Here is a 56,567-nt window from a genome sequence, read left to right on the forward strand (position 1 = left end):
GCCGCCACCCATTCGAGAAGTTCATGCATCAGTTCAGTCCAATGACGTATCTGCTCATATGCATAAATCTGATTGTTTTCCTTTTCAATCTCTCGGCAATCCATTTTACAGATTCATACAGATTTACACAGATGCTGGCACTGAACCACTATAATGTCATCGAAGGAAATCTCTATCGTCTATTGAGCAGCAGCTTCCTGCATTCTACTGTCGACCATTTTCTGTTCAATATATTTGCCTTGTACATTCTCGGTAAATTTACGGAAAGCATTTTTGGAAGCTGGCGGCTTCTTATTGCATATATTGCGACCGGCATCACTTCCAGCCTGTTTTCCATCATGTTCATCACTGAAGGAATATCGCTGGGTGCCAGCGGAGCCATCTACGGACTGCTGGCGATATTGATCGTCCATCTGCTCATCCATGGGCGTATCAGTGCCAAACTGCTCTTCCAGATTGCAGTCGTCTTCATCGTGGTCTCCGTGTTCACCCAGTTCATATCCAATGTAAACCACTATGCACATATCGGCGGACTGGTTTTTGGTGCGCTGCTCGGCGTGCTGTACCATCCTGGGAAGCTCAAGCTCAGATGGCTTGCGGCTGCGCTTGTGTCCTTTATTCTGCTCATCATTCTTTCCTGGTTCATGGCGTATCAGCATCATTCATCACAGCCTCTCGATACCTTGGCCATGGAACACATCGAGGCAGGAGAGTATGAAGAAGCGCTTGGAGTACTCAACGAATCGATACGCACGAATAGTGAAACTGCCAAGACCTATCATGCACTTGGTCTTATCGCGGAGTATGCAGGGGATATGGATCAGGCCCGGCAGTTTCATGAACAGAGCTATGCGATGAACCCGAATGATGAATGGGCAATGCGTCACAGGTTGCTGCAGCTGAGAAAAGAAAGAAGATATGATGAAATGGATCAGATTCTTTCCGGAGTCAATATTGAAAAGATAGAAGATCCGCAATTGAAAGCGATGGCCGAGGCGTACGATGCAGATGAATAGAGATCTGACCTATATCAACAGGCTGCTGCTGCGATATGGCATATACGTGTATGATAGGGATAGACAGAACATGCTTAAGCTCATGGAAATGGAAATCAAGGAACTGTATCAGTATGGACTCATTACAAGCGAAGAATACAAAACATCCATTCTGATTTTGAGACAGAGGAGAGAGGAATAGTTATGAAAAGAATTCTTGCAGCAGACATTGGCGGTACCACTTGCAAACTGGGTGTATTCACACCGGAACTTGAACTATTGGACAAATGGGAGATTCCTACAGATATTACCGATGAGGGCAGCCGCATACTGGAAGATATTCACCTGTCGTTCGAGTCGAAAGCAGGTAGTCATGAATACAGCACTGAAGGCATCATCGGGATCGGCATTGGGGTGCCGGGACCTGTAGATTTCAATAATGGCATACTGAACGGAGCAATCAACCTGAATTGGACAGAGCAGATGGCGATCGCTGCTCAATTCGAATCGATCAGTGGCATCCCCGCCATTGTTGATAATGACGCGAACGTGGCGGCGCTTGGCGAGCAGTTCAAAGGCGCAGGCAGTGGTCACAAGGACGTCGTCATGGTGACACTCGGTACAGGCGTTGGTGGCGGTGTTGTCTCCAATGGCATGCTCATTCATGGACATGGAGGCGCTGCTGGTGAAATCGGGCATATCTACGTGGATTACAATCGTCGATTCCAGTGCAATTGCGGCAAAAAGGGATGTCTTGAAACTGTAGCTTCTGCAACAGGCATGAAGAATCTTGCTTTGAACTATTATGAGAATGGCGTGACGGAAACACTGCTGGCGCAGCAGATAGAAACGGACAGCCTCTCGGCCAAATCGATTGTGGAAGCCGGGGAGAAGGGCGACGAGCTGGCACTCAAAGTCATCGATGAAGTCGCCCATTATATTGCAGTGGCGCTCAGCAGCCTTTCAGCAGTGACCAATCCAAAGTACTTTATTCTTGGCGGTGGCGTCAGCAGGGCAGGCAGGATGCTGATAGACAGAATAGAGGCATACTACCGTCCGATTACATTTCCACCTGCTTATGAAAATACTGAAATTATCATGGCTGAACTTGGGAACGATGCAGGCATCTACGGTGCTGCACGCCTAGTCAAACAATTTTTAGCATAAGAAACGGCGTACCTCAAATGAAGGTACGCCGTTCTTCTATAGAAAATCGCTGACGCTATAGCTTTCGGAAAAACCGAAGTTGTCGGAAGTAAGAACCCTTTTGGCGACGTAGGCAACAGTTTCAGCCGGGTAGAGCCGATTTGATGACTTGTAGTCTTTGAACTTGCTGATATCAGGAAAATCTTCCGGATCTGCCGAACGTATTTCTCCCTGCATATCAGTATCGATGACACCGGGACGATAGGTTGCAGAAAGTATGGGATAATCCAGACGATCCATCTCCAGGCGCAGTACGTCACTTACCATGTTGACAGCGGCCTTCGAACTGCAGTATGCAGCCCATCCTTCCATCGGATTGAGTGCCGCGCCGCTGGAGACCGTCAGAATACGTTTCGTAGCCTGCAGTTCACCAAATGCATCTACAAAGCCTTTCATCAGGAGGGCAGGAGCAAGTACGTTGATCTTATAGTTGTCCAGAAAGCCTTTTGCATCAATATTGGCAATAGACTTGACCGGATTGACAGCCCCGGCGTTATTGATCAGGAAGATTTCATCTCCTTTTTCCGGCTGTATGCAACTGAATATTTCAGGTACAGCCTCTTCCAGAGCCTGCTCATCCAGGAAATCCACATGGAATGTTTTGAACAGCTCTACATCCGTTTCAACTTCGGATCTCGAAATACTGATGATGCGATCTTCCTTGAAAATATCAAGCAGGGCATGGCCGAGCCCCCGGCTTGTGCCTGTAATGAATACATATCTCATGTTCATCTCTCCTCACATTTAATCCATATACAAGTATAATTAAGCATTAAAATTTTGTAAAATAAAAAAACATGCATAAAAATGAATAAATATACTTGAAATGGGATGTTTATAGTGCTATCATTCTAATCATTATAATTATAACATTACAGAGGTGAATGGAATGGAAAAGAAAGAAAAAGTGGTACTCGCCTATTCAGGTGGTCTCGATACAAGTGTAACGATTCAATGGTTTATAGATAAAGGGTATGACGTCGTTGCGGTCTGCCTTGATGTTGGTGAAGGCAAAGATCTGGATATCGTCTATCAGAAGGCGCTCGATATGGGTGCAATCGAATCCCATGTCATCGACACGACTAAAGAATTTGCAGATGAATTCGTTGCCTACGCGATCTACGGCAACTCCATGTATGAAGGAAAGTATCCGCTCGTATCCGCGCTCAGCCGTCCGCTCATTTCAAAAAAACTTGTTGAAATTGCGCAGCATTCCAATGCCGACTATGTCGCCCATGGCTGCACCGGAAAAGGAAATGATCAGGTGCGTTTTGAAGTCGCAATACAGGGGCTCGATCCAAGCCTGAAAGTCCTCGCGCCAGTGCGAGAGTGGACATGGAGCAGGGAAGAGGAGATCGACTACGCAAAAGAGAAGAATATTCCAATTCCGGTCAATCTGGATTCCCCGTATTCAATCGACCAGAATCTCTGGGGCAGAAGCAATGAATGTGGTGTGCTGGAAGACCCGTGGAATACACCGCCCGAAGGCGCATATGATCTGACAGCCAACATTGTCGATGCACCGGATGAGCCGGAAGAGCTTGTTCTCTCATTCAATGCTGGACTGCCCACCGCAATCAATGGCGTCTCCTACGATCTTGATGATCTGATCATCAAACTGAATGATATTGCAGGTGCGCATGGCATCGGCAGAATCGATCATGTGGAAAATAGGCTCGTCGGCATCAAATCACGTGAAGTATATGAAACGCCGGGGGCGAAAGTCATCCTGACAGCCAAGCATGATCTTGAAACCATCACGCTGACAAAGGATATTGCCCATTTCAAACCATTCATCGAACAGCAGTTCACGGAACAGGTCTACAACGGCCTGTGGTTCTCACCTCTATCCGATTCCTTGAGAAAGATGCTTAAGGATATGCAGCAGCCGGTAAATGGAGAAGTCCGCCTGCAGCTGTACAAAGGCAATGTCACTGTTACGGGCAGACGTTCGGACAACAGTCTTTATGATGAAAAACTTGCGACGTATACGAGTGAGGATGCTTTCAATCAGGACGCTTCCGTCGGATTCATCGAGATCTTCGGCCTGCCGACCAAAGTCAAATCCATGCTTGAAAGCGGCGTGAAACTCTATGACTAGAAAAGCATGGGGTGGAAGATTCCAGGGAGAAGCAATAGAATGGGTGGATGCGTTCAACGCATCCATCCATTTTGACCAGGTACTGATTGAAAAGGATATCGCCGGCAGCATCGCCCACGCAACAATGCTGGCGGCAAAAGAAATCATCACAGACGATGAAAAGCAGCAGATCATAGATGGTCTGAGTGCAATTCTTGACGACTACGATGAAGGGCGACTTGAATTTTCAGTGCAGCATGAGGATATCCATATGAACGTCGAGCATGCACTCATTGAAAAAATTGGAGATGTCGGCGGCAAGCTGCATACCGCTCGTAGCAGAAATGATCAGATTGCGACCGACATGCATCTGTATGTTAAAGAAAAAGCTTATGAAATCATCGAAAGCATCGAAACGCTGCAGGAGACCATCCTTGAACTTGCCGAAGACAACATCCATTGCATCATGCCTGGGTATACACACCTGCAGCGTGCACAGCCTGTTCTGTTCTCACACCATATCATGGCGTACTTCTGGATGCTGAAAAGAGACAAGGACCGTTTCAATGATGCACTGTCACGCATCGACATGTCACCGCTTGGGGCAGGTGCCATCAGCGGTACAACGTTCGATATCGACCGGGAACACACACAGGAACTGCTCGGCTTTTCAGACATCTATCAGAACAGCATGGATGCCGTGAGTGATCGTGACTACATCATTGAGACACTAGCGAACATCAGTCTCGTAATGGTCCATCTCTCCAGGCTTTCTGAAGAGATCATCTTCTGGATGAGTGAGGAAGCGAATTTCGTCCAGCTTTCCGACCAGTTCACAACAGGCAGCTCAATGATGCCACAGAAGAAGAACCCGGATATGGCGGAACTGATCCGTGGCAAGAGCGCCCGTACGACAGGTGCCCTGACAAGCATGCTGATGCTGGTCAAAGGGCTGCCGCTCACGTACAACAAGGATCTTCAGGAAGACAAGGAAGGTGTATTTGACGCGGTTACCACAGTCAAAGGCTCTCTCAGAATCATGACAGGCATGCTCGATACAATGACAATCAACGAAGATGTTCTTGAAAAGACAGTCCAGAATGATTTCTCAAATGCGACCGAGCTCGCCGATTATCTTGTCCAAAAAGGCGTACCATTCAGAAAAGCGCATGAGGTGGTCGGGGAGCTTGTGCTCAAGTGCATCAATGAAGGCAAATACTTGAAAGATCTTTCCATTACAGAATATAAAAATCATCATGACTCGATAGAGGAGGATATCTATACAGTACTGTCACCCAAGACCGTTGTCGACAGAAGGAAAAGCCTCGGGGGAACCGGAACTGAAGCTGTCAGAAAGCAGCTGCAGGTCGCAAAGGATACGATAAAGAAATAAAAAAAGGCAAACCCGGAAAGGGTTTGCCTTTTTCTTTCAGACGGCAGGAGCTAGTGGCCTAGCTCCGGATAACCGTAAGTAAAGATTGTTGCGATTGCAAAGAATCCAAATGTAGCAACAGTCGCCAGACTGAATAGAACAGCAAGCAGATTTCTATTTTTAACAGCAAGCACAAGGCCCCATATGCCGACAATTGTTACCATCAGCATTAATAGTGACAATGTATTGACTCCGATATGGATGGTAATGCCGCCAATTTCAAATAACTCACCAGTATTGATGAATGGCATTTTGCTCAACCTCCCGATATTTCTCTTTATTCTCATATATATTGTATAATTAAAACGTAGCTTTGTCGAGGGAATTTTAAGGAGGGAACATAATGGAAATAAAAGTACTCCCACTGGGGGCATTGGAAACCAACTGCTACATCCTGAAGCACGAAAACGAAACACTCATCATCGATCCTTCAGGAGAGGCCGATAGAATTATTGATACAGTTTCAAAAGATAGTACGGTAAAAGCGATATTGCTGACACATGCACATTTTGACCATATCGGTGCACTCGATCGGGTCGCCAGCCATTTCGGAGTCGACACATGGATCGGCATCGAGGAGGAGGACTGGCTCGGTGACCCTTCAAAAAATGGCTCAGCCAAATACAGCGATATGGGAATCAAAGAAATCTCATCAGCCATTTCACCTGAAATCATCAAGCCGGGCAGCAATCAGATCGGAGCATTCCGCTTTCAAGCACTGCACACTCCAGGTCACTCGCCAGGCAGCATGAGTTTCCTATTCCAGGATTTCATCATTTCAGGGGATGTCCTGTTCAATGGTGGAATCGGCAGAACAGACCTCTATCAGGCAGATCACGAGACACTGATACAAAGTATCAGGAAAAAGCTCTACACGCAAAAAGGCGACCTGACGGTCTACCCCGGTCATGGGCCGGCAACGACAATAGGCAGTGAGAAACAGACGAACCCATTCATCAGAGGATGAATGGGCATAAGAAAACCAGGCAGATATAATCTGCCTGGTTTTTTTGTTTCTAGTGCTGGTTGCCGAAACTCGGCTCGAGAAGGAATGTTGTAAAGTATGTAAATCCTACAAAGAAAAGGACCAGGTAAGCAGCAAATACATACATATACATTCTCTCAGTGAGCTTCATATAGCCCAGCAGAATGAAGAATCCGGTTTGAGCGATGAAGAACAGAGTCATCATCATCATGTCACCGACATAGAAAAGGATCGCAAACATTGCAGTCCAGAACCCAAGTGTTTTGAAAAGTTTATCCATAGGAACAGTCCTTTCGTCCTTACTTAACATATCGTTATCAATTATAAATAATAATCATATCAAAGTAAATACTTATAAAGATAATTGTATTGGTATCTCTTACCATTAATTCCTATTATACATGAAAATAAACGCCGAAATATAAAAATCGGCAATTTATTTCAGAAAAGATCAAATCACCTTTTTTTCGCCATATATAGTGTAGGGGGTGAATGATGAAACAGCTTGTAGAAGAGATCCTTAAAGATGCAATGCATCATGATGCAACTGATATACACCTGACGCTGGAGAGTACAAAGGGACTTGTCAGAGTAAGAAGCAGAGGAGAAATGCTTGCACTTAAAGAAATCGGCATGGAGGACTACAGGAAAACCGTCAATTTCCTGAAGTTCATTGCCGAGCTTGATATCAATGAACATAAGTTGCCACAGAGTGGCAGGACGTCACTCAGCATTGAAGATCAGGTGTTCAATGTCAGAATCAGCACTCTGCCCATTTCCCTGATGAATGAAATCATCGTCATCCGCATGCTCAACGCCATGGAAGAACGATCTTCATCATCACTTTTCCCCGAGCCGGAAGACTACGATTTCCTGCTGAAATTCATGAACCGGAAACAGGGACTGATTCTTTTTACCGGACCAACAGGATCGGGCAAATCGACACTCATGTATCGCCTGATACAGGAAAGGGTGGCGTCTGGGAAGCAGCAGATCATAAGCATCGAAGATCCGGTGGAATATGAACTGGATGGTCTGGTCCAGGTGGAGATCAATGAAAAGGCGAACATAGATTACAAGCCACTTTTAAAGGGCGTCCTCCGCTGTGACCCGGATATCATCATGTTCGGGGAAATCAGGGACGCCAACATTGCCTCACAGCTTTTGAAAGCAAGCCTCTCCGGTCATCTGGTTCTCAGCACATTTCATAGCAAGTCGGCAATCAGCACGGTAAGCCGTCTGAAAGATTACGGCCTCTATAACGAAGAGATCATCCAGAGCATTTCACTCATCATCAACCAGCGTATCCTCTATACCGGAAAAAGCAGCTTCATCATCTACGAGGCACTTGATAATGCCCAGATTGCGACTTATCTAAAAACCGGCCAGGTCGAATACGGAACGCTTGAAGACAAGCTGTCGGAACTCCGCCGGACAGGAGGGCTTGATGCGGATGAATATGCCATCTATCTTGAAAAATTCAAATAGGCTCGGAAAGTATGATGCCCACTTCCTGACCAAGATTGCAGATCTGCTGGAAGTCGGCTTCACACTGCAGCAGTCACTCGTATTCCTGCTCGAACAGTATGACGTACTGAAAGAGAAGGATCGGATTGTCTATCTCAGCATGGTACAGGAAGGTGTCACCCTCAGCCGCATACTGAAGGCGATGGGTTTCAGGAATGCCATTGTCATCCAAGTTTCATTTGCTGAAATTCATGGAGAAGTACTGGCGAATCTAAGGGAATCGGCAGCATATCTGGACAATGTCCGGCAGACCTCTTCAAAGCTCATCAGATCACTGCAGTATCCTATTCTGCTTGTAACGATTTTCATTACGATACTCATCACCTTGAACTTTACAGTAATTCCACAGTTCAAAAGCCTCTATACAGCAATGGGGACAGAATCCGAAGGAATCGTAAAAGTGCTCATTAATATGCTCGAATCGCTGCCTTATGTTCTCGGAACTTCTTTGCTGGCTGCTACCATTGCAACATCCATCATGATCTGCATCTTCAACATGAAGAATATTGAACGAAAATGCAGCATACTTTCCCACGTCCCCATTTTCGGCTTCTACTTCAAGGGTTATCAGACATACCGTTTCTCGAGGGAATTCGGTTATTTTCTGAACAATGGACTTGAAGTCAAGGAGATACTCGACCTGTTCATCCACCAGGAGATCAACCCATACCTTAGGCTTGTGTCCAGAAAAATCGAAGCATCCCTGATGCATGGCAACTCGCTATCCGGTGCACTGGCAGAGATGGACATGATTGATGAGAAGCTCAGTGTCTTCGTCAGCCATGGGGAACAGAACAGCAGTGTCGGCAAAGAACTGATCATGTTCAGCGACTATACGCTGGAGCGTCTCATCATGCGGCTTGAAAATATGACAAAAAGAATTCAGCCAGTCATATTCCTGATACTCGGCATACTGATCATCTGCCTGTATCTGATCATTGTACTGCCTATTTTCCAGATGATGTCAGAAATCTAACCAGGAGGATTACAAATGAAAAATATATTCAAAAAGAAGTTGAAGAACAACAACGAGGATGGATTTACGCTGATTGAAATGCTGCTCGTCCTGCTTGTCATTTCAGTGCTGATCATACTCATCATTCCAAATATTGCTGCTCAGAGTGCCAACGTACAGAATACCGGTTGCGAAGCCCAGGTGCGCATGGTGCAGAGCCAGGTGGAAGCCTATACGCTTAATGAAGGATCGCCGCCTGCGACAATCGATGTGCTCGTCCCGAACTACCTCACTTCTGAACAGATTTCATGCGCGAATGGCGACGCAATCGTCATCAACAATGGCCAGGCCATCCGCACTGAATGATGGGTTCACCATGCTTGAGATGATGCTTACGCTCAGCATCATCAGCATTCTTCTGCTGATCAGCGTAGCCAGCATGCCGACCGGTGATGACAGAAGCATCGACCAGGAGATCGATACCATCGGCTATCTATTCCAGAGTGCGCAGACGGATGCCATGAGTGCTGCCAGACAACGGATCATCAGCATGGACCCGATCAGACAGAAGATACAGATGCGTACACATGAGGGGAAGATCATCAGAACGTATCCGCTTGAAACATGTACATTGAAGCAGGGCGGTCTGGAGCGGATCATATTCAAACCCGATGGGGATACTGATAAATTCGGAACAATCAGTCTGGACTGTCTGGGAACACACGTAAGCTATGTTTTCCAAATACAGAGAGGGAGGTTCAGAATTGAAAGATGATGGTTTCATGATGCTTGATAGTGTACTGACCATGCTGGTTTTTTCCGTCATACTCAGTGTACTGGTCCCTGCCATGATAATGCTGAACCAGACGTTGTCGGATTCCGGCAGATTGCTTGACTATAGCCGCAGGCTCTACATCGATATGCTGGCATATGAAGATTATGAATCCTTCAGGCGTGGCAGCAATGATTATCGTATTGAAGCCCACCGGATCTGTGACAAGGCTGATACAAAGCTGTGTGTTCATTTTGAATGATTCAGGGTTCACCTATATTGAAGCGCTCATCTCCCTGTCCATCGCTGCGTTTGTCATGTCGCTCACGCCTTCCATTCTGATGCAGTTTGAAAACGTGCATTCTCCGGCAGTGGATTTCGAAGTGGATTTCTTCATGATCGATATTGCAGAAGCGTATGAAAAAAGCAGTGAAGTCCGTCTCGATGCCCGTACGCATTCAGTTGTATTCACAACTGGCAAAGGAGAGGTCGAGTACCGGAAGCACGGCAGCCGTATTATTAAAAGTGTAGAGCAGAACGGGTATGTGACCGTCATGTTTGGTGCCGATGACTTCAAAATTGAAGAGACTGCTGCCCATGTTCATATTTCAGTGTCAGGAAAAGGGGAGGGGAATGATGAAACTGCCGCTTTCGCAAAATGACGGATTCTTCAGCTTTTCCATATACTTCATATTGCTATATCTGGTGGGCTTATATTACCATTACTATAATAAGATCTTCATGATACTTGAAATACAATCTAATTTTATGGAAATTTATCAGCTCCGCATCCAGGGGCTGGTGGACTAGGAGTGATGGCATGATACTGATCGGTTTCATGGGGAGCGGAAAATCCACAGTGGCGCACAGTCTGGGCGAAAGAATGAACTTGCCGGTAATCGACCTGGATAAGGAAGTCGTCAGAATGACCGGCATGGAAATTCCTGAAATTTTTAAAGCAGAGGGCGAAGCGGGTTTCAGAAAAAGGGAACAGGAAGCACTCGTGCAGATCGGCGGCGCTCGATGCATCGTCGCCACCGGCGGGGGGGTTGTTACATATGAGCCTTCCTGCAAGCTGCTTGAGAATATGGAGGTACCGGTCGTCTACCTCCATGCAGATTTCGAGACGCTCTATGCAAGGATCAAAAATGACAGCAACCGACCGCTTGTAAAAAGTCGGGAGCAGGTAAGAGCCCTGTATGAACAGCGGCTCCGGATATACCGCAAGACGGCCGACCATGAAATCGACTGCAGTGCATCCGTCGAACAGGTTGTTTCATCGATTCTTCGGATCGGGTGACTTTGGGACCCGAAACCGGTCTTTCAAAACTTCTTGCTATTTCCCAAATTCGCAGGGTATAATGAACTCGAATTGATAATTGAAAATTTTGCGAATGAACAATGCTCGAGAGAACGAGTAATCGTCGCCGAAGGAGCAAGCCCCACCCGGGTGAATCTCTCAGGCAAAAGAACGGCATTGGGACGCATTCCTGAAGGCAACTCAACAGGGCAGCTATTATAGCTGTCCTGTTTTTTTATTATAAGGAGGTAAATCATGTCCGAACTTAAAAAGACACCACTGTATGACTACTACCAGGAAGCCGGAGCCAAGGTCATCGACTTTTCAGGCTGGGCACTGCCGGTACAGTTCAGCAGCATAAAGGAAGAACATACTGCGGTCCGGGAATCTGCCGGGATCTTTGAGGTCAGCCATATGGGAGAGCTGCTCGTCACAGGCAGCGAAGCCGAAGCCTTCCTGAATCATGCACTGACGAATGATGTTTCAAAACTGACGGATGTAAGGGCACAATACACGATGCTGTGCAATGAACAGGGTGGTGTCATCGATGACCTCGTCATCTACAGGCTAGGCGAGAACAAATATCTGCTTGTTGTCAATGCCGGAAACACCGACAAGGATTTCGATTGGTTGAAGCAAATTTCAGGTTTTGATGCGACAATCACCAACGTATCTGCTGAATATGGGCAGATTGCCGTCCAGGGACCAAAAGCACGGGATATTGTCCAGAGCCATGTAGATGAGGACATCAGTGAGATGAAGATGTTCCGGTTCAGACAGAACATCGACATTGCAGGATGCAATGTCATCCTGTCGCAGAGTGGCTATACAGGCGAAGATGGTTTCGAAATCTATTGCCATGCTGAAGATACTGAAAAGCTGTGGAGACTTTTTACGGATTCCGGTGTGACCCAATGTGGACTCGGTGCACGTGATACGTTAAGACTGGAAGCGGCCCTTCCACTGCACGGACAGGATTTGACAGAAGAGATTACACCGGTCGAAGGCAATATGGGCTTTGCCGTAAAAGCCGAAAAGGAAGATTTCATCGGCAAATCGGTACTCAAGGACCAGAAGGAGACTGGCGCACCTAGAAAACTTGCAGGCTTTGAACTTCTCGGCCGGGGCATTGCACGGACGGATTACGAAGTGACGGATGATGAAGGCAATACAGTTGGCCATGTCACAAGTGGCACGCAGTCGCCTCTGACAAAGCGTTCAATCGGACTTGCACTCGTCGACAGCGATTTCCATGAAATGGACAAGACATTCAATATCAGAATAAGGAATAAGGATGTAGAAGCAAAGTTCGTCAAAACCCCGTTCCATAAAAACTAACAGTATAAGGGAGTGTATGAATTGAGTCACCGCTATTTGCCATTAACTGAAAAAGACAAGAGCGAAATGCTGGATACAATCGGCATTTCCAGCATCTCCGAACTGTTCGAAGATATACCGGAAAGTGTCCGGTTCAAAGGAGAACTCGATCTCAAAAAACGCAAGAGTGAAACATCACTGCTGCGCGAACTGACGCGTATTTCAAATAAGAACATCACTTCAGAAACACACGTCTCCTTCCTCGGTGCAGGTGTGTACGACCACTACATTCCGACAGTGGTGGACCATGTCATTTCCCGTTCGGAATTCTATACTGCTTATACGCCGTACCAGCCCGAGATTTCCCAAGGGGAACTGCAGGCGATATTCGAATTCCAGACACTGATTTCGGAGCTTACTGCGATGGATGTTGCCAATTCTTCAATGTATGATGGCCCGACTGCTTTTGCCGAAGCGGCCACAATGGCATCCGGACAGACACGCAAGAAAAAAGTCATTGTCTCAAAAGGCGTTCATTTCCAGGCAATCGAAGTGCTCCGTTCCTACTGTAAGGCACAGAACATCGAAGTGGTGGAAATCGATCTCGACGGCACCTATACCGATCTCGACAAACTCGATGCAGCTTCTGACGAGGATACTGCTGCAGTGATGGTCCAGTACCCGAACTTCCTGGGTTCGGTAGAGGATCTTGAAGCCATTGAACAGATCGCACATAAACATAAGGCGCTGTTTGTTGTGAACAGCAACCCGCTCGCGCTCAGCCTTCTGACGCCGCCGGGTGAATTCAACGCAGACATCGTTACAGGAGATACACAGGTGTTCGGCATTCCGGCACAATTCGGCGGGCCGCACTGCGGCTACTTTGCAGCAACCAAGAAGCTCATGCGCAAGATGCCGGGCAGACTGGTCGGCCAGACGCAGGATGACGAAGGCAACCGTGGATTCGTCCTGACACTCCAGGCGAGAGAGCAGCACATCAGGCGGGACAAGGCGACAAGCAACATCTGTTCAAACCAGGCGCTCAATGCGCTTGCATCCTCAGTCGCTATGAGTGCACTCGGCAAAAATGGCGCTATAGAGATGGCGGAGCAGAACATCCAGAAGACATTCCATATGAAAAATCAACTGAAATCTGCTGGGTTCACTGTACTCGATGGTCAGTCTTTCAATGAGTTTGCTGTAAAACTGTCGAAGGATATTGACGAAATAAACGACGAACTTCTGGATCACGGCTATATCGGCGGATTCAACTTGGGCAAAGTCGACCCAGAGCTCGGAAACCATATGCTGATTGCTGTTACAGAACTGCGTACGAAAGAAGAAATTGATGGATTTGTCGAAAGGTTGGGTGAATATAATGAATAAGGGATCCAGTCCTTTGATTTTTGAAAGAAGCACAGAAGACCGTTTTGCGTACTCGCTACCGGATCTCGAAGTCGAAAGACTGCCGCTTGGTGACATTCTGGATAGCAGATTCATCCGTAAGACAAAAGCTGAACTGCCGGAGATCAGCGAGCTTGATCTGATGCGCCACTACACGGAATTATCCAATAAGAACCATGGTGTGGACTCCGGGTTCTATCCACTCGGTTCCTGCACGATGAAATATAATCCGAAAATTAATGAAAAAGTCGCAAGAATGTCAGGCTTTGCACTCAGCCACCCGCTGCAGAGCGATCGTACGATACAGGGCTCTCTTGAGATTGTCTACGACATGCAGGAACACTTGAAGGAGATTACCGGCATGGATGAAATCTCCCTCCAGCCTGCCGCAGGTGCACAAGGGGAATGGACGGCTCTGATGATGATCAAAGCTTTCCATGAAAACAATGGCGACTTCAATCGTACAAAGGTCATCGTACCGGATTCTGCCCATGGAACAAACCCTGCCAGCGCAGTTGTTGCCGGATTCGAAGCAGTGACCGTAAAGTCGAACGACAGGGGGCTTGTCGACATCGACCACCTGAAGAGTGTAGTGGGGGATGACACAGCAGCAATCATGCTGACCAATCCGAATACGCTTGGTCTTTTTGAAGAGGATATCATTGAAATTCGTGATATCGTCCACGAAGCAGGTGGCAAACTGTACTATGATGGAGCGAACCTGAATGCAATCATGGCAAAGGTCAGACCAGGGGACATGGGCTTCGATGCTGTCCACCTCAATCTTCATAAGACGTTCACCGGCCCACACGGCGGCGGCGGCCCAGGTTCCGGACCAATCGGTGTCAAATCCGACCTGGCCGAATTCCTGCCCAAACCACTTGTCGTCAAAACGGAAGATGACACATACAAAGTGGACCACGATGTTCCGAAAAGCATCGGGCGTGTCAAGCCGTTCTTCGGCAACTTCGGCATCTTCCTGCGTGCCTACACATATATCCGCACGATGGGACCGGATGGCCTGAAGGAAGTTTCAGAAATTGCCGTACTCAATGCAAACTATATGATGAGACGTCTCGAAGGCACGTTTGAACTGCCGTACAAGCAGCACTGCAAGCATGAATTCGTCATCAGCGGCTCCAGACAGAAGAAGATGGGTGTGCGTACATTGGATATGGCGAAGCGTCTGCTCGACTTCGGCTACCACCCGCCGACCATCTACTTCCCGATCAATGTCGAGGAATGCATGATGATCGAACCGACGGAGACAGAGTCCAAGGAGACACTGGATGGTTTCGTCGATACGTTGATCAGCATTTCAAAGGAAGCCGAGGAGAACCCGGATATCGTTCTGGAGGCACCGCATACAACAATCATCGGGCGACTGGACGAGACGCTGGCTGCAAGAAAGCCGATTCTGAGGTTCCAGCGTGAAGATATTGCGGAAGAGAAGTAGAACGAAAAATGAGATTCGGCCGCGGCCGAATCTCATTTTCTAATGCTATTTGTTTTTGGATTTTATTTTACCCGTCCATTTGCTGATACCGTTTTTCAGCATATAGATATCAGTATAGCCTGCTTTTTTGAGCATTCTGCCGGCTCTGATGGACAGACGTCCTGTCTGGTCATAGAGGTAGATCGGCTGGTCTTTGCGAAGTGAATTCATCTTCATTGAAAAATTCATCATCGGAATGTTCCTAGCTCCCATAATATGGCCATATTCATACTTTTCCTTTTCTCTCAGATCTACCAGCTGAACGCGTCTTAAATCTTTCTTGAACTCTTCTTCAGGCAGCGATTTTACGCTTTTCATATTTCTGAAGCCGTTAAGCACCAGAAGAAGAAGGACAACGACTGCAGCCAGTAGAATGATCAACCATGTATCCAATCTGCATCTCTCCTTAAAAATTTCACATAAGTTTATTATAGAGATGTTTGATATAATTTGAAAGAGAAAAAGACAGGAGTGAGCGCTATGGCAAAAAATACATGGTTCTATCTGGAAAGTGGAAAGAATGACGCTTTCCATAATATGGCGTTGGATGAACTGCTTATGGAGAAGGTCAGGTCAGGTGCAATTCCTGCCGCCATCAGACTGTATGAATGGGAGACGCCGACGCTTTCAATCGGCTACTTTCAGAAGATGGAAAAAGAAATCGACATCGACCGCGTCAATGAATATGGCTATGAACTGGTGCGCCGTGCCACTGGCGGAAGAGGGGTGCTGCATGACAAAGAGCTGACATACAGTGTGGTATTGCCTGAAAAATATCCCGATATGCCGGAGTCGGTTACTGAAAGCTATCGCATCCTATCGCAAGGTCTGCTTGAAGGCTTCAGAAACCTTGGTCTGGATGCCCATTTCAGCATCCCCCGGACGAAGGAGGAAAAGAAGGAACTGACGAACATCAGAAGCAGTGTGTGCTTCGATACACCAAGCTGGTATGAACTGGTCGTCGAGGGCAGGAAGATTGCCGGCAGTGCCCAGACCAGACAGGGGGGCATCATCATGCAGCACGGTTCCATCCTGCTTGATGTCGACATCGATCATCTTTTCGATATGTTTACATACACGAACGAACGGTTCAAGAATAAAATGAAGACTGCTTTCAAGGAGAAGGCAGTCGCAATCAATGAGATCAGCAACAGAAACTTTACGGTGCACGATCTCTATCCGGCTTTCAGGCAGGGTTTCGAAAAAGGGCTGGGTATCATCACCGAACCTTATGTACTGACAGAAAGCGATGAAGTGCGCCTTGCAGAGATCAGGAAAAAGTATGAATCAGATGAATGGAACTACAGAAGATGAAAAAACAGGCTGCGCACGCACGCAGCCTGTTTTCTATTTCTTTTTGTTTTTATATTTTCTTTTGGATTTCCGTAATGCTCTCTTATACTTCCTCTGGCTCTCTGTCAGGATGAAGAAATAGTAGATACCATATAAGATCAGCCCGATCACTACCAGAAAGACAAGGGAGTTGACGATCATATTGAGGAAGTATTCCATATTGGTGACCAGACCGAGTGCTGCAATGGCGAGCACCAGGTACAGTACGAACTTTTTCATTATCAGACGCTCCTTAATAACTTGTTGAATGATTTGATGGCGACCTCAACTTGATGGCCGTCCGGCTGTTTTGTAGTAAGCAGCTGCAGCATGAGGCCCGGAATTCCGAGCCATTTGAGAACCGGGACATTTCTTACCCGATTGGTGAACTGGAGAAATTCAAAGGACAGGCCGATGACTACAGGAATCAGTGCAATCCGGTTGAGTATTCTGACGTAGAAAGGATCGACCGGAACGAACATATATACGACAAAACCGACAAGTACGGTAAAGAGGATGAATGAACTGCCGCATCGATAGTGCAGTCTCGAAGACTTCTGGACATTGCCGACTGTCAGCTCATCTCCATTTTCGTAAGTATTGATCACCTTATGCTCCGCACCATGGTACTGGAACAGCCGCTTGATCATGGGGGTCATGGAGATGACATAGATGTAGACGAGCAGCAGGATGAGTTTGAAGAGCGACTCCAGAAATACCTGTCCGACATGCGAGGTGACCACCCCTGAAAATACTTCGGCGATGAACACCGGTATCAGCGTAAACAGGAACTTCCCGACCAGAAAGGAGAGGATGCCGACTATGATGGTGGACATGACAATCTTTGCGGTGTTGGCATCCTGTTTTTCCTGCTCGATCAACACATCGTCTTCCGGGTCCCTTTCATAGCGGTCTGTCGCAAACTCCATATGCTTCATGCCATATATGCTCGATTCAATGATGGCAACGTTGCCCCTCAAAACCGGTATCTTCTTCAGTTTCTGTATCCATTTCTTTTCAGGACGGTCCATTTCGAAATATTCGATATCATCATTACTTCTGCGGATTGCTGTCACCATTTTATCTTTTGACTGGAACATGACACCTTCGACGACTGCCTGTCCACCGAACTTCGGTTTATCCATTTTTTCGACGCTTCCTTCTATCAATAGTATTCATGTGCGTTTCTCAGCTGTTCAAGTCCCTGGTCAAGCAGATTTTGATCCGACATGGAAATACCATTGCCGATTGTATCCAGAGAACCCAGAATATCTTCGTTGGCGAGCTGTATGGCACTGTGCTGACGCTCGAGATATTCATCGAGTTCCACATTCGAGGAACCATCGCGATAATCTTCAATCGCTCCAGTCAGACTTTCGGATATCTCCTCGAACTCCTGATCCATAGTGGAGAGGTCTTCCGTATCTGCATTATCGGAAAGCAGCGCATCCAGGTCCGACAGCCCTTTCTTCATGGCTTTGGAATAGTCGGTGACAATATCGACATAGGCATCTATATCGGGATTGCTGATGACAGACTGCATTTTGGAAATATCCTCTTCCAGTGCTTCAAGGCGCTGTGTGTTCTTCTGGAGTGCGACTTCCTCGGTCTGGAGAATGCTCTGGAGCTCCTCATTACGGTCATTCGCACTTGCCAGTTCTTCTTCAATTGATGGGTCTCCGCAGGCACTTAGACCAAGGGCAACAAGCGGAATATATATCATACGTTTCATATTCTCAATCTCCTGTATCTCATTGTATTATTTTATCATGTTATATTAAAAGATGATATTCATTTGCAACACATCATCATCTGCATGGTGTCTATTTTCCTATTATTTTAAATTCGTGGGAAGCTTTACTGAAATTGCAGTGGATTTGATGTAATATATATTTGAAAGGTGGAGTAGATGCACATGATAAAATTTGATAAAGTCGATGCTTTGATTGAAAAGAATGACCTTGATGCCCTGCTTGTACTGAGTGACTACAACCGTCGCTACCTCACAGGCTTTACAGGTTCAAGTGGCGCAGTGATCATCACAAAGGAGAACAGATATCTGATATCCGACTTCAGATATAAGGCCCAGGCAGCAAAACAGGCAGACCAGTTCGAGTTCGTCCTGCAGAATAAAGGGCTGCTCGACTTCATAGCTGAATTCCTTGAGCAGAAAAACCTGCGTACTGTCGGGTTTGAAGGACAGCATATCAACTACAATACTTATGAACAGCTGAACAGCCAATTCGACCTGGTGCCGCTGACCAATGAAGTTGAAACCATCCGCATGTACAAGACAACTGAAGAGATTTCACTGATCAGGAAAGCGTGCGAAATCGCAGATGAGACTTACGATCATATACTCAAGTACATCAAGCCCGGTCAGACTGAGCTTGAAGTCAGAAATGAACTTGAGAACCATATGCGCAGACTCGGTGCAGAAGGATCCAGCTTCGACATCATCGTAGCCAGCGGATATCGCGGCGCACTGCCGCACGGTGTTGCATCGGATAAGGCAATCGAGTCCGGTGACATGGTGACACTCGACTTCGGCGCCTACTACAATGGGTATGCTTCCGACATCACGCGCTCGTTCGGCGTCGGTTCGGTGGCTGAAGAGATGGAAAAGGTGCATGACATTGTGTTAACATCACAACTGGCCGCATTGGAACAGATTAAAAGTGGAATGACTGGCAAAGAGGCGGATGCCATTGCCCGTAATATCATTTCAGAGAACGGCTACGGTGAGAACTTCGGCCACTCGCTCGGACATGGGCTCGGACTAGAAGTCCACGAGATGCCTGGACTGTCGAAAGCAAGCGACATGGTTCTTGAAAAGGATATGTGCGTAACGGTCGAACCTGGCATCTATATCGATGGTGTCGGCGGCGTCCGCATCGAAGATGACTGCATTGTTACGGAAAGTGGACTTGAGAAGCTTTCCCACAGCAGCAAAGAACTCTTCATCATCTAAATATACTAGTGGAATATTAGGAGGAATAATATGATTTCAGTCAATGATTTTAAAACAGGACTCACAGTGGAAGTCGACAATGGCATCTGGAGAGTCGTGGAATTCCAGCACGTCAAGCCGGGTAAAGGTGCAGCATTTGTCAGAAGCAAACTGAGAAACTTGAGAACAGGTGCCATCCAGGAGAAGACTTTCCGCGCAGGCGAAAAAGTCGGCAGAGCCCAGATCGACAACAGAAAGATGCAGTATCTGTATGCTGATGGCGATACACACGTATTCATGGACAACAACACATACGACCAGGTGGAGCTCGAGGCTTCAGCACTCAAGGATGAGCTGAAGTACCTTCAGGAAAACATGAATGTTTCCCTGATCATGTATGAAGGCGAAACGCTTGGTGTCGAACTGCCGAAATCAGTGGAGCTGAGAGTCGTTGAAACTGAACCCGGCATCAAGGGAGATACGGCAAGTGGCGCAACGAAGTCGGCAACACTTGAAACCGGCCTGGTACTTCAGGTGCCGCTTTTCGTCAACCAGGATGATGTACTGATCATCAGCACGGACGATGGCAGCTACGTATCCAGAGCATAGGAATAAAAGCAGATTTCGATCTGCTTTTATTTTTTCCTTGAATTGGTATGACCACTTGCGTAGAATATAAGAGAGAAATTTTGAATGTTAAGGAGCAGTAGACATGAAACTGGAGTATATTGATGAACTGATTAGCAAAATGGAAAAGGCATCTTTGACAGAACTGTCATATAAGGATGGGGAAGTGGACATCGTGTTGAAACGTGACAGCATGAACGGGTTCCAGCAGGCAGCTGCGCCAGCCCAGGCACCTCCTCAGTCCGCCCAGCCGGTACAGACTGAAACTGCACAACAGGAGGAAGGCAAGGTCATCAAGGCACCGATGGTCGGAACATTCTATAAAGCCTCTTCCCCTGAGGTGGATCCTTACGTCAAGGTCGGTGACAGGGTCGAAAATTCAAGTGTCGTATGCATTCTGGAAGCAATGAAACTGTTCAACGAAATCCAGGCGGAAACTTCCGGTGAGATCACAGAGATCCTAGTCGAAGATGGAGAAATGGTTGAATACGACCAGCCATTGTTCAGAATCCGATGATCAGGAAGATACTGGTTGCCAACCGTGGGGAAATCGCCGTCCGAATCATCAGAGCCTGTACTGAACTTGATATAGAGTCGGTCAGCATCTATTCTGAAGCAGATGCAGACAGTCTGCACCGCAGACTTGCCACAGAGTCATACTGTGTCGGCCCTAAACTGTCCAAGGACAGCTATCTTGATATGATCAGCATCATTACGATCGCCAAAAAGACGGGCTGTGATGCCATCCATCCAGGATACGGCTTCCTGGCTGAAAATAGTGACTTCGCCGAAATGTGCGAAGCGTCGAACCTCATCTTCATCGGACCGATGCACGAGACGATTGCGCTCATGGGCGTAAAGGATGTTGCGAAAGACACGATGAAAAAAGCAGGCGTACCGACTGTGCCGGGTAGTGAAGGCGTCGTCGGATCCGTTGAAGACGCGAAGAAGATTGCTGATGAAATCGGGTATCCCGTCATCATCAAAGCAAGCTATGGCGGAGGCGGAAAAGGAATCCGTGTTGCCCGTGATGAGGAATCACTTGTCCAGAACTATAAGATGACCGAGCAGGAGGCGGAAAGTGCCTTCGGCAACAAGAGTCTCTATATCGAAAAATACATCGAGAACTTCAGACATATTGAAATCCAGGTTCTTGGAGACTATCATGGCAACGTCGTCCATCTGGGTGAGCGCGACTGTACAATCCAGCGCCGTATGCAGAAGCTTGTGGAGGAGGCGCCGAGTCCGATTCTTTCCGAGAAAAAACGGAAGGAGATGGGAGAAACAGCAGTGACTGCTGCCCAAAGCATCGACTATATCGGTGCCGGCACGATCGAATTCATCTATGACCTGAATGAAGATCATTTCTATTTCATGGAGATGAATACACGCATTCAGGTCGAACACCCTGTAACAGAAATGATTACAGGAATCGATCTCGTCAAAATGCAGATCAAAGTGGCCAGAAGAGAAGCGATTCCTTTCAAACAGGAGGACATCGAATTCAAAGGCCATGCTGTCGAGCTCCGTATCAATGCTGAGAATCCTTATAAGAACTTCATGCCATCGGCCGGCAAGATCAATGAATTCATTACACCAGGTGGTTATGGTGTCAGACTTGATTCTGCATGCTACTCAGGCTACGTCATTCCGCCGTACTACGACTCGATGATTGCCAAGCTGATCACGCATGGTGATTCAAGGGAAGAGGCCATTCAAACTGCCCTCCGTGCACTGGGGGAATTCAAGATCGGCGGTGTCGATACGACCATTCCGTTCCATACGAATCTGCTCCAGCATGAATCATTCAGATCGAACGACTACAACACCAACTTCCTGGAAAATAATGACATCATGAAATGATGATGGAAGACACAGACAAGGGGCATCTTCAATGATGTCCCTTTTACTATGCCTCTCCTCGGTTCCCGGGGCCATCCATTTGGTTGACAATGATATTGGTACACCATAATATTATATTCAACGAATGGTGATTGATGACCGGAGTGAAGGTATATTTCATGCTGTGGCTGCCCGAAACGTCATCCAATTTCCTATCGAATCGTGATATAATGAATTGGCGAGGTGATGAACATGATAATTCAGGAAGACAAAGCAAATCTTGGACAGATAGAAATATCACCGGAAGTACTTGAAGTGATCGCGAGCATTGCGGTGACAGAAACTGAAGGTGTGCATGCATTGCAGAACAACTTTGCCAGCGGCAACTTTGAGAAGATCGGCAAGAAGTACCGGGGCCGGGGCGTCAAAGTCGATGCAAAAGACAATGAAGTAATGATTTCCATCTATGTTTCTCTGTCTACACGCCGTAATATCCATGAGACCGCAGAACTTATTCAGAAAAATGTCAATCAGGCAATACGGAATATGACGGATCATGATGTCAAAGAAGTCAATGTGCACATCGTAAATATTAAATAATAGAACAGTAGATGGGTGTTAATAATGAACAGACACGAGCAGCGTAAAAAAATCTTCCAGATCATCTTCCAACAGGATCATGGTCTGGTTACATTGGAAGAGACTGCGTTTTACGACCTTTACAGGGAATATGACTACATCAGTCTGATTGTGGACTACTACTCCGGCAACAGTGAGTCGGTGGATGGGGATATCAGAAACCATCTCACCAACTATACGCTTGAGAGGATTCCCAAAGTGGAACGCAACATTCTGAGGACAGCAATTTCGGAACTGCTTCATGGCGATTCCCCAAAGCGGGTAGTCATCAATGAAGCGATTCTTCTTGCCAAACTCTACGGTGAGAAGGACAGCTTCCGATTTGTGAATGGCGTCCTTAAAAACTTCATCACGGAAACGAATGAGCAGCAAGATGGAGAACAGTAAATATCTTTCTGTCGGTGCACTGACCAGATATCTTAAATATAAATTCGACCAGGACCCGTATTTGACACGGGTCTTTCTAAAAGGTGAACTCTCCAATGTAAAGCGTCACACCAGTGGACACGTGTTCTTTGCAATCAAGGACGAACAGTCGGTTGTACGTGCCATCATGTTTTCAAGGAATGCCGGCAGTCTGAAGTTCAAGCCCGAAGAAGGGCAGAGCGTCCTGGTCGAAGGCCGGGTCAGCATTTTTGAATCCAGTGGGCAATACCAGGTCTATGTGGAAAAAATGGAGATGGATGGTATCGGCCTCCTTTTTGAGAAGCTCGAACAGGATAAGAAGCAGCTTGCTGAAAAAGGCTACTTTGATGCGCAGCATAAAAAGCCGCTGCCCCGTTATCCGAGGACCATCACCATCATCAGTTCCGAAACCGGCGCTGCTGTAAAGGATATGATTACAACACTGGGCAGACGCTACCCGCTAGTGTCCGTCACAGTCATCAATACGCTGATGCAGGGGCCGAGGAGCCGCCAGGCAGTGATCGATAACCTGGGTTATGCGGACCGGCTGGAAAACGATGTCATCATTCTTGCACGGGGTGGGGGATCCATAGAGGATCTGTGGACCTTCAATGAGAAGGATGTGGCATTGAAGATCTTCGAGATGTCGACACCGGTCATTACAGGTATCGGTCATGAGACGGATACGACGCTGGTGGACTTCATTGCAGATGTGCGTGCAGCGACACCGACGGCTGCTGCCGAAATGGCGGTGCCGGATCAGCAGGACATACTTGAAAGATTGCACCAGTCGGAGAATCATGTATCCCGCAGGCTGGCACAGAAGCTTGATTCGAGCAGAAGCAGGCTCGACACGCTCGGTTCCTACTATAAACTTAAGAATCCGGATCTTCTCTATGACCAGCAGGCAGAAAGACTCGTCAATCTGAAGGACACACTCGATGATAGGATGCACAATGCAATAAAAGACAGCAGCTATCGGCTTTCCGCCATGAAGGAAAGCGTAAGGTACAATACACCAGGACCGGAAATAAGAAGAGGTGCGGAGACACTCATGGAACGCAGGGGACAGCTCGACCGTGCCATGCGGATCAGGACAGGCGACTCGAGGAAGGGTCTCGTCCGGGTGATTGAAAGCCTCAATTCATTGAGCCCGACTAATGTATTGCTGCGTGGCTATTCCTTCACCACGCACAAGGGCACAATCGTCAAGGATGCACATCAGCTCGAATTGGGCGATGAAGTCCAGTCGACGTTTGCCGAAGGCAGCATTGTATCAAAAGTGACAGAGGTGAATCATGATGGCAGAAACTGAAAATGAAACATTTGAAGAGAAGATGAAACAGCTCGAGCAGATCGTCAAACAGCTGGATGAAGATGAAGTGTCCCTTGAAGCATCGCTCAAGCTTTACCAGAAAGGTGTCGAGCTGACTGCAGAATGCGAGAAAATACTGAAAGATGCAGAACTGAAAGTTGAAACATTAAACCGTAAGGGAGCAGATGATGAACAATAATATGCAGCATTATCTCGAGGCGACCGAATCTTCGATACTTGCGCACCTTGAACAAAATCATGTTTCCCCGACCATCAGAGAAGCGAGCAGCTATTCGATAGAAGCGGGCGGTAAGCGGTTCCGCCCCTACCTTCTATTTTCGACACTAAGCGCCCTCGGGCATGACCCGATGAAAGGTGTACAGGTCGCGGCTGCCATTGAAATGATCCATACATATTCTCTGATTCATGATGATCTGCCGGCAATGGACGATGATGACTATCGTCGCGGGAAGCCGACCAACCACAAAGTGTACGGTGAGGCGGCAGCCATCCTGGCAGGAGACACTCTGTTAACCGAGAGCTTCAGTATCGTCGCCGCAGATGATGCCTTGGCTGCTGACAAACGTGTCGCCCTGATCAGACATATTGCGTCGAAATCGGGCTTCAATGGAATGATCGGCGGGCAGATGCTCGATATCGAGGCGGAAGGTCAGGACATCAGTCTTGCTCAGCTTGAGAATATCCACCAGTACAAGACCGGCCAGCTGATTGTTCTGCCAGTTCAGTGTGCCTGCATCATCGCAGATGCAGATAAGGAGGTTGCAGGGCAGCTGATCCGTTTTGCCGAAAAACTTGGTATCCTTTTCCAGATCAGGGATGACATACTCGATGTAGAGGGAGACCTCGCCGTGACCGGGAAATCGGCGGGAAGTGATGAAAAGAATAATAAGACGACCTATGTCAGCAGCTATGGTCTTTCAGGTGCACATGAGCAGCTTGGAAAGCTTGCTGAAAGTGCCAAGCATATACTGGATGATCTCGCTGGAGAGATTGAAACTGAACAACTGCATAAAGTGCTGCAGAGATTTGCAGTAAGAAACCAATGATAATTCATAATGCGTGAATTATCATTTTTATTTTTGCCTAAATGATAAAAGTGGTATAATTGGCAGTAGAAAATTTAAAGGTGGGTGCTATATGAATCTATATAGTATAGAAGACCCGTCATTTTTGAAGCAGAAAGATGATGAGGAACTGAAGGAACTGGCACAGGATGTAAGGGAATTTCTGATCCAGTCATGCTCGACGACAGGCGGCCATATCGGTGCCAATCTCGGCGTGGTGGAATTGACAATCGCCCTGCATAAGCATTTTGATTCACCAGAAGACCGTCTTTTGTTCGACGTTGGACATCAGGCCTACATTCATAAAATCCTCACTGGACGCATCAGTGAGTTCGAAACACTCAGACAATATAAAGGCTTGTGTGGATTTCCCAAGATGCGTGAATCCGACCATGATGTATGGGAGGCGGGACATTCATCCACTAGTCTTTCAGCAGCCATGGGCATCGCAAAGGCACGCGATATCAAAGGCGAGGGTCACCATGTCATCCCGATCATCGGAGATGGTGCACTGACAGGTGGCATGGCCCTTGAAGCACTGAACCATATCGGATCAGACAAAACAGATATGACCATCATTCTGAACGACAATGAAATGAGTATCGCGCCGAACGTCGGTGCCATGCACAATATGCTTGGTCGCATGCGGACCAATACACAGTACAACCGCGTCAAGCATGACATAGAAGATTTTCTGAACCGGTTGCCGCAAGTAGGGTCGAGGCTTCGGGATATGGCAGATAGGATAAAGGACAGCATGAAATATCTCGTTGTGGATGGTGTCTTCTTCGAAGAGCTCGGCATCAAGTATATCGGTCCCGTCGATGGTCATGATTTTGCTGCGCTTTCCAATGCCATACAGATTTCGAAGGATTATAAGGGACCTGTTGTCATCCATGTCATTACCAAGAAGGGTAAAGGCTACCATCCGGCAGAAGATGATAAGCTCGGCAAATGGCATGGTCTCGGGCCATACAAGATAGATACCGGCGAAGTGCTCGGCAGTAAAACCACGCCGTCATGGAGTGAATTCATGTCGAACAGTGTACTCGAGCGTGCTCAGGAAGATGAGCGTATTGTTGCTCTGACCCCGGCGATGCCGGTCGGCAGCAAGCTGACAAAGTTCCAGAATACATTGCCCGAGCGATTTTTCGACGTCGGAATTGCCGAGCAGCACGCTGTCACCATGGCAGGTGGACTGGCCGCAAGCGGCATGAGGCCGTATCTCGCCATCTATTCCACCTTCCTGCAAAGAGGCTATGATCAGCTGCTGCATGATGTCGATCGTCAGAACCTGAACGTCTTCCTCGGCATCGACCGGAGTGGACTGGTCGGAGCTGATGGAGAAACGCACCAGGGTGTTTTCGACATCAGCTTCATATCCCCACTGCCCAACATGACGCTGATGATGCCAAAAGATGAACTTGAAGCAGAACAGATGATCGATCTGGCGTTCAGCCATGAAGGACCCGTCGCCCTCAGATATCCGCGTGGCAATATCAAGGGTGTTGAACAGAGCACAAAAATGAAACCGCTCAAGTATGGCCAGTGGGAGGAAGTGGTCGAAGGTGACGATATGACGATCATCTCCTTCGGGCCAACGCTCGATCTTGCAATCGATGCAGCAATCGCACTTAAAGAGAATGGCATCAGTGCCAGAGTCGTCAATGCCCGGTTCATCAAACCGATGGATCAGGCCATGCTTCAATCTCTCGGGATCGAAGGTAATCCGATCCTTACAGTTGAGGAATCCATGCTGACAGGCGGACTCGGCAGTATGATTGCAAGTTTCATGGCCGATCACGGCTTCACCACTCCGTTCAGGAGAATCGGCATCGACAATGAATATGTCGAACACGGTGACGTCAACAGGCTGCTGGAGGATATCGGCATCACAACCGAAAATATCATTCTGCAGTCCAGAATTCTACTGGAGCAGAACAATGAAAAAGAAATCAAGAATTGATTCATACCTTCACGACAATTATAATCTCGGCACACTGGAAGAAGTCAGGCGCATCATCATGGCCGGCAAAGTATTGAACAGCAACCAGCCGGTGTACAAGCCATCTGAAATGATTGACATCAGCAAGGCCGATATCCGTTTCAAAAATATAAAACCTTATGTCTCAAGAGGTGGCATCAAGCTCAACTATGCTGTAAAAGCATTCGATATTGAGCTTGAAGACAGCATTGTCATCGACATCGGCAGTTCTACGGGAGGATTTACCGATTGTTCTCTTCAGAAAGGTGCCATACATGTTTATGCAGTGGATGTCGGCACCAATCAGCTTGATTACAGGCTGCGTACAGATGCGCGGGTGACAGTCATGGAGCAGACCAATTTCAAGGATACGAAACTTTCAGATTTTCCCAGGATGCCCGATGTGCTTACAATCGATGTCTCTTTTACATCCATCGTTCCGATTCTGAGGCATATTACCGAACTGTTTGATCACAATTATGAAATCATCGCCCTGATCAAACCCCAGTTCGAATCCTACATGGAAGAGCGGGAGGACAGTGGCATCATCACCTCGAAGTTGACGCATGAGAATGTCATCCATCGTGTGCTTGAAGCGTGCAGCGGCATAGGCCTTTATGGTACAGGACTCGACAGGTCACCGATTACAGGTACCAAAGGGAACATCGAGTATCTGCTTCACCTGACATCTTCCAGCATTTCAGCTTCTGTAGTAGAAGAAAAGGACATTCAGCAGATCATCTATGGCTGATGTCCTTTTTTTCGTGTTGCTGTCATTCATTTTATGATATCATATGTATAAATATACAAAAGGGGTACACGAGGAGGAACATCATGTCCAATAAATCGATACGACAGATCAAAATCAGGGAAATCATCACAAACAGCAAGGTTGAAACACAGGAAGACCTGGTCGAAAGGCTGAACGAATACAACTTCAACGTTACACAGGCTACAGTGTCCCGCGATATAAAAGAACTGCAGCTCATCAAGGTTCCAACACCGAGTGGTTCATATGTCTACAGCATGCCGAAAGATCGAAAATTCCATCCATTGGAGAAGCTTGGAAGGTATCTGATGGACAGTTTTGTTAAACTGGACTATACAGACAACCTTCTTGTTTTGAAGACACTGCCCGGCAATGCCCAGTCCATCGGTGCAATCATCGACCAGCTGGAATGGGAAGAGGTTGTCGGCACCATATGCGGCGACGATACGTGTCTGATGATATGCCGCAGTGAAGATGCACAAAATGAGATTAGGGACCGGATATTCAATCTGATCTAAATTGGAGTGTTTAATTTGCTGATACGTCTGAAAATCAAGAATCTGGCTGTACTGAAAGATATTGAATTGGATTTCGACAGTGGACTGACCGTCATATCCGGAGAATCCGGTGCTGGTAAATCCATGATCATCGAAGCAATAAGATACCTCTATGGTAAACGGGCTTCCATCGAAGATATCAGATATGAGACCGAAGGCGCACTTATTGAAGGCGTCTTCGACTTCCCGGAATCGGATACAATGCGCGCACTGCTTGCCCAGAATGATATAGAAGAGGATGAGCTCTACATTGTAAGAAGGGAAGTCATGCAGAATCGCAAGAGCATCATCAAGATAAATTCGCGCATGATCACTCTGGGTGCACTCAAGGACATAATGGATGAGGTCGTCAGCATCCACTCCCAGTCCTCCCAGTCGGAAGCCCTCGAGCATAACAAGCATATTCTATACCTGGACCGCTATATTGATGCATCTGACAGGGCATCGTTTGGAAAGTATCAGGAAAGTTTCGAGGAGTTCAAAGCGCTCGAAGCGAGAATCAGGGAGCTTGAATACAAGGATAAGAACAGGGTACAGCAGCTGCAGATGTTCAAGTACGAGTACGAGGAACTTGAAGCCATGGATCTCGTTCCTGATGAGGAAGAGAAACTTGAAGAGGAGATCAGCTACCTCGACAACTTCGAGAAGATCAGCAATACATTATCCTCGATCCAGGCGCAGCTCAGTTCCGAATATGCACCGCAGAACATGCTCTATGAAATCCATAGCCACATCGAAACGCTTTCGAACTTCGATGAGAACTATAAGGAGTATGGAGATACGGTTCTCGAGGCATATCATACACTGGATGAACTCGGGAGCAGGGTGGGGAGCGACTTGTCCGCACTCGACTATGATGAGGAGAGTCTCAATGCGAAGCAGTCCCGGCTGTCCGACATCAACTCCCTGAAACGGAAGTACAACAAGACGCTCGATGAGCTGATAGAATACAGGATTGCCCTCGCAGAGGATATCGAACAGCTCGGCAACATTGCACAATCTTTCGAAGCCCTTCAGAATAGACGTGCCCAGGCACAAAAGCGTATGGAGCAGTACGCAAAGGATCTGCACACTTTCAGACTCGAACAGAAGCACTTTCTTGAGAACAGGATCAAGAAGGAGCTTAATGATCTTGATATGCCGGGAGCCGATTTTGAAATCAGTGTGCGCGAAGGGACATTCGACCCGCGCGGCTATTCTGAAGTCGAGTTTCTCATCTCCACCAATGCAGGAGAACCTCTGAAATCGATGAACCGCATCGCCTCAGGTGGTGAAATTGCCCGTGTCATGCTGGCATTGAGGACAATCTTTACAGAATCCGACGCCCAGAGCCTGCTGATTCTTGATGAGATCGATACAGGTGTCAGTGGCCTTGTCGCTACGCGCATGGCTGAAAAGATGCAGCTGCTGTCCAAATCACGCCAGGTCATCTCCATTTCGCATCTGCCGCAGGCAGCGGCTCTTGCAGATCATCACCTTTATGTATCAAAGAAGACATCGGATCAGCGAACTGCATCTGCTGCAGCGTATCTCGATGCAGATGATCATATTTACGAAATCGCCAGGATGCTCAGCGGTTCGGACATTACAGAAGCTGCACTTGAAAATGCCAAAACACTGATTGAAGCTAAAAATAAAGAGACGAACTAGGTTCGTCTCTTTATTTTTTCTCTTTGTCTTCCGCTTTGCCCGACTGTTCCATGAACTGCGCCTGCATCTTTTTCTGGCGCTGTTCGCGATGCAGTATATAGCCGCCGATGAACCAGACCCCCAATACCGTCAACAGCAGTCCGATGATGAACTGGACGACAGTGAGGGTGAAGGGATCATTGACGATGCCGAAGATGCTGTCCCTCATATACTTTATTCCAAGCCCTGCCAAAAATACCGGAATGACCAGTATGGCGAGCGCAATAATTTTCTTCATCATATCACCTTGAATATCTGGATATGTCCATTATAGCGCAAGTGAAAAGGGGAATAAAATATATGTCTTTTGAAAACCTTCTGAATTTTCCAAGTTTGACCAAATTCATGTAATTTAAATTCCGAATATGTATAATAAAAAGCATAGGGGAGGTACACACATGAAATTTGATGAAATTTTCGAAGGGGACAAAAATAAAATGATAGCGCTTTCAGTTTGCCGTGCGGCTGATCCGGAAGTGCTTGAACCGATTCTTCGCATTATCGAAGAAAAAGGCGTAAGATGTCATCTTGTAGATGACAGGGGAAAACTGGAGACCATGCTGGCTTCTTATGAAGCAGACCATCTTCTGGATGGGCGGATCACCATCCACCATGTGGGGGATGACCATGCAGCAGCGATGACATCCTTGGAGCTCATCAGTACAGGTCAGGCGAATGTTCTCATGAAAGGGCTGATTTCAACATCGGTTCTGCTGAAAGAAGTTCTGAACAAGAAATATGGACTGGTGCATGACAGCCTGCTCAGCCATGTTGCACTGTTTGATATGCCGCGCTACCATAAGGCCATCCTGCTCAGTGACGCCGGGATGAACATTACACCTTCAATTGAAGACAAGAAAAAAATCATAGACAACACACTTGAATGTGCCAGACAGCTCTCGGCGGACCAGCCAAAAGTTGCACTGCTCGCTGCAGTGGAAAAGGTTTCCGACAAGATGCCTGCAACCGCTGAAGCAGAGGCACTGGCGCATATGGATGTTAAAAACTTTAAATATAATTGTACAATAGAAGGACCACTGCAGTATGACCTCGCCATTTCAAAGGCGGCAGCCGACCATAAAGGAATCCGGTCCACTGTGGCAGGGGATGTGGACATCCTCATCGCCCCTGGCATCGAAGCAGGAAATATACTCTACAAATCACTGGTCTACTCTGCAGGTGCAAGTGTTGCTTCCATCATCATGGGCGCAAGTGTACCGATAGTACTGACCTCAAGAGCAGACAGCGCAGAAGATAGATATAATTCCATAAATCTAGCAATGAAGATTTCCAAATAACCAGATGGAGTGATGAAAATGATATTTGAAAAAATGGAGAAATACGACTACGAGCAACTGATTTTCTGTCAGGATGAAACAAGCGGACTGAAGGCCATCATCTGCATCCATGATACAACACTGGGGCCGGCACTCGGCGGAAGCAGAATGTGGCAGTATGACACAGAAGAAGAGGCCATAGAGGATGTGCTCCGCCTCGCAAAAGGAATGACCTATAAAAATGCTGCAGCCGGACTCAACCTCGGCGGAGGCAAGACTGTAATCATCGGTGATGCATCAAAAGACAAGTCTGAAGCTTTCTTCAGAGCACTTGGCAGATATGTGCATAGTCTTGGCGGCAGGTACATAACAGCTGAAGATGTTGGAACGACTGTGGAAGATATGGATCTCATCTATCAGGAAACACCGTATGTATGCGGCATCAGTGAATCCTATGGTTCCGGCGGAAACCCGAGCCCGATGACGGCATATGGTGTCTACATGGCGATGAAGCGTACAGCCAAAGAAGCATTCGGAAACGATTCGCTGAAAGACAGGACCATTGCTGTACAGGGTGTCGGAAACGTATCCTACAGCCTGTGCAGGCATCTTCATGAAGAGGGCGCCAAACTGATCGTCACAGACATCAACCAGGCATCTGTGGACCGTGCAGTGAATGATTTTGGTGCCGAGGCAGTTGGCATCGAAGAGATCTATTCAGTCGACGCGGATATTTTTGCACCTTGCGCACTTGGTGGTGTGCTGAATGATGAGACAATTCCGACGCTGAAAGTGAAAGCCGTCTGCGGCAGTGCAAACAACCAGCTGCTGGAAAGTGGCAGGCACGGCACTATGCTTGAGGAAAGAGGCATCGTCTATGCACCGGATTATGTCGTCAACTGTGGTGGTGTCATCAATGTTGCAGATGAACTGCAGGGCTATAACGCAGATCGCGCCAAAAGCAAAGTTGAGGAAATCTACAAACAGATGGATAAGATCTTCTCGATTGCCAAGCGCGACGGTGTCACACCTGCTGTTGCTGCCGATCGACTGGCCGAGGAAAGAATCGACAGCATGATGCGTGTCAAAAGTACATTTTCACAGAATGAAATCACAACGCTCAGCAGGAGGTAGGCCGAGCCATGACATATACCATTCTAGTCGTCAATCTTGGAGGGACTTCCACCAAGGTCGCGCTATATGAAAACGATGAGAGTATTGCTGTTGAGACATTGAGGCATCCGACTGAAATCGTCATGCAGCCGTTCCATGAACAGATCGAATTCAGATTCAGATCCATTCTGAACTTTCTTGAAAGAATTGATGTGGATGCGTCAGGCATCGATATCGTCAGTGCACGTGGTGGCGTACTGAGACCGATCCAGGGCGGCACATATGATATCAGCAGGGAGATGGTTGATGACCTGAGAGAAAGCAGATATGGTCAGCATGCATCAAATATGAGTGGTGTGATTGCCGACCGGTTCCGCAATCTCTATGGCTGCCAGGCCGTAATAACAGATCCGGTCGTGGTCGATGAAATGATCGACGAAGTCCGTCCCACCGGGTTGAAAGACATAGAGAGACGATCTGTCTTCCATGCACTCAACCAGAAGGCGGTCGCACGGAAGTATGCAGAATCCGAGGGTAGAGGCTATACTGAAATCAATGCCATCGTCTGTCATATGGGTGGCGGCATCACTGTCGGCGCCCATAGGAAGGGCAAAGTCATCGATGTCAACGATGGGCTGTCCGGTGAAGGGCCGATGAGTCCGACACGGACGGGCTCACTGCCCAACGACAGTCTGGCCAGATACATCATTGAAAACGCAATGGACTATGACAGTGTCTATGACGTTCTCACAAAAGAGGGCGGCTTCATTTCACTGACCGGTACCCAGGATGCGATCGAACTTGAAGAACGAGCGCTTGCAGGAGATGAAGCAATCGAAATGATTTTCAGGGCGCTTGCAGCCCAGATTGCCAAGGAGATCGGCTCGCGTGCTGCAATACTGAAAGGGGAGGTCGACCAGATCATCTTTACAGGAGGGCTCGCCTACAGTGCGTACCTCATGGATCTCGTCACACCCTATATTTCATTCATTGCCCCCGTTACCGTATACCCGGGTGAAGAGGAAATGCAGGCATTGGCAGAAGGCGCCTATCGCGTACTGACAGGACAAGAAAAAATGAAAACCTATGTGTAGGAGTGGATATAATGGCATATGAATATGATCTGGTCATTCTTGGTGGAGGTACTGCCGGCTATGTGGCAGCCATCAAGGCGAGCCAGCTCGGTCTCAAAACGGCGATCGTGGAAAAGGAGAACCTTGGAGGTACATGCCTGCATAAGGGATGCATCCCGACCAAGAGCATGCTCAAATCGGCGGAAGTCGCCTATTCAATGCGTAATGCAGATCTTTACGGCATCGGTTCCGTAACGCCTGAAATCGACATGTCGAAAATACAGGGCCGCAAGCAGGAAGTGGTGGACCGGATGCATGGGGGTGTCAAGCACCTCATGAAAAAGTACAAGGTGGATATTTTCAATGGACATGGGCGCATACTCGGCCCTTCGATTTTCTCTCCGATGGCCGGTACAGTAGCAGTGGAGCACCCTGAAGATGAAGAGGCGGAAAGTGAAATCCTCATCAACCAGCATGTGCTGATTGCGACAGGCTCACATCCACGTCCACTTCCGTTCCTGCCATTCGACCATGAGGTCGTACTCTCAAGCGATGACATGATGACACTCGATCACATCCCCTCCAGGATGGCCATCATCGGCGGCGGCGTAATCGGGCTTGAATTTGCAAGCATGCTGACGGATCTTGGTGCCGAGGTCACTGTCATTGAGGCAGGCAATCATATCATTCCTCATGAAGACAAGGACATCGCCGCCCAACTGAAGAAATCTCTCGAAGCCCGTGGCATCACCTTCAAGATTGGCAGTGCCCTGGATGAATCACGTATAGACAAGCAGGAGCAGTCCATCACACTTAAGATGGATGATGGTGAAGCTTCCTTCGACAAAGTACTTGTCGCAATCGGGCGTGCACCCAATACGGATGATCTTGGACTGGCAAATACGAAGATCAAGCTTGATAAAGGCTATATTGAGACCAATGTCCACTACCAGACCGGCGATGCACACATCTATGCCGTCGGCGATGTCATCGGCAATCTTCAGCTCGCCCATGTAGCTACAAAAGAAGCAATCGCGGCAGTCGAGCACATGGCAGATGAAAATCCTCTACCACTTGACTACAATGGTGTACCGAGATGCATCTATACCTCTCCCGAAGTCGCTGCCATCGGCATGACTGAAGAAGGTCTGAAACAGCAGAACATTGATTATTCTGCGCATAAGGTCCCGTTCGCAGCTGTCGGCAAGGCAGTAATTTCCCATGGAGACAAAGGATTTGGTAAAATACTTGTAGACCCGGGAACAAAAGACATTCTCGGACTTTCACTGATCGGCCCTGGCGCCACCGAACTGATCAATGAGGCAGCCCTGGCCAAATTCCTGGATGCTTCAGCATTGGAACTCGGCAGCGCCATCCATGCCCATCCTTCAATCGGAGAGGTGCTGATGGAACTCGGCCTTGATGCGGAAGACAAAGGGATCCATGTATAAGGAGGACACGACATTGTTGGACTATAAAGAAGCAGGTCTGGAACCCGAGGACCTGAAGAACATGTATCGTACGATGCATCTCGCAAGAAAACTGGATGAAAGAATGTGGCTGCTCAACCGTGCAGGCAAACTGCCGTTCGTCATTTCCTGCCAGGGGCAGGAAGCGACGCAGGTGGGCGCTGGATATGCACTTGACCGTGAGGTGGATATCATCAGTCCGTACTACAGGGACCTGGCACTCGTCACCCACTTCGGCATGACGGCGGAGGAGACGATGCTGTCGGCTTTTGCCAAAAAAGGTGATATTTCAAGTGGAGGGAAACAGATGCCTTCCCACTTCAGTAAGAAATCATGCAATATCATGACGCAAGGGTCCAGTGTGACCACCCAGCTGCTGCATGCTGTGGGTGCAAGCTTCAAATTCAAGATGGACGGTGAGAAGCGTGTGGCTCTGACAACGCTCGGAGAAGGCTCTTCAAACCAGGGGGATTTCCACGAAGGCCTTAATTTCGTCGGAGTCCATGATCTGCCTTTCATCTGCATCATCGAGAACAACAAATATGCAATCAGTGTACCGCGCGAACTGCAGTATGGTGCAGACAAACTTTCCGACCGTGCACTTGGTTATGGCATGCATGGTGAACATATCGACGGAAATGATCCGATTGCTGTCTACAAGGCCGTCAAAGATGCGCGGGAACGTGCAATCGACGGAGAAGGCGGTACGCTGATCGAAGCGATGTCAACCAGGCTGACTGCCCATTCCTCGGACGATGATGACAGCTACCGTGAGAAGGAAGAACGCGAAACAATGAAGGATTCCGACTGTCTGATCAATTTCAGAACCTACATTCTGGACAATGGTGTAGCAGAGGAAGCATGGTTCGAAGAATTGGAGAAAGAAATCAAAGCGATCGTCACAGATGCGACAAAGGCAGCGGAAAAAGCACCTTATCCGGATCCGGAAGAAGCATTGACGCACGTGTACGAGGAGGTTCAGCATGGCTAAAATATCCTATCTGCAAGCCATCCATCAGGCACTCGATTATGAAATGGGCCAGGACGAGAGTGTTTTTGTCCTCGGAGAGGATGTAGGCAAGAAAGGCGGCGTATTCAAGGTCACTGCCGGCCTGCAGGAAAAATACGGAGAACTGCGCTGTCTTGATACACCTTTGGCGGAATCGAACATCGTCGGCACCAGCATCGGTGCAGCAATGATGGGGAAAAGACCAGTGGCGGAAATCCAGTTCGCAGATTATATCCTACCCGCAACCAACCAGATCCTGAGTGAAGCGGCAAAAATCAGGTACCGGTCCAATAATGACTGGAACTGTCCAATTGTCATCCGAGCACCATTCGGTGGCGGCATACACGGCGCGCTATACCATTCCCAGTCTGTTGAGACCTTATTTACATCGACACCCGGACTGAAAGTCGTCGTGCCATCCACACCAGCTGATGCAAAAGGACTGCTCATTTCAGCAATCCGGGATAATGATCCCGTACTGTTCTTTGAACATAAGAAGGCATATCGCCTGCTCAAGGAAGAAGTGCCGGAAGGCGATCATACCGTACCGATCGGCAAGGCGGATATCAAGCGGGAAGGTGACGATATTACGGTCATTACATATGGCCTCTGTGTCAACTATGCCCTCCAGGCAGCAGAACGCCTGTCGAAGGATGGCCATGAGGCGGAAGTACTCGACCTCAGGACCATCTATCCTCTGGATAAGGAGAGCATCATCAAGGCGGCCTCGAAGACAGGCAAAGTACTGCTTGTTACAGAAGATAATCTGGAAGGCAGCGTCATCAGTGAAGTTGCTGCAATCATCGGTGAAAACTGCCTGTATGACCTTGATGCCCCGATCATGAGACTGGCCGGTCCAGACGTACCATCGATGCCATATGCACCACCAATGGAAGATTTCTTCATGGTCAACCCGGATAAGATTGAAGCTAAAATGAAAGAGCTTGCTGAACATTAAGGAGGACAAGAGTTATGGAAAAAGTGCTGATGCCGAAGCTCGGTGAGAGTGTAACGGAAGGTACCATTGAAAAATGGCTGGTCCAGCCTGGGGATACTGTAGAGGAATATGATCCCATATGCGAAGTGATCACCGATAAGGTGACGGCCGAAGTGCCTTCAGTCTACAGTGGTGTCGTCAAGGAGCTGCTCGTCAGTGAAGGGGAGACTGTCGAGGTCGGCACATCGATCTGCATGATGGAGACGGAAGACTCCAGTGAACCAGAGAAGACAGACGAGACGGACAAGGTGGAAAAAGGACAGGAAGAGGTCCCTGCTGAAAAAGAACCGGCGGCGCAGAAGTCCAGCAATGGTAGGAATAAAGGCCGCATTTCACCTGTTGTCATGCGTCTTGCAGAAGAAAATGACATTGATCTGTCGACGGTTTCGGGATCCGGTTTCGAAGGCAGAATTACGAAGAAGGATATTCTGAAGACGATTGAAAATGGTCCATCGGAACAAAAAACACAGGCGGAACAGACGACATCAAGGGAGGAACCACCGAAGACTGAAGGTTCTACACCGAGTCCTGCTCCAGCCGGACAGGACAAAGCACTTGCCGGAGAAGAGATTCCTGTCAATGGTGTCAGAAAAGCAATTGCGAACCGCATGGTGCAATCAAGCCAGGAGATCCCACATGCATGGCTGATGATGGAAGTGGACGCGACGAATCTTGTCAACGTCAGAAACAGCCATAAGTCGGATTTCAAAAAACAGGAAGGGTACAACCTCACTTTCTTCAGCTTTTTCGTCAAAGCAGTCGCTGAAACACTGAAAGATTATCCGATGCTGAACAGCTCATGGCAGGGGGATAAGATTGTCGTCAACAAGGATATCAACGTCTCCATCGCCGTGGCCGGTGACGATAAACTATATGTTCCTGTAATCCGTAATGCAGATGAACTGTCCATCAAGGGCATCGCCAGACAAGTCAGCGAACTTGCCGAGCTCGGGCGCAAACACAAGCTGACCACTGCGCATATGGCAGGAGGCACGTTCACCGTCAACAATACCGGGGCGTTCGGCTCCGTCCAGTCCATGGGTATCATCAACCAGCCCCAGGCTGCCATACTGCAGGTGGAATCCATCGTCAAAAAACCGGTCATCATCGATGATATGATCGCCGTAAGACATATGGTCAACCTGTGCCTGTCCATCGACCACCGCATACTCGACGGTCTTGTTGCCGGGCAGTTCCTGAAGGCGGTCAAAGAAAGAATTGAAGCCTATTCATTGGAGCACACTTCGATCTATTAGACTTTACAAAAATCTTTTTCCACTATAAACTTAGGTGGATAATAGCAAGTGGCAATGTAAGGAACAGTTGCCGCCCAGAAGGAGTTTTTTATTATGAATATGGATTTTAACATGTATATGAATGATATTGTCAGCCAGGCAAGAAGTGAAATCAGGGAAGCCGGCTATACAGAACTGACGACACCTGAAGCTGTGGATGAACATCTGAATAAAGAAGGAACATCTGTTGTCATGATCAATTCGGTCTGCGGATGTGCCGGCGGCATTGCACGCCCTGCTGCAAAACACGCACTGAACTATGACAAGCTGCCGGATCAGCTGCTTACTGTTTTTGCCGGCCAGGATAAGGAAGCGACTGAACACGTACGTGAGAAGGCAACCGAATTCCTGCCATCATCTCCATCATTCGCCCTGTTCAAAGACGGCAAGATCGTTGATATGATCGAAAGACATGAAATCGAAGGTCATGAGACGATGAGTGTCATCACGAATCTGCAGGCATGGTTCGAAGAACACGGCAAGGAAATCTAGCAAAAGAAAAAGAGGTCCCGAGGGACCTCTTTAATTTGATTACAGTGTCGTCAGCATACTGACGCCGAATAATACTCCCGAAATGACGATAAGGAATATCATAAACCAGATCACTGCTTTTTGAACTTTCCTATTGCTCATGAAATCATCCTTAAATTTTTACTATTTACATTATAATACACGCTGAAGTGACAATCAACACAACAACTGGAGGAAATGACCAATGAATAAGGATAGACTTGTCAATCAATTTATGGATATGGTAAAAATCGATTCGGAAACGGGCTATGAAAGAGATATGGCCGATTACCTCCTTAAGACGTTCAAAGAAATGGATATCGAAGCGACTGAAGATGATACACAGGAAAAGACAGGCTATGGTGCTGGAAACATACTGGTCCGGCTGAAGGGTGATGCTTCCAAGGCTCCGGTCTATTTCACGGTCCACATGGACACTGTTGCCCCAGGTAAGGGCGTCAAGCCATCCATTGATGGAGATTATATCATCAGCGATGGCACTACCATTCTTGGAGCTGATGACAAGGCGGGCATCGCTGCACTGATAGAGGCCATATATACAATCAAAGAGTCCAACATGGCACACGGTGATGTGGAAATCGTCATCACTGTTGGAGAAGAGTCCGGACTTGTCGGTGCCAAGGCATTTGATACCAGCAAGCTGAATAGCAAGTTCGGCTACGCGATCGATTCAACCGGCACAGTCGGTACAGTCGTTACTACAGCACCGACACAGAGCAGGATAGTAGTGGATATCCATGGCAAGAAAGCCCATGCCGGTGTTGCGCCGGAAAATGGCATCAGCGCCATCAATATTGCGGCGCGTGCAATCAGCCAGATGAAACTCGGACGGATCGACCCGGAAACCACTGCCAACATTGGACGATTTGAAGGCGGTACTGCAACCAATGTTGTAACCGACCACGTCCATCTGCTTGCTGAAGCCAGAAGCCTGGATTCCGACAAGATGGAAGCACAGTCTGCGCATATGAAGGAAACATTTGAAAATGCCGCACGTGAGATGGGCGGAAGTGCAGATGTCAGCATCGAAGTCATGTATGCCGCTCTGAATGCACCGGATGATTCCGAAGTCGTCCGTACTGCCGTCAAAGCGATTGAGAACATCGACCGTACTGCTGATCTGATCAGTCTCGGCGGTGGCAGTGACGGCAATGTTTTTGCAGGGGCAGGCATAGGAACTGCGATACTTGGACTCGGCTATGAAAATATTCATACAACAGAAGAGAAGATGCCGATTGAGGAACTCGTCAAAATCACTGAACTGGTCGTCGAAATCATCAAAGTACAGAATGACAAGGAGGTCCGCGCATGATATACGATATTGGAGTAGTCGGACTTGGAGTAATGGGGACTAATATTGCCAAAAATATGTCGCGCAACGGTTTCAAGGTCATCACATTCGATTTCTATGATGATGTCAGGGAAAACCGCATGAATGAACTCAAGGAAGAGAATGTCGATATTGCCTCCTCGATGGAAGCTTTCATCAACAGTCTGAAAAAACCCAGGAATATTCTTCTTCTCGTCAAAGCAGGAGAGGTGACGGATATGACAATCGAACAGATTGCTCCCTATCTTGTTGAAGGAGATACACTGATTGACGGTGGAAATGAGCAGTATGAAAATACTCGCCGACGCAATCTGGCATTGACCGAAAAGGGCATCAACTTCATCGGCATGGGTGTCAGCGGTGGTGAAGAGGGGGCATTGAATGGTCCTTCGCTGATGCCGGGTGGTCAGCAGGAAGCTTATGACAACGTCAAGGATATTCTGGAGAAGATTGCTGCAAAAGCGGACGATGGCAAACCATGTGTCACGTATATCGGCAGTGATGGCAGCGGACACTATGTAAAGATGATCCATAACGGCATCGAGTATGCCGACATGGAGCTGATTGCGGAAAGCTACTACTTCATGAAGCATGGACTCAATATGTCGAATGACGAAATGAGTGCTGTTTTTGACGAATGGAATAAAGGTGATCTGAACAGCTATCTGATTGAAATCACTGCCCGTATACTTGAGTTCAAGGACGATGAAGGCAACTATGTACTCGATCTGATACTCGATAAGGCGGGACAGAAAGGTACAGGCAAATGGACCGGCATAGAAGGTTTGAAACTCGGTATACCTTTGTCCCTGATTACAGACAGTGTATTTGTAAGGTGTATTTCAAGTCTGGTGGAAGAGCGTCAACTTGTCAGTGAAGCCTACACAAGCCCGATGAAATCAATTTCTGCAGATGACAAGGCCTCTGTCCTCGAAGACTTGAAGAATGCACTCTACATCAGCAAGCTTATGAGTTATTCCCAAGGTTTCAGACTGCTCAGGGAAGCGAGTGGCATCTACGACTGGAATCTTAAGCTTGGGGAAATCTCCATGATATGGAGAAAAGGCTGCATCATCAGAGCCCAGTTTTTGGAAGAAATCAACAGAGCCTATGAAAATGCACCCAATCTCAGCAACCTGCTACTCGATGACTACTTCAGAAATGTTGTAAAGTCGAACCATCCGAGCCTGAGACGGATCGGCATTCTTGCAATTGAAAATGAAATACCGATGCCTGCTTTCCTGAGTGCACTTTCCTATTTCGACAGTATGAAGCAGGAAAGGGTATCCAGCAATATGATTCAGGCACAAAGGGACTACTTCGGTGCACACACTTACGAGCGCATCGATCAGCCCGGCATCTTCCATACGGACTGGCAATAAAAAAGCTGCTCATCATTTTGATGAGCAGCTTTTTTATATTTCATCGTAGAGTGCCTGCCATACCTGGACTCTTGTATGATCTGAAGTGAATTCCCTCTGGCTTTTCAGCACTTCAAGGGAGAAGTTGCAGTTGAGGTCCCTCGGTTCCTTCAGGTGCCATCTGCGGAATACATACTGGTATATTTCCTGTGCCGTAACAGAGGGGACACCTTGTGCTTCAAAGATGACGAACTGGCTCGTTTCCGTGTACGTATCTTCAAAAGGGCTTTCCAATGATGATGATACACCGATGGTCAGTTCCATCTCACCATCAATATAGCGTTCATGCATGACAATGCCCTTTATGCTGCCGTTATTGTACCTCAGCAGCTCATCAAGAATGTTGTTCTCTTCAAGATAGGCTAGAAATTCATATTTCATGCGGCTGTCATAGTCGTGAAGTGAAAAGGTCCGTACAGCACCTGTAATTCTGAAACTTTCCATATCAACATATCTGGAAGGATACTTCGGGCGGTCGACAGGTACAACTTCGAATGATATGCGTTCAGTCAGATCCAGTTTGTCCATCAGCCGTTCGGTTTCATAAGGGGAAATGCCGAATGCTCCCTGATACGCCCGTTTGAAGGAATCCACGTCGTAATAGCCGTAGTATTTGACGATATCGATCAATCTTCGATGCCCAGCTTCCAATTCGTACGCTATTTCGGTCATTTTACGCCTACTCTGATATTCATAGGGTGTCATGCCCACAAGTGATGTGAATATCGTAATGAAGGACTTCGGTTCGACACCCATATCATCGAGCACGCGGTCGTAGTCTATACTCTCACGGATGTGGTCTTCAATATAGATGATGAATTTTTCAATAAAATTTATAGTTTCCATCAAATGCCCACTTCTCTGATCATACGTCCCACCACTTGAAGCCGTCTTTTGATAGCAGCAGACTGCTTTTGACCGGTCCATTGGAGCCCGATCTGTAGTTAGGGAATGATGCAAGCTCACTTTCCCACACTGCATTTACAGGATCGACGAACGACCATGCATTCATCAGTTCCTCGTAGTGGGTGAAGTTGGTGGCGTCACCACTCAGGCAGTCGTATATCAGATTTTCATAAGCATCTACAGTCCGGGACAGATCCGTAGGATCAACCGAATAGGACATCTTGATCTCTTTCGTATCCTGCTCCCCGGCATAGTCTTTGACATTCAGGTGCAGCGTGATGCTTTCATTCGGTTGAATACGTATGACCAGCAGATTCTTGGCAAGGAGGTCGTCGGACTCGTTCTGATAGTAGAGATTCATCGGTACTTCCCTGAATTCCACAACAATTTTGGTCTCTTTATTTTTCATGCGTTTACCAGTACGTACATAGAACGGGACGCCTGCCCATCTGAAATTATCGATGAACAGCCTGGCTGCGATGAAAGTCGGCGTGTTTGAATTCTCGCTGACGTTCTCTTCTTCCCTGTAGCTTCTGACATACTCGCCATCAGCAACACCTTCGTCATACTGTCCACGTACAAAATATTTCCTGATATCCTGCTCTTCGACTTTTCTCAGGCTTTTCAGCACCTTGATCTTCTCTTCCCGGATGTCGTTGCTGTTCAGGCTGACAGGCGGCTCCATTCCTAGCAGGGAGACGACCTGGAGCATATGGTTCTGGAACATATCACGTACTGCACCGCTTCTTTCGTAGTACTCCGCACGGTCGAGCACACCGAGTGATTCCGATGAGGTGATCTGTACATTTGATACATAATGGTTGTTCCAGAGCGGTTCGAACAAGCTGTTGCTGAAACGGATCACTTCTATATTCTGCACCATCTCCTTGCCGAGATAGTGATCGATCCGGTAGATTTCGTGTTCCTTGAACGATTTGGATATCTCTTCGTTCAGTTTATAGGCACTGTCATAATCCTTGCCGAATGGCTTCTCGATGATCAGCTTTTTGGAACCTTCAGTCTCGGTTATGCCTGAAATTCTCAGGTTGTCGGTAATATCTGTGAAGTATTGAGGTGGCATCGCCAGATAGAAGAGGCGGTTCCCGCCTGTATCGAGTGTACCTTCAATGTCTTCGAACTTATCCTTCAGAGATGAGTAGGTGTCGCTTTCCGTAATGGACAGCTTGACGTAATGAACATGCTCGAGGAACAGCTCCAGACCTTCCAGAGTTTCAAGCTTATCATTCTCGCTGATGGCCTTACGGGCAACTTCCCTGAAATCGTCATCAGTGATATCGCGTCTTCCGACAGCAATCAGTGCAAAATCATCTTTAAGAGAGCCCTCCTGGAACAGATGAAAGATGGAAGGCAGCAGTTTTCTTCTCGATAGGTCGCCGGTCGCACCAAACAGGGCGATTGACACTTTAAATGGTTGTGTAGTCATATCCAACAAGTCCTTTAGTCAAAATTTTTCTTTTATCATTATTCCACTGTATTCCTAAAAATACAACTCATTGATATGATATACTGAATCAACATTTAAAAACAGGTGATACAATGAAATTTAAAGTACTGGGTTCTGGTGCAGGTATACCTTCCAGAACGAGAAATACACAGAGTTTTATACTGGATGTCGTCGAGGAGATCAACCAGTATTTTCTGATCGATGCTTCAGAGGCCCTGCAGCATCGAATACTCGATACGACCATACGACCATCCAAGATCAGACACGTGTTCATTACCCATCTTCATGGTGACCATATATTCGGCCTGCCCGGATTCCTTTCCTCTCGTGCGCATCAGGGCGGAGAAGGCATACCCCTTGTCGTCCATGGACCGCCTGGACTCGAGGAATGGATTGAAGCGACATTCCGTACGAGCGGCTCACATCTCAACTATCCGATCCAGTTCAATGAAGTTGCCGATGGCGACTCATTTGATGTGGAAGGGTTCACAGTGACGATCCGGCTGCTTGATCATGCCATAGACAGTTTCCTGTACGTATTTGAGGAGCCGGATAAGCCTGGAGCGTTGAAAAGTGATAAACTGCGCGATATCGGCATCAGCCCGGGTCCTGTCTACAAGGAGATCAAAAGTTCCGAGACTTTTCGACATGAAGGCATCGTCTATAGGACTGGTGATTTCCTGAATCCACCGTCGGATGGCAGGAAGATTGCAGTCCATGGTGATACGCGGGTGGTCCGTGATAAAGCATACCTGGACCTGCTCGACGGCTCGGATCTTATCGTCCATGAAGCCACCTATCTTCACGGTGAACAGGAAAAAGCACACCTCTATTACCATTCGGAAATAAACGATGTGCTTTTGAATCTTTCACAAATATCGTATGGCCAGCTGCTGTTCAGTCATATCAGCAACCGGTATGATGCAGAGATGGTTCATCTGGTTGGAGAACAGCTTTCAGATGACGTCAGGATTGGACATGATTTTCTTGAAATCACCATCCCACGTGGTTCGCGATGAAGCTTGCTACAACTTTCCGGTATTTCTCCGGGTTTCTGTTGTAGCTTTCGACGTGCCCGCCACGTTCAGGGTACCAGGCCGCCTTTGGCGGCTTTTTCTTCTTGTACAGCTTTGTTGTCTGGGTATAGGGTATGAATTTGTCAGGCTTTGAATGGATGAAGAGCACCGGCTGCCTGATCTGTTCCACTACACGGATGGGAGATACCTTGAATAGTGAGAATCTGCTTCTGATGCGGAAGAATATATTCGTAAAGAACAGGATGAGCGGAGAACCGATCTTCGTGTACTGGCTGAATATATTCGTCAGTTCATCCCCGAAAGTGGAGAAGGAAGCATCCGAAATATAGAATTTTGCGCGATTGGACAGTTCGCCGGCATAGAGGAGCATTGTCGCAGCCCCCATGGACTCTCCGTGGATGCCGACTTCGACATCCGGACCGTAGTGGTCGAAAAGGTAGTCCACAACCGTTTCAAGATCGTATTTCTCATAGAATCCGTAAGTAGAGTGGGCACCGCCGGTATTGCCGTGCCTTCTGGCATCATAGATCACACAGTTGTATCCCATGTCGGTGAACATGTTCAAGTATTTGATCGAGCTGATCTTATTTTCAGTGACCCCATGACAGAGGACCACCCACTTGTTCGTCTCATTCGGATGGACGAAGACGGCATTGATGCTGTAGTCGAATTTCGAAGGGATCAGGAGGTCATCCTGGGGCAGACTCTGGAAGACTTCCAGGTTAAGCCGCTTGGCACGGGTTTCACGCCTTTTGATGACTTCCACGTCCCTCAGCTTGAAGAACAGTATCTGGCTTGAAGCATAGTAGCCGAGCGAAATGAACAGTACAACCAGGGAGCCGACCAGCGCGATCAGCCATGCAGCAAATGATTTCATTTTCTATGCGCCTCGTACTTCATCAGTTTGACTGCATCCATGATTTTATCGAGATCATCCTGCGATAGTTCCGGCATGCGGTTGTAGCTGTCGATGTTCGACTCGAGCTGGGAGAGGCTGCTGACGCCGTTGACAACGACTGCATTGTGGTGGTGCAGAAACGCATAGGAAAGTGCAGTCAGATCGGAATGGACTTCGCGGAGGGAGCGGATTGTCTGGTGCAGCTCCGGGTGGGAGTACTCCAATACGCCGTCTGCAAATTTGTTTTCAAGCACCTTGTCTGCATTGTCACTGAGGAGCCCCTTCATCACAGGACCTCGGGCCAGCACCGTCACGTCACTGTTCAGACTGTCCAGAATTTCAAGCGGTCTGTTGTCGATCGGGTTGAACTGCATCATCAGCGTGGAAATGCTGCTGTGCTCCATGTAGTAGTCGATGACATTCGGACGGATCGAGGAGATGCCGTAGCTTCTGATGAGGCCTTCCTGCTTCAGGTCTTCGAATGCACCGATTGTTTCATCCTTGTTATCCTCGATGGTCCCCCCATGCAGCTGATAGAGGTCGATCTCTTCGACACCGAGTCTTGAAAGAGACTGTTTGACCGCTTCTTTTATATGGGATGCCGAAGGATTCCAGCCGATTTTCTCCTGGCGGGCCGCATCAAATTCATTTCCTGCTTTTGTTCCGATGGTGAAATTATAGTCGCCCCGGAATTTTTCAAGTGCCTCACCGACGGCTTTTTCATTTTCACCAAACTGGTAGAGGTCCGCTGTATCGAAATGGGTGATGCCTGCTTCAAGTGCACGCCCGATGATTCTCTTTGTTTCATTACTGTCACCCAGTGGCAGATTCATGCATCCTAGAGAAAGCTCGGACAGGTTGATACCATCTTTCAACTGAATATTTTTCATATATGTCATGCCTCCATTAATTAGTCATATAGAATTATACCAACCTCGGGCACGTTCTTGCATCAATTTGCTTGTCGGACCACTTCATAATCACTATATGATTGCCTTCTGCTATGTTAATATACTATAAAGAAGGAACAAAAGTTCAGTTGAAGGAGCGGGCATATGAATACAGGGAATAATGACTATTCACACCTCAAAGAGGAAATCACCTCTTCAGAGAGAGTATTTGACGGCAAAGTCATCAAGGTCGACCATAGCAGGGTAAAACTGCCTGATGGCGCGAGTGCTAACAGGGAAATCGTATATCACAAGGGTGCTGTAGCACTTGTAGCAGTTGCAGATGATGAAATGTATTTCGTCCGCCAATACAGGGTAGCAACGGATGACTTCCTGCTTGAAATTCCTGCAGGGAAGATCGAAGTGGGGGAAGCGCCTGATGAAACAGCGGTAAAGGAACTCAAGGAAGAAATCGGCGGTGTTGCAGAGACACTTCGGAAAATCCACGGATTCTACGTTTCTCCAGGCTTCTCGAATGAATATGTTCATCTGTATGAAGCGGATGATCTGACGATCGATAAGCAGGCGCTCGATGACGATGAGTTTCTGGACATCGTCAAAATCAGGCTGTCCGACCTGCCCGCACAGCTCGAGAATGGTGCCTTCCAGGATGCCAAAACGGTGATCGGTGTACAGTACGTCATAGCGAAGTTTAATTTATAATGATTATAAATACCTTTTAATAATGCGCCAAATTAGTTATAATGTTTGTGATTATCAAACAAAGTAGGTGAACACGTGGAAAACAGGATTCAGAGAATCAAAGAAGCACTGCAGGAGGCCCAGTACAAGCTGACACCCCAGCGAGAGGTGACAGTCAAGGTCCTGCTCGAGAATGAACGTGATCATCTGAGTGCAGAAGACGTCTTTCTCAAAGTGAAGGACAAATATCCGGAAATCGGGTTGGCCACGGTCTACCGCACACTCGAGCTGCTGAGTGAACTCAAGATTCTCGATAAAATCAACTTCGGCGATGGGGTCAGCCGCTATGATCTCAGGAAAGAAGGCGCCAAACATTTCCACCATCACCTCGTATGCATGGAATGCGGAGCTGTAGAGGAGATAGAAGAAGATCTGCTGGAAGATGTAGAGAAGATTGTAGAAAAGGAATACAACTTCAAGGTGATGGATCACCGTCTTACTTTTCATGGCATATGCGGCAATTGCCAGAGCAAGAAGGACTAGCCCATGAAAATTGAAGATCATACAGAGGAATATCTCCTTTTTCTAAGTGTTGAAAAAGGCTTGAGCCAGTCATCCATCAGTTCCTATCGTCAGGATCTCATGCAGTATGCGGCTTTTCTTTTGGAAAAAGACATTGCGGATGCCTCGCATATCGAGACGGAAATTCTGATCGATTTTCTGAAGAATATGCGTGAATCAGGTAAAAGTGCCAAGACCATTTCACGCATGCAGTCCACATTGAAAAACTTCCATCAGTTTCTGGTCAATGACAACATCACTTCCCACAACCCCGCACTCAGGCTCCATTCGATCAAGGAAGCCAAAAAGCTGCCGGTATATTTGACAGTGGAAGAGATGGAGCGGCTTTTATCCACTCCGGACACTTCGACTTCAGGCATGAGAGACAAGGCGATGATGGAGCTGCTCTATGCTTCAGGGCTTCGTGTAAGTGAACTGATCGACATCAGGATTACGGATCTGAATGCAGAAATGGGCTTCATCCGCATCATGGGCAAGGGGAGCAAGGAGAGGATTGTTCCCATTACGGATTATGTGGGCAGACTGCTCAGGGACTACATTTCAGAAGCACGGATGGCGCTGCTCAAGGAAGATGATACGGATGTACTCTTTCTTACAAATCGTGGCAAGGGATTCACACGGCAAGGCTTATGGAAAACAATCAAGAAATACGAGCTTCAGAGCGGTATCGGCAAAAACATCACCCCGCATACATTCAGGCACTCGTTCGCCACACACCTTGTGGAGAATGGCGCCGACCTCCGGGCAGTCCAGGAGATGCTTGGCCACTCGGATATCAGCACGACCCAGATCTACACGCAGATTTCTGCTGTCAAGATCAGAGAAATGTATAAAAAATTCCACCCCAGAAAGTAGGAGATTCATATGTTCAAAAGAATACATCTGATTGTGCTGGATTCAGTCGGCATCGGTGCACAGCATGATGCTGCAGACTTCGGTGACAGTGGCGCGCATACATTGAAGCACACCCTGGAGAGCCACCCTGTCAAGCTGCCCAATCTTGCGCGCTATGGCCTCGGCTGCATCGATACGCTTCCAGGCGTCGAATGCCCCGACCAGCCTGAAGCCTTCTACAGCAAGATGAGTGAAGTTTCCCAAGGCAAGGATACGATGACCGGCCACTGGGAAATTGCAGGACTGAACATCAAAAAGCCATTCAAGGTCTACCCTGATGGCTTCCCGGAAGCACTGCTCGATCGGATTCGTGAAGCAACCGGCCGCGATATCATCGGCAACAAGCCGGCAAGCGGCACGGAAATCATCAAGGAGTATGGTGAACACCAGATGAAGACAGGCGACCTGATCGTCTATACATCCAATGACCCTGTGCTGCAGATTGCTGCACACGAAGACATCATTCCTCTGGATGAACTCTACACAATATGTGAGAAGGTCCGTGCAATGACGACAGACCCGGACTTCCTTGTCGGCCGCATCATCGCGCGACCATACGTCGGCGACTCCAAAGAGACCTTCAAACGCACTGAAAACAGGCACGACTATGCGCTTGAACCATTCGGAACAACAGTGCTGAACGCGCTTCAGGATAACGGCAATGACGTCATCGCAATCGGCAAGATCGATGATATATTCACAGGATCCGGCGTCACGGATGCAGTACGTACGAAGAATAATAGTGATGGGGTCGATAAGCTCCTCGAAGTGATGGACCGGGAATTTACTGGTCTATCTTTCCTGAACCTCGTTGACTTTGACGCACTTTATGGCCACAGACGCGATCCTGAAGGATACAGCAATGCGCTGAAAGCATTCGACGACCGCCTGCCTGAGTTGGAATCAAAGCTCACAGAAGATGACCTCCTGGTCATTACGGCAGACCACGGCAATGATCCGACATTTGAAGGCACGGATCATACGCGTGAATTTGTCCCACTGCTCATCAAACGCGGTGGCGACACGACATATGGTCCAATCAGGGATTCGGATACATTCAGTGACATCGCAGCAACAATTGCTGATAATTTCAAAATTGAATATGATACACATGGCGAAAGCCTGCTCAAGGACATTACATGAAGAATAAACATTTCACCTTCATTCTGATTGCTGTACTTGCCATCATCTGGGGCTTCGCATATTGGATCATTTTTCTATAGAAAACATCATCTGTGATGTTTTCTTTTTTTGATGGCCGCTTCCCTCTCCCGTATGACATCGGACCTGTCCCTCAGACGATGCTTGCAGACAACCGCTGCATCGCTCACAAAACGGTCTTCTGAATCTTTTCTGAATGCCTCGTACGTCATGCCACCGGCGTGTTCCCTATGGAGTGCCTGCCATATATGGTCGGTCAGCGGGAATTGCATAGGGGTGAATGCGTCATGAGGCATACGTGACAGCCGTTCATGCATCATGTCGATCAGGTCAACCGTCATCCCGAGTGCGCCCAGATCATATTCATTTTCATGATAAAGCAAGAGTGCACGTTCATAGGATTTCACAGCTCCTGGGATGTTTCCCCGGCGGTAATGATATTCTCCTGTCGCCAGGAGGATAAGGAAGACTTCGGCATCCTTTTTTGTGAACATGGGCTTTGATTTCCATGCTTCCTCCATGATTTCATGGCATTCGAAGTAATCTTGCTTTATAATGAGTTCGTTATAGAAATCCATGAGATGTAGCAGTTTCATACGATCGTCTCCTGATATTGAGGTAATTGGAATGAATGGTTATAAAGTACAGCTTGATGTGTTCGAGGGTCCGCTGGATCTGCTCCTGCACCTGATAAAAGAACTTGAAATTGATATTTATGATATCCCGATGAAAACTCTTACTCGTCAGTATATGGAATATATTGATGAAATGAAAGAGCTTGAAATCAATGTGGCAAGCGAGTATCTGGTAATGGCGAGTGAACTGCTCAAAATCAAGAGCCGGATGCTTCTTCCCGAGCCCTCCCATATGGAGGATGAGTATGAAGACCCGCGGGAGTCGCTGATGGAGCAGCTGATTGAATACCACAATTATAAGCAGTATGCCGAACAGCTGGCTGAACTGAAAGAGGAAAACGAAAAACTGTATATCAAGGCACCGCATGAATTCGAGGAGGCGGAGACGGACAACTCGCCACTCGACATTTCACTTGCGGATCTTGTTGCCGCCTATCAGAAGGTGAGTGCACGGGTTGCCGTCGATCGTCCAAAAAATATAACAATCCAGAGAGAGCCGGTCTCACGGGAAGCAGCCGAGACGTTTCTGCGTGACCGGTTTACACAAAAGCAAGTATTGAAACTCGACGAACTGTTCACTTTTTCCGAATCGAGGCCCAAAGTCGTTGCTGTATTCATCGTAATTCTGGAATATGTCAAGGACAGGAAGCTGGCGATACGGACAGATGCCGAGAATGATTTTGAGATTGAAAGGCTGTATGATTAATGGAGAAGATGGATATTATAGAAGGACTTTTGTATATTGCAGGAGATGTTGGTCTCTCGGAAGAACAGCTCATCATGCATGTCCCGATTACAAAAGCACAGCTCGACAGTACGCTTGAGAAATACGAGAAGCCTAATTTCACCATACAGAAGCACGGTGGAAAATACTTTTTGAAAACAACACAGCATATGGAAAAATACATCCAGAGGGTGCTTGATGACAGGCCGAGCCAGAAGCTGTCCCAGGCTTCTCTCGAGGTACTGTCGATCATCGCCTACAACCAGCCCGTATCCCGGGGAGATATCGAAGCATTGCGTGGCGTCGCCTCTGATGGGCCGGTATCCACTCTGCTCGGTAAAGGGTTGATCACCAAAAGGAATATGAACGAGGAGAGAGCTGTACACTTTGTAACGACAGACTACTTTCTGCAGCTTTTCGGACTTGCCGGTCTGGACGAGCTGCCGTCTCAGAAGGAAATTATGGAACAGGAAGAAATGGATCTATTTTTTGAAAATATGGAGGAGGAATATTAAATGGAAGAGATACGTTTACAGAAAGCAATTGCAAATAGTGGGGTGGCATCAAGAAGAAAAGCGGAGGTCATGATTACTGAAGGCCGCGTAAAGGTCAATGGCAAGACAGTCACGGAACTCGGTACGAAAGTCAAGGAGACGGACAAGGTCGAAGTCGATGGCATACCACTCAGCCAGGAGGAGAAGGTGCACATCCTCTACTACAAGCCGGCTGGTGAGATTTCGGCGGCTGAAGATGACAGAAACCGTCGCACAGTAGTGGACGCATTCGAAATGATGGATGTACGCCTCTATCCCGTCGGACGTCTCGACTATGAAACGTCGGGCATACTGATCATGACGAATGATGGCGAATTCACCCAGTACATGACCCACCCGAAATACGAGATGAGCAAGACATACCGCGTCAAGATCGACGGCATACTGAAACGCGAGGAACAGAAGCAGATGCGCCAGGGCATCAAGCTCGAGGATGGCATGACAGCGCCTGCAAACCTGAAGGTGATACGCGACAAGAATGACCGTCAGATGATTCTGGAACTGACGATCCATGAAGGGCGAAATCGCCAGGTCAGAAGAATGTTCGAACACTTTGGTCTCAGAGTAGTCAAACTGACGAGGATCAGCTACGACTTCCTGAACCTCAATGGACTGGCCGAAGGCGAATACAGATTCCTGAAACCGCACGAAGTGAAAAAACTGATTGCGAATGCCAAAGCGGAATAGACCGTCCCCAATTGTCATAATACTGTCATACAGGGCATTTTTATTAGATGCTATAATGTTAGACATGAATAAATGTACAGGCAGGTGAAAAATATGAAGGGACGTACACGCAACATCCTCAGGGTGAGCATCATCATTACAATTGCTCTGCTCATAGGGATTACGGTGTGGTTCAACCTGACTTCAGGAACCAAAGCTGTTGAAGTAGGCGACGAAGCTGTGGACTTCAGATTGACTACGCTCGACGGCCAGGAGGTCCAGCTATCCGAACTGACTGAGGACAAAGGTGTCATCCTGAACTTCTGGGGAACATGGTGCAAACCATGCCGGGAAGAAATGCCCGACATGAATGCAATCTATTCGGAAGGTCATGAAGACTATGAAATTGTCGCCGTCAATGTTGCGGAAAACGCACAGCAGATCCAGCAGTTCATTTCCGGACTCGATGCAGACCTTGAATTCACTATTGCATTGGACCAGTCGAGAAGCGTGACCGAAGCCTACAACATCGGGCCTCTTCCGACCACCATCGCTGTCAATAGGGAAGGTGTCGTCGTCAAGAAGCAGGAATATCAGCTCACCCCCGAAGATATTTCGTTATTTATCAGTGAAGCCACAGAATAGGATGAATGAGCAATGCAATTAAATCAAATCAAATGCGGATCATGTGGTCATGTCAATCCACCAGGCACCCAGCTGTGCCAATCCTGCGGTAAAATGATCGACAGCGATTATGATAAGAATAAAATCAAGGATCTGATGCGGTATGATGGCAGTGCCGTCAGATCGAAGGTCAGATCGAAAAGCGTCTTCGACAAGGTCTGGATATTCTTCACTTCCGTCAAAGTCGGAGTGTCGATCATACTGATCATCGCTATTGCTGCCGCCATCGGAACCATCTTCCCGCAGGAATATTTCATTCCAATCGGTGTCGATGCAGGAGAATACTATCAGGAGAACTACGGCAGCCTCGGCTACCTGTACTATTCCCTCGGGTTCCATAACCTCTATTCTTCATGGTGGTTCCTCATACTGAACGGTATGCTGGCATTCTCCATCATTGCGGCAAGCATCGACCGGGGCGTCCCACTTTTCAAGTCCCTTCATAAGCAGCGTGTAAAAAAGCATGACAGCTTTTTCAGAAGGCAGAGGCTCTATCTTGCAGAAGATGGCGCAGCAGATACCGGCGCACTCATCGGGGCATTCAGAAAAAAAAGGTATAAGGTCAAACAGGATGGCGGCAACTACCTTCTTGAAAAAGGAAGGCTTTCCCGCTACGGTCCCTACATCAACCATACAGGTCTGATCATACTGCTCTTCGGCAGCATGCTGAGGTTTTTCCCGGGCATGTACGTAGACGAACTTGTCCACATCAATGAAGGCGAGACCGAAGAGCTGCCGACGACAAATGGACAGTACTATGTGAAGAACGAAGCATTCACTCTGGATACCTACGATGAGAATGACAATGAAGTGTTCGAACAGGCACTAGACAGCAACACCCAGGTCATCAGTAATTTCCAGACTGATATCACTTTCTATGAAAATAATAGTGCGGACATAGTCGGCGCCCCGTCGGACCTTGAAAAGGTGGAGGACTACAGTATACGAGTCAATCATCCATACCGTTTCGGCAATTACGAGCTGTACCAGTCCAGCTATGATAATTCCCAACTCAAATCCATGACCTTCAGACTTGAAGATGCCGACGGCAACACGGTGGGTGAGAACTTTACAGTCAGCCTCCGGAATCCTGAGGAGAACTTTGAAGTCAGCGATGATGTTTCAGTAAACATGCGGGCGTACTCACCGGATTTTCTGGAAATTGCTGAAAATGGTACATTGGTATCAGCCACGCCTGTTCCAAGAAATCCAGCTTTCGTCTTCGAAGTTGCTGACGGCGCGGAAAGCGAACTCAGTCTGCTTCAGATCATGAACAGTACGGATATTACGGAAGGCAATGACTACAGCATCCGTTTTGTTTCTGCTGAAGAACATATGGCAAGTGTTCTGACACTGAAGAAGGATATGACAATTCCTTTCATTGCCACAGGATTCATCATTTTCCTGATCGGACTATTTACCGGATCCTATATCAATCACCGGAGAATCTGGATCAGATCTGAAGATGGTCTCATGCTAGCGGCACATACGAATAAGAACTACTTCGGCATGAAGCGGGAAATCAATGAAGTTCTTCGCTCCAATGGACTTGGAAAAGTCGAGGATAAACTGGATGATGAGGATAAAGACATAGACAAGGAGTAATAATATGGCATCTCAACTCGTATCAATCAGCAGTACTCTGCTGTACGTCGCATTCATACTGTATCTTGTCGCAATGCTTCCATTGGCGACAAGTATAAAATCAAAATCAAACAAGCCTGCCAAAATAGGCGTAGCAATGGTCATTATCGGTTTCATTCTGCAGATTTCCTATTTCGTCCTCAGATGGATTGCACAAGGGCACGCCCCTGTATCGAACATGTATGAATTCATCACCATGTTCGCAATCATGATCGTCGCCGGATACCTGATCACTTATTTCTATTTCAGGACAAATCTCTTTGGACTGTTCGCCTTGCCGCTATCCATGCTGCTCATGGCATACGGCAGTATGTTCTCACGTGAAGTGGAACCGCTGATTCCTGCACTGCAGAGCAGCTGGCTTGCCATCCACGTCATTACGGTGACACTTGCTTATGGTATACTGTCAATGAGCGCAGTTGCTGGTCTGATCTACCTTCTGAAGGCAGTCCCAGCGACTGAGAAATCATGGCGTGCCCGTTTCCTGGAAGCGATCATGGCAGGCATCATCACAGTCATCGTCTTTATCGCGACAACAATGATCATGGAAAATGTCGTCGGCTATCAGGATGATTTCCTCTATACTGATAAGCAGGGACAGAACCAGGTGGCGGAATACCATCTGCCGAGCCTGGTCAATTTTGAAGGTGCAGTCGCAGTCGAACATACAGGTGATAACAACTACGAGGAAGCCGAGCACTTCCATACAGGAATCAATCTGCCACCACTCATTGATTCCCAGAAGCTCAATACCGTCATATGGTCGATCATTCTTGGCGCCATCATCTATGGCATCACCCGTCTCATACTGAGAAGGCGCATCATCGCAGTACTGAAGCCATGGTCCAACAAAGCCGACCTCAACCTGATGGATGAAATCGGCTATCGTTCAGTAATCATCGGTTTCCCGATCTTTGCACTCGGCGGCATATTCTTTGCATCCATCTG

Annotated in this window: 65 protein-coding genes and 1 riboswitch (2 of these 66 only partly in view); of the genes, 51 read left to right on the forward strand and 14 right to left on the reverse strand. The window is 47.6% G+C overall.

Translation table 11 applies throughout. The features are described 5' to 3' along the window. The 3 genes in view from GQ671_RS02595 to GQ671_RS02605 are tightly spaced (at most 2 nt apart) and all read left to right on the forward strand, a layout consistent with a single transcriptional unit that may run on beyond the window. On the forward strand, window positions 1-1,016 hold the 3' portion of the coding sequence (locus GQ671_RS02595; RefSeq protein ID WP_160652257.1) for a rhomboid family intramembrane serine protease. The gene continues 400 nt to the left of window position 1, outside the view; only the last 1,016 of its 1,416 coding nucleotides appear in the window; the start codon falls outside the window, past its left edge; the stop codon is at window positions 1,014-1,016. After that, the gene (locus GQ671_RS02600; RefSeq protein ID WP_160653500.1) at window positions 1,009-1,197 is read left to right on the forward strand and encodes a YqgQ family protein; all 189 of its coding nucleotides are present in this window, start codon (window positions 1,009-1,011) and stop codon (window positions 1,195-1,197) included. Before GQ671_RS02595 ends, GQ671_RS02600 begins: the two co-directional genes overlap by 8 nt. 2 nt (window positions 1,198-1,199) lie before the next feature. Then, window positions 1,200-2,162, forward strand: a complete 963-nt coding sequence (locus tag GQ671_RS02605; protein ID WP_160652261.1) for an ROK family glucokinase — start codon at window positions 1,200-1,202, stop codon at window positions 2,160-2,162. 36 nt (window positions 2,163-2,198) lie between these two features. Here the strand turns inward: GQ671_RS02605 and GQ671_RS02610 are convergent, their stop codons facing one another. Beyond that, entirely contained in the window at window positions 2,199-2,927 is a 729-nt protein-coding gene (locus GQ671_RS02610; RefSeq protein ID WP_160652263.1) for an SDR family NAD(P)-dependent oxidoreductase, read from the reverse strand. Between the two features lie 163 nt (window positions 2,928-3,090). On the opposite strand from GQ671_RS02610, the gene GQ671_RS02615 reads away from it, so the two are divergent. Together GQ671_RS02615 and argH are read left to right on the forward strand one after the other, a co-directional pair. After that, complete coding sequence (locus GQ671_RS02615) at window positions 3,091-4,302, forward strand: argininosuccinate synthase (RefSeq protein ID WP_160652266.1); 1,212 nt, start codon at window positions 3,091-3,093, stop codon at window positions 4,300-4,302. Next, window positions 4,295-5,674: an argininosuccinate lyase gene (gene argH, locus GQ671_RS02620; protein ID WP_160652269.1), complete on the forward strand. Its 1,380-nt coding sequence runs from the start codon at window positions 4,295-4,297 to the stop codon at window positions 5,672-5,674. The genes GQ671_RS02615 and argH overlap by 8 nt, the downstream gene beginning before the upstream one ends. Before the next feature lie 50 nt (window positions 5,675-5,724). Here the strand turns inward: argH and GQ671_RS02625 are convergent, their stop codons facing one another. Then, window positions 5,725-5,964 (reverse strand): DUF2759 domain-containing protein, encoded by a 240-nt coding sequence (locus tag GQ671_RS02625; protein WP_160652273.1) that lies wholly within the window; start codon window positions 5,962-5,964, stop codon window positions 5,725-5,727. A gap of 92 nt (window positions 5,965-6,056) precedes the next feature. Here GQ671_RS02625 and GQ671_RS02630 point away from each other — a divergent pair, with 92 nt between their 5' ends. Further along, window positions 6,057-6,680: an MBL fold metallo-hydrolase gene (locus GQ671_RS02630; protein WP_160652277.1), complete on the forward strand. Its 624-nt coding sequence runs from the start codon at window positions 6,057-6,059 to the stop codon at window positions 6,678-6,680. 49 nt (window positions 6,681-6,729) lie between these two features. On the opposite strand, the gene GQ671_RS02635 is transcribed toward GQ671_RS02630, so the two are convergent. Then, window positions 6,730-6,978, reverse strand: a complete 249-nt coding sequence (locus GQ671_RS02635) for a DUF2626 family protein (protein ID WP_160652280.1) — start codon at window positions 6,976-6,978, stop codon at window positions 6,730-6,732. 215 nt (window positions 6,979-7,193) lie between these two features. Between GQ671_RS02635 and GQ671_RS02640 the strand changes: the two genes are divergently transcribed. The 10 genes from GQ671_RS02640 to gcvPB all read left to right on the forward strand — a co-directional run bounded on the left by GQ671_RS02640 (window position 7,194) and on the right by gcvPB (window position 15,429). Then, window positions 7,194-8,186 (forward strand): ATPase, T2SS/T4P/T4SS family, encoded by a 993-nt coding sequence (locus tag GQ671_RS02640; protein WP_160652284.1) that lies wholly within the window; start codon window positions 7,194-7,196, stop codon window positions 8,184-8,186. After that, window positions 8,170-9,201 (forward strand): competence type IV pilus assembly protein ComGB, encoded by a 1,032-nt coding sequence (gene comGB, locus GQ671_RS02645; protein WP_246153103.1) that lies wholly within the window; start codon window positions 8,170-8,172, stop codon window positions 9,199-9,201. The genes GQ671_RS02640 and comGB overlap by 17 nt, the downstream gene beginning before the upstream one ends. 15 nt (window positions 9,202-9,216) lie before the next feature. Next, window positions 9,217-9,546, forward strand: coding sequence for a competence type IV pilus major pilin ComGC (gene comGC, locus GQ671_RS02650; RefSeq protein ID WP_160652290.1), 330 nt, complete (start codon window positions 9,217-9,219; stop codon window positions 9,544-9,546). Further along, window positions 9,521-9,955, forward strand: coding sequence for a prepilin-type N-terminal cleavage/methylation domain-containing protein (locus tag GQ671_RS02655; RefSeq protein WP_160652292.1), 435 nt, complete (start codon window positions 9,521-9,523; stop codon window positions 9,953-9,955). The genes comGC and GQ671_RS02655 overlap by 26 nt, the downstream gene beginning before the upstream one ends. Next, window positions 9,945-10,214: a hypothetical protein gene (locus tag GQ671_RS02660; RefSeq protein ID WP_160652295.1), complete on the forward strand. Its 270-nt coding sequence runs from the start codon at window positions 9,945-9,947 to the stop codon at window positions 10,212-10,214. The genes GQ671_RS02655 and GQ671_RS02660 overlap by 11 nt, the downstream gene beginning before the upstream one ends. Further along, window positions 10,207-10,614 carry a competence type IV pilus minor pilin ComGF gene (locus tag GQ671_RS02665; protein ID WP_160652298.1) on the forward strand — a complete coding sequence of 136 codons (408 nt, stop codon included), beginning with the start codon at window positions 10,207-10,209 and terminating at the stop codon, window positions 10,612-10,614. The genes GQ671_RS02660 and GQ671_RS02665 overlap by 8 nt, the downstream gene beginning before the upstream one ends. Before the next feature lie 158 nt (window positions 10,615-10,772). Next, complete coding sequence (locus GQ671_RS02670; protein WP_160652301.1) at window positions 10,773-11,252, forward strand: shikimate kinase; 480 nt, start codon at window positions 10,773-10,775, stop codon at window positions 11,250-11,252. Window positions 11,253-11,346: 94 nt separating this feature from the next. After that, a riboswitch (glycine riboswitch) is annotated at window positions 11,347-11,437 on the forward strand. A gap of 67 nt (window positions 11,438-11,504) precedes the next feature. Beyond that, the gene (gene gcvT / locus GQ671_RS02675) at window positions 11,505-12,590 is read left to right on the forward strand and encodes a glycine cleavage system aminomethyltransferase GcvT (RefSeq protein ID WP_160653504.1); all 1,086 of its coding nucleotides are present in this window, start codon (window positions 11,505-11,507) and stop codon (window positions 12,588-12,590) included. A gap of 21 nt (window positions 12,591-12,611) precedes the next feature. Further along, window positions 12,612-13,955 (forward strand): aminomethyl-transferring glycine dehydrogenase subunit GcvPA, encoded by a 1,344-nt coding sequence (gcvPA, locus tag GQ671_RS02680; protein ID WP_160652304.1) that lies wholly within the window; start codon window positions 12,612-12,614, stop codon window positions 13,953-13,955. Further along, on the forward strand, window positions 13,948-15,429 hold the full coding sequence (gene gcvPB / locus GQ671_RS02685; RefSeq protein WP_160652307.1) for an aminomethyl-transferring glycine dehydrogenase subunit GcvPB: 1,482 nt from the start codon (window positions 13,948-13,950) through the stop codon (window positions 15,427-15,429). The genes gcvPA and gcvPB overlap by 8 nt, the downstream gene beginning before the upstream one ends. Window positions 15,430-15,474: 45 nt before the next feature. Here the strand turns inward: gcvPB and GQ671_RS02690 are convergent, their stop codons facing one another. Next, window positions 15,475-15,861, reverse strand: coding sequence for a rhodanese-like domain-containing protein (locus GQ671_RS02690; RefSeq protein ID WP_246153104.1), 387 nt, complete (start codon window positions 15,859-15,861; stop codon window positions 15,475-15,477). Between the two features lie 87 nt (window positions 15,862-15,948). Between GQ671_RS02690 and GQ671_RS02695 the strand changes: the two genes are divergently transcribed. Continuing rightward, entirely contained in the window at window positions 15,949-16,782 is an 834-nt protein-coding gene (locus GQ671_RS02695) for a lipoate--protein ligase family protein (protein ID WP_160652313.1), read from the forward strand. A 33-nt stretch (window positions 16,783-16,815) separates the two neighbouring features. Here GQ671_RS02695 and GQ671_RS02700 read toward each other — a convergent pair whose 3' ends face one another. The 3 genes from GQ671_RS02700 to GQ671_RS02710 are packed head-to-tail and all read right to left on the reverse strand — an operon-like array spanning window position 16,816 to window position 18,532. Further along, window positions 16,816-17,040 carry an SA1362 family protein gene (locus GQ671_RS02700; protein WP_160652317.1) on the reverse strand — a complete coding sequence of 75 codons (225 nt, stop codon included), beginning with the start codon at window positions 17,038-17,040 and terminating at the stop codon, window positions 16,816-16,818. Between the two features lie 2 nt (window positions 17,041-17,042). Next, a complete protein-coding gene (locus GQ671_RS02705; RefSeq protein ID WP_160652320.1) occupies window positions 17,043-17,945 on the reverse strand; it encodes a DUF1385 domain-containing protein in 903 nt (300 codons plus the stop codon). 20 nt (window positions 17,946-17,965) lie between these two features. Continuing rightward, entirely contained in the window at window positions 17,966-18,532 is a 567-nt protein-coding gene (locus GQ671_RS02710; RefSeq protein WP_160652323.1) for a hypothetical protein, read from the reverse strand. A 183-nt stretch (window positions 18,533-18,715) separates the two neighbouring features. Between GQ671_RS02710 and GQ671_RS02715 the strand changes: the two genes are divergently transcribed. The 13 genes from GQ671_RS02715 to recN all read left to right on the forward strand — a co-directional run bounded on the left by GQ671_RS02715 (window position 18,716) and on the right by recN (window position 30,623). Continuing rightward, window positions 18,716-19,771, forward strand: a complete 1,056-nt coding sequence (locus GQ671_RS02715; RefSeq protein ID WP_160652326.1) for a M24 family metallopeptidase — start codon at window positions 18,716-18,718, stop codon at window positions 19,769-19,771. Window positions 19,772-19,801: 30 nt separating this feature from the next. Further along, window positions 19,802-20,359, forward strand: a complete 558-nt coding sequence (gene efp, locus GQ671_RS02720) for an elongation factor P (protein WP_160652329.1) — start codon at window positions 19,802-19,804, stop codon at window positions 20,357-20,359. A 103-nt stretch (window positions 20,360-20,462) separates the two neighbouring features. Beyond that, window positions 20,463-20,894, forward strand: coding sequence for an acetyl-CoA carboxylase biotin carboxyl carrier protein (gene accB, locus GQ671_RS02725; RefSeq protein ID WP_160652332.1), 432 nt, complete (start codon window positions 20,463-20,465; stop codon window positions 20,892-20,894). Then, window positions 20,894-22,240 carry an acetyl-CoA carboxylase biotin carboxylase subunit gene (gene accC, locus GQ671_RS02730; RefSeq protein WP_160653507.1) on the forward strand — a complete coding sequence of 449 codons (1,347 nt, stop codon included), beginning with the start codon at window positions 20,894-20,896 and terminating at the stop codon, window positions 22,238-22,240. The genes accB and accC overlap by 1 nt, the downstream gene beginning before the upstream one ends. A gap of 231 nt (window positions 22,241-22,471) precedes the next feature. After that, the gene (locus tag GQ671_RS02735) at window positions 22,472-22,819 is read left to right on the forward strand and encodes an Asp23/Gls24 family envelope stress response protein (protein WP_160652335.1); all 348 of its coding nucleotides are present in this window, start codon (window positions 22,472-22,474) and stop codon (window positions 22,817-22,819) included. Between the two features lie 24 nt (window positions 22,820-22,843). Further along, window positions 22,844-23,245, forward strand: coding sequence for a transcription antitermination factor NusB (nusB, locus tag GQ671_RS02740; RefSeq protein ID WP_160652339.1), 402 nt, complete (start codon window positions 22,844-22,846; stop codon window positions 23,243-23,245). Then, window positions 23,232-24,578, forward strand: coding sequence for an exodeoxyribonuclease VII large subunit (gene xseA, locus GQ671_RS02745; protein WP_160652342.1), 1,347 nt, complete (start codon window positions 23,232-23,234; stop codon window positions 24,576-24,578). The genes nusB and xseA overlap by 14 nt, the downstream gene beginning before the upstream one ends. Next, entirely contained in the window at window positions 24,565-24,777 is a 213-nt protein-coding gene (locus GQ671_RS02750; RefSeq protein ID WP_160652345.1) for an exodeoxyribonuclease VII small subunit, read from the forward strand. The genes xseA and GQ671_RS02750 overlap by 14 nt, the downstream gene beginning before the upstream one ends. Next, window positions 24,767-25,645 carry a polyprenyl synthetase family protein gene (locus GQ671_RS02755; RefSeq protein WP_160652348.1) on the forward strand — a complete coding sequence of 293 codons (879 nt, stop codon included), beginning with the start codon at window positions 24,767-24,769 and terminating at the stop codon, window positions 25,643-25,645. Before GQ671_RS02750 ends, GQ671_RS02755 begins: the two co-directional genes overlap by 11 nt. A gap of 91 nt (window positions 25,646-25,736) precedes the next feature. Next, a complete protein-coding gene (dxs, locus tag GQ671_RS02760) occupies window positions 25,737-27,629 on the forward strand; it encodes a 1-deoxy-D-xylulose-5-phosphate synthase (protein ID WP_160652351.1) in 1,893 nt (630 codons plus the stop codon). Then, complete coding sequence (locus GQ671_RS02765; protein WP_160652354.1) at window positions 27,607-28,398, forward strand: TlyA family RNA methyltransferase; 792 nt, start codon at window positions 27,607-27,609, stop codon at window positions 28,396-28,398. Before dxs ends, GQ671_RS02765 begins: the two co-directional genes overlap by 23 nt. A gap of 83 nt (window positions 28,399-28,481) precedes the next feature. After that, window positions 28,482-28,934 carry a transcriptional regulator AhrC/ArgR gene (ahrC, locus tag GQ671_RS02770; RefSeq protein WP_145286201.1) on the forward strand — a complete coding sequence of 151 codons (453 nt, stop codon included), beginning with the start codon at window positions 28,482-28,484 and terminating at the stop codon, window positions 28,932-28,934. 15 nt (window positions 28,935-28,949) lie between these two features. Further along, entirely contained in the window at window positions 28,950-30,623 is a 1,674-nt protein-coding gene (gene recN / locus GQ671_RS02775) for a DNA repair protein RecN (protein ID WP_160652357.1), read from the forward strand. A gap of 10 nt (window positions 30,624-30,633) precedes the next feature. Here recN and GQ671_RS02780 read toward each other — a convergent pair whose 3' ends face one another. After that, a complete protein-coding gene (locus tag GQ671_RS02780; RefSeq protein WP_160653510.1) occupies window positions 30,634-30,900 on the reverse strand; it encodes a DUF2627 domain-containing protein in 267 nt (88 codons plus the stop codon). Between the two features lie 160 nt (window positions 30,901-31,060). Here GQ671_RS02780 and GQ671_RS02785 point away from each other — a divergent pair, with 160 nt between their 5' ends. The 8 genes from GQ671_RS02785 (at window position 31,061) to GQ671_RS02820 (ending at window position 39,387) form a co-directional block, all read left to right on the forward strand. Further along, window positions 31,061-31,960, forward strand: a complete 900-nt coding sequence (locus GQ671_RS02785) for a phosphate acyltransferase (RefSeq protein ID WP_160652360.1) — start codon at window positions 31,061-31,063, stop codon at window positions 31,958-31,960. Window positions 31,961-31,978: 18 nt separating this feature from the next. After that, window positions 31,979-33,073 (forward strand): Leu/Phe/Val dehydrogenase, encoded by a 1,095-nt coding sequence (locus tag GQ671_RS02790; protein WP_160652363.1) that lies wholly within the window; start codon window positions 31,979-31,981, stop codon window positions 33,071-33,073. 8 nt (window positions 33,074-33,081) lie between these two features. Further along, window positions 33,082-34,146, forward strand: a complete 1,065-nt coding sequence (gene buk, locus GQ671_RS02795) for a butyrate kinase (protein ID WP_160652366.1) — start codon at window positions 33,082-33,084, stop codon at window positions 34,144-34,146. Window positions 34,147-34,157: 11 nt separating this feature from the next. Beyond that, on the forward strand, window positions 34,158-35,576 hold the full coding sequence (lpdA, locus tag GQ671_RS02800; RefSeq protein WP_160652369.1) for a dihydrolipoyl dehydrogenase: 1,419 nt from the start codon (window positions 34,158-34,160) through the stop codon (window positions 35,574-35,576). Continuing rightward, entirely contained in the window at window positions 35,548-36,585 is a 1,038-nt protein-coding gene (locus tag GQ671_RS02805; RefSeq protein WP_407690712.1) for a thiamine pyrophosphate-dependent dehydrogenase E1 component subunit alpha, read from the forward strand. Before lpdA ends, GQ671_RS02805 begins: the two co-directional genes overlap by 29 nt. Beyond that, the gene (locus tag GQ671_RS02810; RefSeq protein ID WP_160652372.1) at window positions 36,578-37,561 is read left to right on the forward strand and encodes an alpha-ketoacid dehydrogenase subunit beta; all 984 of its coding nucleotides are present in this window, start codon (window positions 36,578-36,580) and stop codon (window positions 37,559-37,561) included. Before GQ671_RS02805 ends, GQ671_RS02810 begins: the two co-directional genes overlap by 8 nt. 14 nt (window positions 37,562-37,575) lie before the next feature. Beyond that, complete coding sequence (locus GQ671_RS02815; protein ID WP_160652375.1) at window positions 37,576-38,856, forward strand: dihydrolipoamide acetyltransferase family protein; 1,281 nt, start codon at window positions 37,576-37,578, stop codon at window positions 38,854-38,856. 93 nt (window positions 38,857-38,949) lie between these two features. Beyond that, window positions 38,950-39,387, forward strand: a complete 438-nt coding sequence (locus GQ671_RS02820) for a BrxA/BrxB family bacilliredoxin (protein WP_160652378.1) — start codon at window positions 38,950-38,952, stop codon at window positions 39,385-39,387. 39 nt (window positions 39,388-39,426) lie between these two features. On the opposite strand, the gene prli42 is transcribed toward GQ671_RS02820, so the two are convergent. Next, entirely contained in the window at window positions 39,427-39,528 is a 102-nt protein-coding gene (prli42, locus tag GQ671_RS02825; RefSeq protein WP_160652381.1) for a stressosome-associated protein Prli42, read from the reverse strand. A gap of 82 nt (window positions 39,529-39,610) precedes the next feature. Here prli42 and GQ671_RS02830 point away from each other — a divergent pair, with 82 nt between their 5' ends. Together GQ671_RS02830 and gndA are read left to right on the forward strand one after the other, a co-directional pair. Beyond that, the gene (locus GQ671_RS02830; RefSeq protein WP_160652385.1) at window positions 39,611-40,738 is read left to right on the forward strand and encodes a M20/M25/M40 family metallo-hydrolase; all 1,128 of its coding nucleotides are present in this window, start codon (window positions 39,611-39,613) and stop codon (window positions 40,736-40,738) included. Next, window positions 40,735-42,138, forward strand: coding sequence for an NADP-dependent phosphogluconate dehydrogenase (gndA, locus tag GQ671_RS02835; protein WP_160652388.1), 1,404 nt, complete (start codon window positions 40,735-40,737; stop codon window positions 42,136-42,138). Before GQ671_RS02830 ends, gndA begins: the two co-directional genes overlap by 4 nt. A gap of 33 nt (window positions 42,139-42,171) precedes the next feature. Here gndA and GQ671_RS02840 read toward each other — a convergent pair whose 3' ends face one another. Further along, window positions 42,172-43,023: a helix-turn-helix domain-containing protein gene (locus GQ671_RS02840; protein WP_160652391.1), complete on the reverse strand. Its 852-nt coding sequence runs from the start codon at window positions 43,021-43,023 to the stop codon at window positions 42,172-42,174. A gap of 19 nt (window positions 43,024-43,042) precedes the next feature. Then, window positions 43,043-44,527 carry a glucose-6-phosphate dehydrogenase gene (zwf, locus tag GQ671_RS02845; RefSeq protein ID WP_160652394.1) on the reverse strand — a complete coding sequence of 495 codons (1,485 nt, stop codon included), beginning with the start codon at window positions 44,525-44,527 and terminating at the stop codon, window positions 43,043-43,045. A gap of 113 nt (window positions 44,528-44,640) precedes the next feature. On the opposite strand from zwf, the gene GQ671_RS02850 reads away from it, so the two are divergent. Beyond that, a complete protein-coding gene (locus GQ671_RS02850) occupies window positions 44,641-45,567 on the forward strand; it encodes an MBL fold metallo-hydrolase (RefSeq protein ID WP_160652396.1) in 927 nt (308 codons plus the stop codon). On the opposite strand, the gene GQ671_RS02855 is transcribed toward GQ671_RS02850, so the two are convergent. Both GQ671_RS02855 and GQ671_RS02860 read right to left on the reverse strand, forming a co-directional pair. Beyond that, on the reverse strand, window positions 45,542-46,462 hold the full coding sequence (locus GQ671_RS02855) for an alpha/beta hydrolase (RefSeq protein WP_160652399.1): 921 nt from the start codon (window positions 46,460-46,462) through the stop codon (window positions 45,542-45,544). The two genes, GQ671_RS02850 and GQ671_RS02855, sit on opposite strands and share 26 nt — an antisense overlap. After that, window positions 46,459-47,373: an aldo/keto reductase gene (locus tag GQ671_RS02860; protein WP_160652401.1), complete on the reverse strand. Its 915-nt coding sequence runs from the start codon at window positions 47,371-47,373 to the stop codon at window positions 46,459-46,461. Before GQ671_RS02860 ends, GQ671_RS02855 begins: the two co-directional genes overlap by 4 nt. 165 nt (window positions 47,374-47,538) lie before the next feature. On the opposite strand from GQ671_RS02860, the gene GQ671_RS02865 reads away from it, so the two are divergent. The 4 genes from GQ671_RS02865 (at window position 47,539) to deoB (ending at window position 50,694) form a co-directional block, all read left to right on the forward strand. Continuing rightward, window positions 47,539-48,096, forward strand: a complete 558-nt coding sequence (locus GQ671_RS02865) for an NUDIX hydrolase (protein ID WP_160652404.1) — start codon at window positions 47,539-47,541, stop codon at window positions 48,094-48,096. A 75-nt stretch (window positions 48,097-48,171) separates the two neighbouring features. After that, window positions 48,172-48,618: a ferric iron uptake transcriptional regulator gene (gene fur / locus GQ671_RS02870; protein ID WP_160652407.1), complete on the forward strand. Its 447-nt coding sequence runs from the start codon at window positions 48,172-48,174 to the stop codon at window positions 48,616-48,618. Between the two features lie 9 nt (window positions 48,619-48,627). After that, window positions 48,628-49,512: a site-specific tyrosine recombinase XerD gene (gene xerD, locus GQ671_RS02875; RefSeq protein ID WP_160653518.1), complete on the forward strand. Its 885-nt coding sequence runs from the start codon at window positions 48,628-48,630 to the stop codon at window positions 49,510-49,512. Window positions 49,513-49,521: 9 nt separating this feature from the next. After that, complete coding sequence (gene deoB, locus GQ671_RS02880; protein ID WP_160652410.1) at window positions 49,522-50,694, forward strand: phosphopentomutase; 1,173 nt, start codon at window positions 49,522-49,524, stop codon at window positions 50,692-50,694. An 86-nt stretch (window positions 50,695-50,780) separates the two neighbouring features. On the opposite strand, the gene GQ671_RS02885 is transcribed toward deoB, so the two are convergent. Beyond that, entirely contained in the window at window positions 50,781-51,308 is a 528-nt protein-coding gene (locus tag GQ671_RS02885) for a DUF309 domain-containing protein (RefSeq protein ID WP_160652413.1), read from the reverse strand. Window positions 51,309-51,339: 31 nt separating this feature from the next. On the opposite strand from GQ671_RS02885, the gene GQ671_RS02890 reads away from it, so the two are divergent. From GQ671_RS02890 to ccsB, 6 genes are all read left to right on the forward strand, one after another. Then, window positions 51,340-52,053 (forward strand): segregation and condensation protein A, encoded by a 714-nt coding sequence (locus tag GQ671_RS02890; RefSeq protein WP_160652416.1) that lies wholly within the window; start codon window positions 51,340-51,342, stop codon window positions 52,051-52,053. Next, complete coding sequence (gene scpB, locus GQ671_RS02895; RefSeq protein WP_160652419.1) at window positions 52,053-52,586, forward strand: SMC-Scp complex subunit ScpB; 534 nt, start codon at window positions 52,053-52,055, stop codon at window positions 52,584-52,586. Before GQ671_RS02890 ends, scpB begins: the two co-directional genes overlap by 1 nt. Further along, window positions 52,587-53,312 (forward strand): pseudouridine synthase, encoded by a 726-nt coding sequence (locus tag GQ671_RS02900; protein WP_160652422.1) that lies wholly within the window; start codon window positions 52,587-52,589, stop codon window positions 53,310-53,312. It begins immediately after the preceding gene. 93 nt (window positions 53,313-53,405) lie between these two features. Beyond that, window positions 53,406-53,936 (forward strand): redoxin domain-containing protein, encoded by a 531-nt coding sequence (locus tag GQ671_RS02905; RefSeq protein WP_160652425.1) that lies wholly within the window; start codon window positions 53,406-53,408, stop codon window positions 53,934-53,936. Between the two features lie 12 nt (window positions 53,937-53,948). Further along, window positions 53,949-55,580 carry a cytochrome c biogenesis protein ResB gene (locus GQ671_RS02910; protein WP_160652428.1) on the forward strand — a complete coding sequence of 544 codons (1,632 nt, stop codon included), beginning with the start codon at window positions 53,949-53,951 and terminating at the stop codon, window positions 55,578-55,580. Window positions 55,581-55,584: 4 nt separating this feature from the next. Next, a protein-coding gene (ccsB, locus tag GQ671_RS02915; RefSeq protein ID WP_160652431.1) for a c-type cytochrome biogenesis protein CcsB crosses the window boundary here: on the forward strand, window positions 55,585-56,567 show its 5' portion. Its footprint extends 217 nt past the window's final position; only the first 983 of its 1,200 coding nucleotides appear in the window; it begins with the start codon at window positions 55,585-55,587; the stop codon falls past the right edge of the window.

The organism is Salinicoccus hispanicus (assembly GCF_009831115.1).
Classification (GTDB): domain Bacteria; phylum Bacillota; class Bacilli; order Staphylococcales; family Salinicoccaceae; genus Salinicoccus; species Salinicoccus hispanicus.

Coding starts and splice junctions, on each gene's coding strand:
- GQ671_RS02885 (WP_160652413.1), bottom strand. CDS start 51,308: ATGAAACTGCTACATCTCATGGATTTCTATAACGAACTCATTATAAAG.
- accB (WP_160652332.1), top strand. CDS start 20,463: ATGAAACTGGAGTATATTGATGAACTGATTAGCAAAATGGAAAAGGCA.
- comGC (WP_160652290.1), top strand. CDS start 9,217: ATGAAAAATATATTCAAAAAGAAGTTGAAGAACAACAACGAGGATGGA.
- GQ671_RS02790 (WP_160652363.1), top strand. CDS start 31,979: ATGATATTTGAAAAAATGGAGAAATACGACTACGAGCAACTGATTTTC.
- GQ671_RS02865 (WP_160652404.1), top strand. CDS start 47,539: ATGAATACAGGGAATAATGACTATTCACACCTCAAAGAGGAAATCACC.
- zwf (WP_160652394.1), bottom strand. CDS start 44,527: ATGACTACACAACCATTTAAAGTGTCAATCGCCCTGTTTGGTGCGACC.
- GQ671_RS02890 (WP_160652416.1), top strand. CDS start 51,340: ATGAATGGTTATAAAGTACAGCTTGATGTGTTCGAGGGTCCGCTGGAT.
- GQ671_RS02655 (WP_160652292.1), top strand. CDS start 9,521: ATGGCCAGGCCATCCGCACTGAATGATGGGTTCACCATGCTTGAGATG.
- dxs (WP_160652351.1), top strand. CDS start 25,737: ATGAATCTATATAGTATAGAAGACCCGTCATTTTTGAAGCAGAAAGAT.
- GQ671_RS02850 (WP_160652396.1), top strand. CDS start 44,641: ATGAAATTTAAAGTACTGGGTTCTGGTGCAGGTATACCTTCCAGAACG.
- GQ671_RS02765 (WP_160652354.1), top strand. CDS start 27,607: ATGAAAAAGAAATCAAGAATTGATTCATACCTTCACGACAATTATAAT.
- GQ671_RS02710 (WP_160652323.1), bottom strand. CDS start 18,532: ATGAAACGTATGATATATATTCCGCTTGTTGCCCTTGGTCTAAGTGCC.
- scpB (WP_160652419.1), top strand. CDS start 52,053: ATGGAGAAGATGGATATTATAGAAGGACTTTTGTATATTGCAGGAGAT.
- nusB (WP_160652339.1), top strand. CDS start 22,844: ATGAACAGACACGAGCAGCGTAAAAAAATCTTCCAGATCATCTTCCAA.
- gcvPB (WP_160652307.1), top strand. CDS start 13,948: ATGAATAAGGGATCCAGTCCTTTGATTTTTGAAAGAAGCACAGAAGAC.
- GQ671_RS02670 (WP_160652301.1), top strand. CDS start 10,773: ATGATACTGATCGGTTTCATGGGGAGCGGAAAATCCACAGTGGCGCAC.
- GQ671_RS02715 (WP_160652326.1), top strand. CDS start 18,716: ATGATAAAATTTGATAAAGTCGATGCTTTGATTGAAAAGAATGACCTT.
- GQ671_RS02610 (WP_160652263.1), bottom strand. CDS start 2,927: ATGAGATATGTATTCATTACAGGCACAAGCCGGGGGCTCGGCCATGCC.
- GQ671_RS02805 (WP_407690712.1), top strand. CDS start 35,548: ATGCGGAAGACAAAGGGATCCATGTATAAGGAGGACACGACATTGTTG.
- GQ671_RS02600 (WP_160653500.1), top strand. CDS start 1,009: ATGAATAGAGATCTGACCTATATCAACAGGCTGCTGCTGCGATATGGC.
- GQ671_RS02635 (WP_160652280.1), bottom strand. CDS start 6,978: ATGGATAAACTTTTCAAAACACTTGGGTTCTGGACTGCAATGTTTGCG.
- argH (WP_160652269.1), top strand. CDS start 4,295: ATGACTAGAAAAGCATGGGGTGGAAGATTCCAGGGAGAAGCAATAGAA.
- lpdA (WP_160652369.1), top strand. CDS start 34,158: ATGGCATATGAATATGATCTGGTCATTCTTGGTGGAGGTACTGCCGGC.
- GQ671_RS02695 (WP_160652313.1), top strand. CDS start 15,949: ATGGCAAAAAATACATGGTTCTATCTGGAAAGTGGAAAGAATGACGCT.
- GQ671_RS02625 (WP_160652273.1), bottom strand. CDS start 5,964: ATGCCATTCATCAATACTGGTGAGTTATTTGAAATTGGCGGCATTACC.
- GQ671_RS02700 (WP_160652317.1), bottom strand. CDS start 17,040: ATGAAAAAGTTCGTACTGTACCTGGTGCTCGCCATTGCAGCACTCGGT.
- deoB (WP_160652410.1), top strand. CDS start 49,522: ATGTTCAAAAGAATACATCTGATTGTGCTGGATTCAGTCGGCATCGGT.
- GQ671_RS02815 (WP_160652375.1), top strand. CDS start 37,576: ATGGAAAAAGTGCTGATGCCGAAGCTCGGTGAGAGTGTAACGGAAGGT.
- buk (WP_160652366.1), top strand. CDS start 33,082: ATGACATATACCATTCTAGTCGTCAATCTTGGAGGGACTTCCACCAAG.
- GQ671_RS02820 (WP_160652378.1), top strand. CDS start 38,950: ATGAATATGGATTTTAACATGTATATGAATGATATTGTCAGCCAGGCA.
- ahrC (WP_145286201.1), top strand. CDS start 28,482: ATGTCCAATAAATCGATACGACAGATCAAAATCAGGGAAATCATCACA.
- GQ671_RS02810 (WP_160652372.1), top strand. CDS start 36,578: ATGGCTAAAATATCCTATCTGCAAGCCATCCATCAGGCACTCGATTAT.
- GQ671_RS02910 (WP_160652428.1), top strand. CDS start 53,949: ATGCAATTAAATCAAATCAAATGCGGATCATGTGGTCATGTCAATCCA.
- GQ671_RS02705 (WP_160652320.1), bottom strand. CDS start 17,945: ATGGATAAACCGAAGTTCGGTGGACAGGCAGTCGTCGAAGGTGTCATG.
- GQ671_RS02785 (WP_160652360.1), top strand. CDS start 31,061: ATGAAATTTGATGAAATTTTCGAAGGGGACAAAAATAAAATGATAGCG.
- GQ671_RS02735 (WP_160652335.1), top strand. CDS start 22,472: ATGATAATTCAGGAAGACAAAGCAAATCTTGGACAGATAGAAATATCA.
- gndA (WP_160652388.1), top strand. CDS start 40,735: ATGATATACGATATTGGAGTAGTCGGACTTGGAGTAATGGGGACTAAT.
- GQ671_RS02905 (WP_160652425.1), top strand. CDS start 53,406: ATGAAGGGACGTACACGCAACATCCTCAGGGTGAGCATCATCATTACA.
- GQ671_RS02840 (WP_160652391.1), bottom strand. CDS start 43,023: ATGGAAACTATAAATTTTATTGAAAAATTCATCATCTATATTGAAGAC.
- GQ671_RS02640 (WP_160652284.1), top strand. CDS start 7,194: ATGAAACAGCTTGTAGAAGAGATCCTTAAAGATGCAATGCATCATGAT.
- GQ671_RS02615 (WP_160652266.1), top strand. CDS start 3,091: ATGGAAAAGAAAGAAAAAGTGGTACTCGCCTATTCAGGTGGTCTCGAT.
- GQ671_RS02755 (WP_160652348.1), top strand. CDS start 24,767: ATGAACAATAATATGCAGCATTATCTCGAGGCGACCGAATCTTCGATA.
- efp (WP_160652329.1), top strand. CDS start 19,802: ATGATTTCAGTCAATGATTTTAAAACAGGACTCACAGTGGAAGTCGAC.
- GQ671_RS02830 (WP_160652385.1), top strand. CDS start 39,611: ATGAATAAGGATAGACTTGTCAATCAATTTATGGATATGGTAAAAATC.
- GQ671_RS02750 (WP_160652345.1), top strand. CDS start 24,565: ATGGCAGAAACTGAAAATGAAACATTTGAAGAGAAGATGAAACAGCTC.
- GQ671_RS02605 (WP_160652261.1), top strand. CDS start 1,200: ATGAAAAGAATTCTTGCAGCAGACATTGGCGGTACCACTTGCAAACTG.
- GQ671_RS02855 (WP_160652399.1), bottom strand. CDS start 46,462: ATGAAATCATTTGCTGCATGGCTGATCGCGCTGGTCGGCTCCCTGGTT.
- prli42 (WP_160652381.1), bottom strand. CDS start 39,528: ATGAGCAATAGGAAAGTTCAAAAAGCAGTGATCTGGTTTATGATATTC.
- GQ671_RS02860 (WP_160652401.1), bottom strand. CDS start 47,373: ATGAAAAATATTCAGTTGAAAGATGGTATCAACCTGTCCGAGCTTTCT.
- xseA (WP_160652342.1), top strand. CDS start 23,232: ATGGAGAACAGTAAATATCTTTCTGTCGGTGCACTGACCAGATATCTT.
- GQ671_RS02630 (WP_160652277.1), top strand. CDS start 6,057: ATGGAAATAAAAGTACTCCCACTGGGGGCATTGGAAACCAACTGCTAC.
- GQ671_RS02780 (WP_160653510.1), bottom strand. CDS start 30,900: ATGAAGAAAATTATTGCGCTCGCCATACTGGTCATTCCGGTATTTTTG.
- GQ671_RS02900 (WP_160652422.1), top strand. CDS start 52,587: ATGGAAGAGATACGTTTACAGAAAGCAATTGCAAATAGTGGGGTGGCA.